Raw genomic sequence first — 56,563 nt, 5'->3', positions numbered from 1 at the left:
GGATCAGGCCCACCCAGGAGGAACCGTCGTGCTCGTCGGGCCTCGTCCCGGCCGGGAGGTGGGGCGCCACCAGGGCGGGGTCGACCCGCCAGTGCAGGAACGTCGCCTCGGTCCAGCGCTGTTTCAGGATGCGCGGTCCGCCGAGCGCGGGCGCGGAACGGGTGACGGGTTCGACGGATCTCACGCGCCCATCGTGCTCCGATGTGCTGCGAGCTCGCCCGTGCAGGCGCGCTCAACGGCGTGCGACGAGTGCCTTCAGTGTCTCCAGCACCAGGGCCACCGGTGCGGAAGAGGCGGCGGAGTTGCGCACGACGGCCTCGAGGGAGCGGACGGGCCGGGGACGGACGACGGGCACGGCGCGGACGCCGTCCGGCAGGCGGTGGGCCGCGAGCTCCGGCAGGACCGTCACTCCCATGCCCGCGGCGACGAACGCGGCGGCGGTGATGTGGTCGTTCGCCTGGACGTGGAAGGGCGGCGCGAACCCGGCGGCGGCGCAGGCGTCCACGACGTTCCGGCGGCACCAGCCGGTGGGCAGGTCGTTGTCGACCCAGCGCTCGTTCGCGAGCTCGGCGAGGTCGATCTCGCTCCGGGAGGCGAGCGGATGACCGTCGGGCAGGACGACGAGGTAGGGGTCGTCGAGGAGGTGGTGCGCCGTGAATCCGGGGGCGGTCGGCTCGGAGGAGGCGACGAGGAGCTGCACGTCGGGGCGCGCGCCGAGGTCGTCGTCGAGCTCCTCTCCCAGGCGCAGGTCGAGGGCGAGGCCCGGGAACGCGGCGCTCAGCCGGCGGGCGACCTCCGGCATCCAGGCGCTGCCGACGGAGGCGAAGTACGTCACCGAGAGGCGGCCGGAGCGGCCCTCGCGCAGCTCCTCCACCACGGCCTCCGCTTCGGCGAGGCGCTCGAGGACGCGGTCCGCCTGGGCGGCGAGGGCGCGTCCGGCGGGGGTCGGGCGGACGCCGCGGCCCACCCGCTCCAGCAGGGTCAGTCCGGTCTCGCGCTGCAGAGCGGAGAGGTGCTGGCTGACGGCGGAGGACGTGTAGCCGAGGCCGGAGGCGGCTCCCACGATCGAGCCGGAGGCGACGACGGAGCGGAGGATGCGGAGCCGGTGCACGTCGAGCATGAGACGACCGTACAGTCCGGCTGAACGATCCGACAGTGAACGGAACTGGTGCTGAATCCCCGGCAGCGCCACGATGGCCTCATGACCGACGTCTCCTCCTCCGCCCCGCCCTCCACGAGGGACGCCCTCCTGCTGTGGGGCGCGATCGCGGTCACCGTCCTGCTCTGGGCGTCGGCCTTCGTCGGCATCCGCGCCACGACGGAGGACTTCGGCCCGGGCGCGCTGACCCTCGGCCGCATCGTGGTCGGGTCGCTCGCGCTCACGGTCGTCCGCGTCGTCCTCACCGCCCGGAGGCGACGCTCGGAGGCGGCTCCGGATCCGCGCACGGCGGTCCCGCGCGGGCGCCTCCTCCTGCTCGTGCTGGGCTGGGGGGTCGCCTGGTTCGGGGTCTACAACCTGGCGTTGAACGCTGCGGAGCGGCACGTCGACGCGGGAACGGCGGCGCTGCTGGTGAACATCGCGCCGATGATCACCGCCGTGCTCGCCGGGCTGCTGCTGGGGGAGGGGTTCCCCCGCCGTCTCCTCGCCGGGATGCTCGTGGCGCTGACCGGCGTCGCGGTGATCGCGTTCTCCACCTCCACCGGGCAGTTCGACGTGATCGGCGTCGCCCTCGGCCTGGTCGCCGCCGTCGTCTACGGCAGCGCGGCGACCCTGCAGAAGCGCCTGCTGGGACGGATCGACGCACCGACGATGACCTGGCTCGGCTGCCTCGCCGGCACGGTCGCGTGCCTGCCCTTCGCCCCGGAGCTCGTCGAGGCGCTCGCCGCCGCTCCGCTCTCCTCGATCCTGGCCGTGGTCTACCTCGGGATCTTCCCGACTGCCGTCGCCTTCACGACGTGGGGGTACGTCCTCGCGCGCTCCAGCGCGGGTCGCACCGCGGCGTCCACCTACGCGGTGCCCGCGGTGGTCGTGCTGCTGTCCTGGCTCGTCCTGGGCGAGACCCCGCCGCTCGCCGCGCTGCTCGGAGGCGCGCTCGCCCTGGCCGGAGTCGCGGTGGCGACGCTGCGGAGGCGCCCGAAGGCGGTCTGACCGGCGGCGGATGCTCCTCCACAGCCGCCCGATCGCGTCGAGTCCTCGGACGAGGCGGCTCGCGGGGATCCCGCGGGAGGGCCCGGGATATGCTGGGCGGACGTTCATCCCAGTCGGCGCCGAGCGCCAGGAACGGTGAGGATCCCGATGACCGAGGCCCTGCAGCCGCCCGTCCAGAACGCCCTCTCGCTCACGCCTCCGGAGCCGGTGGCAGCGGTGCCGACCACCTCGGCGCCGTCGATCGCGCCGAAGGTGCCGGAAGCCGCCCTGCCCGGCCTCGAGGCGAAGGTCGACGGCTACCTCGACACGCTCCTGGCGACGGAGTCCCGCAGCCCCGAGTTCGCGACGCGGGCCAACGACATCCGCACGATGGGCGACGCCGACATCCGCTCGGCCGCCGACTCGTCGAACCGGCTGCTGAGCACGCCGGTGCGCGCCCTCCAGGAGGGCGGGCTCTCCGAGGGGTCGACCATCGGCAAGACGCTGCTCGAGCTGCGCCGCACGGTGGAGGATCTGGACCCGTCCGAGGACAACCTGCAGAAGAAGATCCTGGGCTTCATCCCGTTCGGCAACAAGATCACCGACTACTTCCGCCGCTACGAGAGCGCCCAGTCGCACCTGAACGCGATCATCCAGGCCCTGTACGACGGGCAGGACGAGCTGCGGAAGGACAACGCGGCCCTGAATCTCGAGAAGCAGAACCTCTGGGAGACGATGACCCGTCTCAACGAGTACATCTACGTCGCCGAGCGGCTCGACGTGAAGCTCTCGGCGAAGATCGCCGAGCTCGACGCAACCGATCCGGAGCGGGCGAAGGCGCTGCGCGAGGACGTCCTCTTCTACGCGCGCCAGAAGCACCAGGACCTGCTGACCCAGCTGGCCGTGTCGATCCAGGGCTACCTCGCGATCGACGTCGTCATCAAGAACAACGTCGAGCTGATCAAGGGCGTCGACCGCGCGACGACCACGACCGTCTCGGCGCTGCGCACGGCGGTCATCGTGGCGCAGGCGCTCGCCAACCAGCGCCTCGTGCTCGATCAGATCACGGCGCTGAACACCACGACGTCCAACATGATCGAGGCCACCTCGCGCATGCTCGCCGACCAGTCCGCCTCGATCCAGTCGCAGGCCGCCTCGGCCACGGTCGGACTGCCGCAGCTGCAGGCCGCGTTCGCGAACATCTACCAGACGATGGACTCGATCTCGGACTTCAAGATCAAGGCGCTCGACAGCATGGCCCAGACCGTCGGAGTCCTGCAGACCGAGACGGCGAAGGCCGGCGAGTACGTCGAGCGGGCCCGCCGCAGCAACTCGGACATCGACGCGACGTCCTCGCTCGATCTCGGCCGCTAGCCGATGGGCTGGATCTCCCGACTGTTCACGGGTGCCCCCGCGGCGCCGGAGGAGACCGCGCCCGCTCTGCCGAGCGTCCCGACGAGCGAGGACATCCTCGCGGCGCTCGACCGGGTCGGCACGCGGACGGAGGGCCGGGTGCCCGGCATCGTCGCGGCGCGCATCCAGCGGATCGACGAGACGGTCCGCGAGATGGTGCCCCGTCTCGACCGCCTCGGCGGGATGAGCCGGCAGGGCCACACCGTCGTCGCGACCGCGACCAGCTACCTCCCCGAGGCGGTGGAGGGCTACCTCCGCCTGCCGAGGGACTTCGCCGACCGCCGCGCCGTGCACAGGGGGAAGACCTCGCTGATGATCCTCTGCGACCAGCTCGACCTCCTCGGAGGCACGCTCGACCGCATCTCGGACGCCGTCTCGCGGCAGGACGCCTCGGCGCTGATCGCGCACGGGCAGTTCCTGGCCGAGAAGTTCACGGAGTCCTCGCTCTCCCCGAGCGGTCTCGACGCGCCTCCGCAGCCGGGAGCGCCGTCCGGATCCGGCTCGCTGACCCCGCCGAGCGCCTCGTGACCGCGCTCGCCCCGGCGCTGGACGCCCTCGTGCTCGCGGGGACGGCCGCCGGCCTCGACGCCGCGGCCGTCCGCGACGAGGGTGCGCGGCTGGCCGCCGCCGTCGCCGAGTCGATCCGCGGCGCCGGGCAGGACTGGCTCGCCGCGACCGGCGCGACGGGCGGTCTGGAGGCGTTCTTCACCGCCGCCTCGAGCGGCCGGCGCTGGCGGTCGGGGCCGACCGATCAGCTGGCCGCCCTGGTCGGCGCGGGCTCTCACCACTCCTCCGCCTACGCCCGCGCCCTGACCGAGGTCGTCTCGGCGGCCAGCGCTCTCGGCGACCCGGGCATCGGCGGCATCGCCTCCGCCTCCGCGACCGCCGCGGCCCAGCTCTCCGCCGTCCCGGGCGCCCGGGGCGCCGCTCCGACGACGAGCGGAGGAGTACCGCACACGACCGGCCGGACGCCGGACGGTGCCGCGAGCGCCGACCTGCCGACCGGTCTGCCCGCCGGCGTGCCCGGGGTCGACGAGATCCTCGAGCGCCTCCGCCGGACCGAGCACGACGGTCCGCAGGACGAGCCGGCGCCCGCCGCCGCTCCCGCCGCGGAGCCCGCCTCCGAGCCGGAGCCGCTCGACCCGCCGGAGTCCATCGACGACCTGCTCGCCGAGCTCGACGCGCTGATCGGCCTCGACCGGGTGAAGAGCGAGATCAAGCGGCAGACGCAGCTGCTCCGGATCGACACCCTGCGCCAGGCCGCCGGACTCAGCACGCCCACGCTCACCCGCCACCTCGTCTTCACGGGGAACCCCGGCACGGGCAAGACGACGGTGGCGCGGCTGGTCTCGCGGATCTACCGCTCGCTCGGCATCCTCTCGAAGGGCGTGCTCGTCGAGGTCGACCGATCGGAGCTGGTGGCCGGCTACCTCGGGCAGACCGCGACGAAGACCGCGGAGGTGATCGCCTCCGCGCGCGGCGGCGTCCTCTTCATCGACGAGGCCTACGCGCTCGCGCTCGACCAGTACGGCGCGGAGGCGGTCACCACCCTCGTGAAGGACATGGAGGACCACCGCGGCGACCTCGTCGTGATCGTCGCCGGCTACTCCGGGCCGATGCAGGGCTTCCTCGACACGAACCCGGGTCTCGCCAGCCGCTTCTCGACCACGATCGACTTCGCCGACTACTCCGACGACGAGCTCTCGGCGATCTTCGGCCGCCTCGCCGCCTCCGCGGACTTCGAGCCGACGGAGGAGGCGCTCGCCGCGTTCGCGGGCCTCGCCTCGGCGCAGCAGCGCACGGAGGCGTTCGGCAACGGGCGCTGGGTCCGCAACGTCCTCGACGCGGCGATCGCCCGGCACGCCTGGCGCCTCCGCGACGTGGAGGAGCCGACGCTCGACGAGCTGCGCATCCTGCTCCCCGAGGACGTGGTGGAGAGCCCCGAAGCTTCGAGCAGCCCGGACGGAGCCGGCGACGACGACGAGGGCGCGGTCGACGGCTCTGAGGAGGCCTTCGGGCAGGCGGACGCCGCCCCGAGCGGCACGGCCGTCCCCGTCACCGACGACCCCGAGGAGGAGAGCCGTTGAGCACCGCACCCGCCGCGCCGCCCGCGCAGAGGATCCCCGAGCCGCCCCTCGTCCAGGTCGCCAACCGGCCGGCGCAGCGGAAGCCGTCGCTGCTGGCCCGCGCGACCGCGACCACTCCGGCCACCCTGCGCCTCCTGCTCGCCCTGACGGCGCTGGCGGCCGTGCTGTTCGGCGTGTTCGCGCAGCAGGCAGGAGCGATGCAGGCGCGCGCCGCGACGACGGCCCGGGAGCAGTCGGCGCAGCTGCTCGGCGTGCAGAACGTCCGCACGCTGCTGGTGGACGCCAACGCGATCGCGGCCAACACCTTCCTCGTCGGCGGACTGGAGCCGACCGAGCTGCGGGCGTCGTACGTCTCGAGCCTCACCGGCGCCGCCTCCGCGATCGCCGGGCTCTCGGCCGCCGACTCGGCGGACACCCGGGCCCTCGCCCGGGTCGCCAGCAGCATCACGACCTACAGCGGGCTGATCGAGCAGGCGCGAGCCAACAACCGGCAGGGCTTCCCCGTTGCCTCGGCGTACCTCGACCAGGCGTCGACTGCCCTCTCGGGAGACGGCGGCATCCTCGAGGACCTCGACGGGCTCGTCGACTCCGGTGCCGACCGGGTCGCGGCCGCCTACGACGCCGTCCGCTGGAGCGTCCTGCTCATGATCGGCTCGCTCGTGATGCTGGTCCTCCTCCTGGCGGCGCAGCTCTGGCTCGCCCGCCGCACGCACCGCTACCTCAACCGCCCTCTCGCCACGGGGACCGCCCTCCTGCTTGTCGTCGGCGTCGGCGGGGCGCTCGCCTACGGATCGGTCGCGGCGGACGCGGGGACGGCGCGGGTCGAGTCCTACCGCGAGGCGCTCACCGTGTCGAACGCGCTCATCGCCGCGAGCGACGCCAAGTCGCTCGAGAGCTTCACGCTGATCAAGCGCGGCTCCGGCGCCGCCCTCGAGGAGCGCTACACCCAGGCAGTCGACTCCGCCCGGGAGAAGCTGTCGGGCGACCTGCAGGACGAGCTGGCGAGGACACGGCTCGTCGACGAGTTCGGGCAGTGGCAGTCGTTCCACGAGGAGATCCGGCAGGCGGACGACGCCGGGAACTGGGACCAGGCCGTCCGCGTCGCCACGATCACCGGGAACGGCACGCCGAACGACCTCTTCACCACCTTCTCCGACGACGCCCGCGACGTGGTGCAGGAGAAGGCACTGGCCGCCGCCACCACGCTCGACAGAGGTGCGGAGTTCGCGACCCTCGTCTCGTGGATCCTGCTGGCGGCGGGTCTCGCCGGAGCCGTGTTCGCCTGGCGCGGCATCGCCCAGCGACTGGAGGAGTACCGATGAACCGCCTGCGCGCCGCCGCCCTCGCCCTGGCCACCGCCGCGGCACTCGCCCTCACCGGCTGCACGACGGGGGCGGACGACCTCGGCACGCCCCTCGCCGCGGCGACCCCGACTCCGACGGCGAGCGCGTCCGCTCCCGCCGCTCCTGCCGCGGCGGACTGCTCGCCCTCGGCGGTCACCTCCTACGCGCCGACCGGCGTGACCGACAGCACCAGGCTCGCGGAGATCCGCGGGCGCGGGACCCTGCGCGTCGGCGTCTCGGCCGACACCCTCCTGATGAGCGCCCGCAACCCGATCACGGGGGCGATCGAGGGCTTCGACGTCGACATCGCCCGCGAGGTCGCCCGGGCGATCCTCGGCAGCGACTCCATCGACTACGTCGTGATCACCTCCGCTCAGCGCCTCCCCGCGCTCACCGGCGGCGACGGCGCCCCGCAGGTCGACATGGTGGCCCGCACCCTCACGATGACCTGCGATCGCTGGAGCTCGATCGCCTTCTCGTCCGAGTACTACGACGCCGGCCTCAAGGTGCTCGTCTCCGACGACCCCGACGGCGTCCCGATCACGGGCATCGGCGACCTCGACGGCGAGAGGGTCTGCGCGCCCAGCGGCACCACGACGCTCAGCCGCCTGCAGAACGACTACCCGGAGGTCGAGGCCGTCGAGGCCGCCACGCACTCGCAGTGCCTCGCCCTCTTCCAGGCAGGAGAGGTCGACGCCATCGCGGGCGACGACACGATCCTCGCGGGCTTCGTGGCGCAGGACCCGTACGCGAAGGTCGTCGGCGACGCCCTGAGCTCGGAGCCCTACGGCCTCGGCCTGCCCGCCGACGACCCCGACTTCGTGCGCTTCGTCAACGCCTCGCTCGAGAGCATCCGCAGCGACGGCCGCTGGCAGAGCATCTACGAGCGCTGGCTCGGGGTCCTCGGCGAGGCCTCGCCGCCGGCCCCGGTGTACGGCCGATGAGCACCGGTCTCGCGGAGGGGACCCCCGTCGCTCCGGGTCGGCTGGGGGAGGCCGCGCCGCAGCGCGAGCTCTTCGAGTACCTCGCCGCTCTCACCCGCTGGCTCCAGCGGACCACGCGCGAGCTCTCGCGGCTGGACGCCGCCGCGCTGGCGTCGCCGCAGGCCGAGAACTACACGGCCGACGTGGTGCTCGCCCAGTCGCTCCGCGAGTCCGTCACCCGGCGCCTCGCCGAGCTCGAGGCGGTCTGGGACTCCGGCCGCGTCGACGTCGTGGCGCGCGAGCGGATGTCGCAGCTGATCTGGGGCCGTCTCGACGCCTCCGGGAGCGGCGCGGTCTCGCTGGTGGAGGCGGTGCGCCTCTGCGACGCGGTCGTCGGCCAGCTGCGCTCCCGGCTCGAGCTCGACCCCAGCGGCACCGACGTCGCCGGGCGGATCGTGGGGGTGCGCGCCGAGATCGAGCGCTGCCGCGACCTCACCCGTGACGGCGGCGGCACGGTCGACCGCGAGCGGGCGGAGCGGGTCGCCGTGCTGCGCTCCCGCCTCGACGCGCTCGCCGAGCGGGCGGGTCGGGGAGCCGACGTGTCGGGGCCGCTCGGCCAGCTCGAGAGCGACTCCGCCCGGCTCGAGCGCGACCTGATCATCGCCGCGTCCGAGCGGCGCGGACTCGAGCGCGACCGCCGTCGGGCGCGCGAGCTGGCGGAGGCGGCCGAGCGACGCGAAGCGCCGCTGCGCGAGCTCGTGGCCCGTTGCCGCCGCGAGATCGCCGACCCGCCGCGGCTGGCCGTGCCCGACGTCTCCCGGCTGGGCGATCCTCCGTCCGACCGCGAGGCGCTCGACGCGCACCTCGCCCGGCTCACCGCCGTCGGCCGCGCGTTCGACGCGGTCGAGGCCGCCTACACCTCGCCGCTGCGCGAACGGGCCGCCCTCGGCTTCCGCGTCCGGGCGCTGCGGGAGCGGGCCGAGGGCAACGGCCGCGCTGCCACCGCCGTCGGCGTCGCGGCCGAGGAGGAGGTGCGCGCCGCCCTCGACGCGGTGCCCTGCTCCGTCCCGCTCGCCCGCCACCTGGTCGAGCAGTACGACGTCGTCACCCGCGACCTCCCGCACCCCGACCCCGCGCACCACCGGAAGGCCACCCCATGAACGGCGCCCCCTGCACCGCGACGCCCGGCTGCACCGGGACGATCGAGGACGGCTACTGCAACGTCTGCGGCCTCCCGCCCGAGGAGGGCGCCGCCGCCTCCGCGCCGACCGCGCGCCGCGCCGCTCCGGCCTCCCCGCCCGCCACCGCCTCCGCCGCCTTCGGCACCGGCTTCGTCGAGGGCACCCCCGGCGCCACGGCACCCGGCCCCGCGGAGGAGCCGGCCACCGCGCGCAGCACGCGCACCTCCTCCGCCCGCCTCGCCACCGCCGCCCTCGGCTCCGCCCGCACGGCGCAGACCGGCTCGAAGGTCACCCGCCGCGTCGGCACCACCTCGACCCGACTGCGCGGCCCGAGGCTCGGCGCCGGGCTCACCACCGTCCCGTCCCGCCCGGCCGCCGACCCGATTGCCGCCCTGATGACCGAGGCGGTCCTCCCCGAGCGCAAGCGCTTCTGCTCGCACTGCGGCACCGCCGTCGGCCGCGGGCGCGACGGTCGGCCCGGCCGCACCGAGGGGTTCTGCCCCAACTGCCGCACGCCGTTCTCGTTCACTCCGCAGCTGGTGAAGGGCGATGTCGTCGGCGGCCAGTACGAGGTCGTCGGCTGCCTGGCCTACGGCGGCCTCGGCTGGATCTACCTCGCGCGCGACCGGAACGTCTCGGGGCGCTGGGTGGTGCTCAAGGGCCTGCTCAACTCCGGCGACCCCGATGCGTACGCGGCGGCCGTCACCGAGCGCCGATTCCTGGCCGAGGTCGAGCACCCGCTGATCGTCGAGATCTACAACTTCGTCCTGCACGACGGCGCCGGCTACATCGTGATGGAGTACGTCGGCGGGCCGAGCCTCAAGCAGATCCTGAAGGAGCGGCTGGACGCCAACGGCGGCGCCGCGGATCCGCTGCCGGTGGACCAGGCGCTCGCCTTCGTGCTCGAGGTCATGCCCGCCTTCGCCTACCTGCACGACCACGGCCTGCTCTACTGCGACTTCAAGCCGGACAACATGATCCAGGTGGGCGACCAGGTCAAGCTGATCGACCTCGGCGGAGTGCGCCGGATCGACGACGAGGACTCCGCCATCTACGGCACCGTCGGCTACCAGGCTCCGGAGGTCGCCGACCTCGGTCCCTCGGTCGCCTCCGACGTCTACACGATCGGCCGCACGCTGGCCTCGCTGGTGCTCGACTTCCGCGGCAACCAGACGACCTTCGTCGCCTCGCTGCCGCCGGTGTCGGAGACGCCGCTGTTCCAGCGCTACGACTCCTTCTACCGCCTGATCGCGAAGGCGTGCGCTCCCGACCCGCAGGACCGCTTCGCCACGGTGGACGAGATGCGCGGCCAGCTGCTCGGGGTGCTGCGCGAGGTCGTCGCGACCGACCGCGGTCCCGGACACCCCGCGCTGCACTCGACGGAGTCGGCCCTGTTCGAGGCGCCCGTGGCCGACGTGGTCGACCGCGTCCCGCCGTGGGACGCGCTGCCGGCGCTCCGCCGCGACGAGTCCGATCCCGCCCGGTCGTGGCTCGCGGGCGTGAACGTCGCCGACCCGATCGTGCGCCTGCGCGCTCTCGCGCTCGCGCCCACCGTGACGGTCGAGGTGCGGCTCGCCCGCGCCCGGGCGGCGATCGAGGCGCAGCGCTGGGAGGAGGCGGCCCGCGCGACGGGCGAGATCCTCACGGAGGACCCGTGGGAGTGGCGGGCGGTCTGGATGAACGGCCTCGCCCAGCTCGCGCGCGGCGACGACGTCGGGGCCCGCGCCTCCTTCAACACCGTCTACGGGCAGGTCCCCGGCGAGCTCGCCCCGAAGCTCGCGCTCGCCGCGGCGTGCGAGGCGAGCGGCGAGCCCGAGGTCGCCGAGTCCCTCTACGTGATCTGCGCCCGCGCCGACGCGAACTACACGGCACCCGCCGCCTTCGGTCTCGCCCGGGTGCGGCAGCTGCGCTCCGACCTCGACGGGGCGCTCGACGCGCTCGACATCGTCGCGCCCACGCGCTCCTCCTACTCCGACGCGCGCCGCCGCCGGGCGGAGCTGCTGGCGGAGTCGGGCCGCGGGCTGCCCGCGCTCTCGGCCGCCCTCGCGAGCGTCGACTCCGTGTCGATCGACCAGCGGACCCGCCTCGAGCTCACGACCCAGGTCCTCGCCTCCGCTCTCGAGCTGGTGCGGCGCGACGGCCCGGCCGAGGGAGCGACCCTCGGCGGAGTCGAGGCGAACGAGGCCGCCATCCGCGACGGCCTCGAGGCCTCCTACCGCGCGCTCGCCGCCTCCACTCGCGAGCGCGACGAGCGCCTGCGCCTCGTCGACCGGGCCAACGAGGTCCGACGCTGGACGCTGACATGAGCGGCGCGCTGTCGACTCCCTGCCCGAACTGCGGCGAGCCGGTCACGACGGGCGACGCGTTCTGCGAGGCCTGCGGGACGCCGCTGATCGTCGCGGCCACCCCCTCCGCTCCGCCCGTCGCCGTCGGAGGATCCGCCGCCTGCGTCTACTGCGGGGGAGCGGTCGCCGAGGACGGCTACTGCGAGCAGTGCGGACGCCCCGCTCCGACCGAGCGCGAGCACTGGGCCGAAGCGCCGCACCCGCTGGTCGGCGGCGTCTGCGACCGCGGGCTCCGGCACCCGGCCAACGAGGACGCGATGGCGCTCGGGGCGACCACCGGCGCCGACGGCTCTCTGAGGACGGCGCTGCTGGTGGTCTGCGACGGGGTCTCCTCGACCCCCGACTCCGACAAGGCGTCGCTCGCCGCGGCCCGTGCGGCACTCAGCGCGCTGCAGGCCGAGGTCGGCGGGGAGAGCGCGGGAGCGGACCGCTGGAGCGCGCTGCTGCAGATGGCCACCGCGCGCGCCTCCGGAGCGATCGACGCGGCCGTGCCCGAGAAGCGGTCGAATCCGCCCTCGTGCACCTTCACCGCGGCGGTGCTGGACGGCGCGCTGCTCGTCACGGGCAACGTGGGCGACAGCCGCAGCTACTGGATGCCGGACGCGGGCGAGCCGCGGCAGCTCACGGTCGACGATTCGTGGGCGCAGGAGCAGATCGCCTCGGGAGTGCCGCGGGAGCAGGCCGAGACGGCGCCCGACGCTCACGCCATCACCCGCTGGCTCGGCGCCGACGCGCACGACGAGGAGCCGCGGGTCGCCTTCGAGGAGCTGAACGAGCCGGGCTGGGTGCTGGTCTGCTCCGACGGGCTGTGGAACTACGCGTCCGCCGCCGAGGACCTCGCGCGCGTGCTCCGTGACGCGCAGGAGCGGGTGGGCGCGGATCCGGTCACGCTCGCGGAGGCGCTGGTCGCCTGGGCGAACGAGCGCGGCGGGCACGACAACATCACGGCCGCGCTGGCGCGGTTCGACCCGGCGGGTGCGGCGGAGGCAGCGGATGCAGCGTCCGCTGCCGAGGTGCACGGTGAGGAGACCGGTACAGCCGAGCAGGATGCCGCCGACTCCGGGGCCGATCCCGACGGTGCGGAGCCGGACGCTGCCGACACCGGCGCCGCCGACCTCGGCGCTGCGGATCCCAGCGCTGCGGGCCCGAGCGCGGCCGACCCCGACCCGGCCACCCCGTCGCCCGACGCCGACGCCTCCCGTCCCGCCGACTGAGCGCGCCGATCCGTCCAGATCACCCCTCCACCGCTGGACGGATCGGCACCCCCGCGGCCGTGGTCACGCCCCTACAGTCGTCGCCATGAGCATCGTCGAGCCCGCCACCGCCCTGTCCGTCGTCGGCCACTGGATCGATGGGGCTCCCTCGGCCTCCTCGTCCGGCCGCACCGCTCCCGTCTACGACCCGGCGCTGGGAGTCGCGACCAAGGAGGTCGCGCTCGCCGACTCCGCCGAGGTGGACGCCGCCGTCGCCTCCGCGAAGGCCGCCTTCCCCGCCTGGCGCGACACGTCGCTCGCGAAGCGGCAGCAGATCGTCTTCCGCTTCCGCGAGCTCCTCGAGGCGAAGAAGCAGGAGCTCGCCGAGCTGATCACGTCGGAGCACGGCAAGGTCGTCTCGGACGCGCTCGGCGAGATCACCCGAGGCCAGGAGGTCGTGGAGTTCGCGACCGGTCTCGCGCACCACCTCAAGGGCGAGTACTCGGAGCAGGTCTCCACCGGCGTCGACGTCTACTCGACCAAGCAGCCGCTGGGTGTGGTCGGGATCATCTCCCCCTTCAACTTCCCCGCGATGGTGCCGATGTGGTTCTTCCCCATCGCCATCGCCGCCGGCAACACCGTCGTGGTGAAGCCCTCCGAGAAGGACCCGTCCCCGGCGATCTGGCTCGGCGCCCTCTGGAAGGAGGCCGGCCTCCCCGACGGCGTCTACACGGTGCTCAACGGCGACAAGCAGGCCGTCGACGGGCTGCTCGAGCACCCCGACGTCCGCTCGATCTCGTTCGTCGGCTCGACCCCGATCGCGCAGTACGTCTACGAGACGGGCACCCGCCTCGGCAAGCGCGTCCAGGCCCTCGGTGGGGCGAAGAACCACATGCTGGTGCTCCCCGACGCGGACCTCGACCTCGTCGCCGACTCCGCCATCAACGCCGGTTTCGGCTCGGCGGGCGAGCGGTGCATGGCGATCTCGGTCGTCGTCGCGGTCGAGCCCGTCGCCGACGAGCTGATCGCGAAGATCCAGGAGCGGGCCGCGACCCTGCGCACCGGCGACGGCCGCCGTGGCTGCGACATGGGCCCGCTGATCACCGAGGCGCACCGCGACAAGGTCGCCTCCTACATCGCGATCGCGGAGGAGGACGGCGCGGAGGTCGTCATCGACGGCCGCGGCATCGAGGTGGACGGGGACGCGAACGGGTTCTGGCTCGGCCCGACCCTGCTCGACAAGGTCCCCACCACCTCCCGCGCGTACACGGAGGAGATCTTCGGACCGGTGCTCTCCATCGTCCGCGTCGCCTCCTACGAGGAGGGCGTCGCACTCATCAACAACGGCGCGTTCGGCAACGGCACGGCCATCTTCACCAACGACGGAGGAGCGGCCCGCCGCTTCCAGAACGAGGTCGAGGTCGGCATGATCGGCATCAATGTCCCCATCCCCGTCCCCGTCGCCACGTTCTCCTTCGGCGGCTGGAAGGCGTCCCTCTTCGGCGACACCAAGGCCCACGGAGCAGAAGGCGTCCGCTTCTTCACCCAGCAGAAGGCCATCACCAGCCGCTGGCTCGACCCCTCCCACGGCGGCATCAACCTCGGGTTCCCGCAGCATTCCTAGGCTCTCTCCTCCTTCGTCGTCGATCGCCCGCAGTCGGCCTGGGAGGGTGGTCGCGTCTCGCAGAGCGTCCTGCGTTCCGCGCACGTCGATCCGCTGAGACGCGGACCACCGGTTGCGCTCCGCGGCGCTTGTGAGGCTCTCTCCTCCTGGCGTCGTCGATCGCCCGCAGCCGCGGCGCTGGTGAGCCTCTCTCCTCCTTCGTCGTCGATCGCCTGCGGTCGGCTGGGGAGGGTGGTTCCGTTCTGGAGGGCGTCGTGCGTTCCGCGCACGTCGATCCGCTGGGACGCGGATCACCGGTTGCGCTCCGCGCCGGCGGGAGGCGGTCGGTCGACCGGAGAGGCTCCTGAGCACCGCCGAGCGCAACCGTCGATCCGCGTGTGAGCGGATCGTCGTGCGCGGTACGCGACCCGCTCTTCCCATCGTTCCCACCTTCTGAGGCCGACCGCGGCCGATCGACGACGCCAGGAGGAGAGAGGCTCTTGAGCACCGCGCAACCGGCGATCCGCGTGGGAGCGGATCGTCGTGCGCGGTACGCGACCCGCTCTTCCCATCGTTCCCGCGTTCTGAGGCCGACCGCGGCCGACCGACGACGAAGGAGGAGAGAGGCTATGAGTGGAGCCGCAGCGCCGTCCAGAGCTCGGTGCGGGCGGAGACGTCGTCGAGGTCGAGGCCGAGGGCGCGCTCGACGGCGGTGATGCGGTTGCGGAGGGTGTGACGGTGCACGCCGAGGTCGCGGGCGGCGGGCTCCCAGGCGCCGTTGCGGCGGAGCCAGACGCGGGCGCTCTCGAGCAGCACGGCTCCCTCCGGGGTCAGCAGCGGTGCGAGCATCCGGCGGGCGAGCGGTGCGGCTCCGGCGGCGGCGAGGAGCCCGATCATCCCCTCGGCGGCGACGTCCTCGAAGCGGACCACCGTCCTGTCTCCTGTCCGCTCGGCGGCGCGCCGCGCCTCCTCGAGGCCCCGGTCCAGGTCGGACCAGCCGATCGGGGCGGAGGCGCCGGCGCTCGCGCCGTGCCGCTCCAGCACGGCGGTCAGCGGCCCGAGTCCGTCGGCGGCGGCGACGGTGACGAGCGAGCCGTCCCTCTCGGCGAAGAACAGGCGCGCGCCGTCCTCCTCCGCCACGACCTCCAGCTCGTCGAGGAGCGAGTCGCCGTGCACGGGCGCGCTCAGCACGACCACCCGCACGGGCTCGGCGGGCAGCGGGCTCCCCAGGCGCCGTGCGGTGCTCTCGGCGACGTCGAAGGCTCCCGCGGCCAGCAGCTCGAGCAGTCCGGAGCGCAGCTGCCGGCGGGAGGAGTCCAGCGCGCGCCGCTGCTCCAGCGCGATGCTCGCCAGGGCGATGACGCTCGCGACGAGGTCGCTGCCCGCCGGGTCCAGCGGCGTGCCCGTGCCCACGGCGAGCACCCCGCGCAGGTGGTCGCGGCGCCCGATCGTCTGCAGCGTCACACCGCCGCCGTCGTCGAGCCGGAGTCCCGCTCGGCTGCCGCGGGTCAGCGCGTGCCTCGCGGCCGCGGCGACCGCCTCCTCCGCCGGCACGTCGAGCCGGGTGGGCAGGTGCACCCTCTGCCCGGCCGCGTCGTAGAGGGCGACCCAGCAGTCCAGCTGCCGCTCCAGCTCGGTGAGGATCGCCGCGAGCCCGTCCGGCCGCAGCGCCGCGCGGGCGACCCGCCGCTGCGCCTCGAGCGACCACTCCAGCCGCTCGCGCTGCTCCCGCGAGATCACGTCGGCGACGAAGCGGATGATCCCCATGAACGGAGTCAGGTCCGCCACCTCCAGCAGCGGCAGGCCCTGGCGGTCGCACGCCGTGACGAGAGCGGCGGGCACCTCGTCGTGCACGATGCGGGTGGCGAAGCCGAGCGCGCGGATGCCGCGGCCGCGCAGCCGGGCGACGTACTCCTCCGAGAACTCGGCGCTGTCGTGCCCGGTGAAGTGGACGCCGTCGGTCAGCAGCAGCTGGCCCGACTCGAGCCAGGGCGTCGGATCGACGAGGTCCGAGGAGTGCGCCCAGACCAGAGGAGCGTCGAGATCGGCCTCGTCGTGGACGCCGGCGAGCACGCGGAGGCGGAAGGCCGGTTCGGCCAGCAGATCGCGGACGGTCGCGGGCATGCGCGGCTCCCTTCGACGTTCCGTCCATCGTAGGGTCCGCGGATCGACGGATCCGCACGCCCGCTTCCGAGGCGCGCGCGGCACGATGGGGAGCATGACGTCCTCGACCGCCCCCACCGTCCGCGACAACGCCTCGGTCACCGCCGCCGACCGGTCCCGCGTGTTCCACTCCTGGTCGGCGCAGGGCGCGCTGAACCCGCTGCCGATCGCAGGCGGTCTCGGCGCCGAGGTCTGGGACGTCGACGGCACCCGCTACCTCGACTTCTCGAGCCAGCTCGTGAACGTCACCATCGGCTACCAGCACCCGAAGGTCGTCGCCGCGATCCAGGAGCAGGCGGGCGTCCTCACCACCGTCGGCCCCGCCTACGCGAACGAGACCCGCGCCGAGGCGGCCCGCCTGATCACCGAGCGGGCGCCCGAGGGCATGGAGAAGGTCTTCTTCACCAACGGCGGCGCGGACGCGAACGAGAACGCGATCCGCATGGCGCGGCTGTTCACCGGCCGCGACAAGGTCGTCTCGCTGTACCGCTCGTACCACGGCAACACGGGAGCGGCGATCGTCTCGACCGGCGACTGGCGCCGCATCCCGAACGAGTACTCCCGCGGGCACGTGCACGCCTTCGGGCCCTACCTGTACCGCAGCGAGTTCTGGGCCGAGACCCTCGAGCAGGAGTGCGAGCGCGCCCTCCACCACCTCGAGCGCGTCGTGCAGGCGGAGGGGCCGGAGTCGATCGCCGCGTTCCTCCTCGAGACCATCCCCGGCACCGCCGGCGTGCTCACCCCGCCGCCCGGCTACCTCGCGGGTGTGCGCGAGATCGCCGACCGGTACGGCATCCAGCTGATCCTCGACGAGGTCATGGCGGGCTTCGGCCGCACGGGGGAGTGGTTCGCCTTCGACGCCTTCGACGTGCGCCCCGATCTGATCACCTTCGCGAAGGGCGTGAACTCCGGCTACGTCCCGATCGGCGGCGTCGTCATCTCGGATCCGATCGCCCACCACTTCGACGAGCGCGTCTTCCCCGGCGGTCTCACCTACTCGGGCCACCCGCTCGCCGCGGCCAGCGTCGTCGCGACGCTCGAGGCGATGGAGGAGGAGGGGATCGTCGACAACGCGCGCACCATCGGCTCGGAGCACCTGGCCCCCGGCCTGGCGGCGCTCGAGGCGAAGCACGACCTGATCGGCGAGGTCCGGGGCTCCGGAGTGTTCTGGGCGCTGGAGCTGGTCACCGACCGGGCCGCGCGCACCCCGCTGCCGGCGGCCTCCGTCGCCCGCCTCAAGGCCGACCTGCTGTCCCGCGGCCTCCTGCCCTTCACCGCCGACAACCGGATCCACGTGGTCCCGCCGGCCGTCATCACTTCCGCCGAGGTCGCCCGCGGCCTCGGCATCCTCGACGACGCCCTCACCGCCTTCAGCGGCTGACCGCACTCCGTTCCGCAGGCGGCGGCGTCCTCGCGAGGCGTGTCCGGGGATCCGCGTTCCAGCGGATCCCCGTCGCCGTGCGCATCCCGCTCATCGAGACCCGGCCCCGCGCCCGGGCCGACTGCGGGACGCCGCGAATGCAGCGGCGCCGTCGCGAGGCGTGTCCGGGGATCCGCGTTCCAGCGGATCCGCGTCGCCGTGCGCGTCCCGCTCCTCGGGACCCGGCCGCGCGCTCGGGCCGACTGCGGGACGCCGCGCGGGGAGCGGCGTCCTCGCGAGGCGTATCCGGGGATCCGCGTTCCAGCGGATCCGCGTCGCCGTGTGCGACCCGCTCCTCGGGACCCGGCCCCGCGCTGGAGCCGACTGCGGGATGCCGCGAAGGGAGCGGCGTCTTCGCGAGGCGTATCCGGGGATCCGCGTTCCAGCGGATCCGCGTCGCCGTGCGCGACCCGCTCCTCGGGACCCGGCCCCGCGCTGGAGCCGACTGCGGGACGCCGCGCGGGGAGCGGCGTCCTAACCAGCACTGTGCAAGGCGAACGCCGTCACGAACCCGAGGACCGCGTACAGCCCGGTGAGCACGTCGTCGCGGTCGAACGCCTCGGGGATCATCGTGTTCGAGATCATGGCGAGGATCGCGCCGGCGGCGACGGTCGTCACGAAGGCCACGACCGCGCCCGGTGCGGTGGCGAAGACCAGGAAGCCGACCAGCGCCGCGGCGGCCGAGATCGCGGCGATCCCGCCCCAGACGGTGAAGACGTAGCGGGCGGAGCGGCCGTCGGCTTTCATGCCGACCGTCGAGGACAGGCCCTCGGGGAGGTTCGAGATCGCGACCGCGGCGACGATGGGCACGCTGATCGCCGCTCCCGCTCCGCCCTGGGCGACCGAGAGGCCGAGCACGATCGATTCGGGGACCCCGTCGATCAGGGCGCCGGCCGCGATGGCCGCGCCTCCTCCTCCGCCCGACCCCTTCGCGCTCTTGCGGTTCCCCGCGCCGGCGCGGGTGAGCAGCGCGTCCGCGCCGACGAAGACGACGGCTCCCGCGAGCGTGCCGAGGATCGTCGGGAGCAGTCCTCCGTCGTCCGCCGCCTCCTGCACGAGCTCGTAGGCGAGCGCCGAGATCAGCACCCCTGCTCCGAACGCGGAGATCGCGGCGGTGAGCTTCGGGGGCACGCGCACGAACCAGGCGAGCGCGGCGCCGATCAGGAGGGTGGCGCCGCCGATGGCGCCGCTGGCGAGGGCGAGGGTCCAGGGAGGCACGGCTCCACCCTGGCACCGGCGGTGTCCGGCCGCGGCGGGCTTGACGGGGGCGCTCCGGCGGCGCTCGACCCGCCTCCGCCCGCCCCGACAGCTGTCGTGCAGGCGTCGGGCCGCGATGCCCGGCCGATCCTCGGCGATGGACGGCCGCTCGGGCCGGGCGTCCCCGTAAACTGCCGGAATGGCGGAGTTCAGCGCGAGTGTTTTCCAGAACGAGTTCCTCTCGGACGGCGCCACCGACGTGCACGCCATCGTCACGGTGACCGCGTCCGGCACGGGGGTCGCCGGGTCCGACGGGGCCGCGGCCGAGATCATCATCGTGGACTGCTCCGGATCGATGACCGGCGAGAACATGACGGCCGCGAAGCGCGCCGCCGCCGTGGCCGTCGACCAGATCCTGGACGGCACCTTCTTCGCCGTCGTGGCCGGATCCGAGCGCGCCGACCGCGCCTTCCCCTACCCCAACGCCACCGTCTCGATGGTGCGGATGGAGCCGGGGGCGCGGGCCGCGGCGAAGGAGGCGATCGGCTACCTCCAGGCCGACGGCGGCACCGCGATGGGCACCTGGCTGACCCTCGCCCGCCAGCTGTTCGCGACCGTGCCGGAGGCGACGCAGAGGCACGCGATCCTCCTCACCGACGGCAAGAACGAGCACGAGTCGCGGATGCAGCTGGACGCGGCGATCCGCGCGGCGTCGGGCGACTTCCAGTGCGACGTGCGCGGCGTCGGCTCCCGTTGGATCGTCGAGGAGGCGCGCACCATCGCGAGCGCCCTGCTGGGCACCGTGGGCCTGATCGCGAACCCGGCCGACATGGCCGCCGACTTCGAGTCGCTGATGCGGGCGTCGATGGGCCGGGGAGTCGCCAACGGCGAGCTCCGCGTCTGGACTCCGCAGGGCGCGCAGCTGCTCTTCGTCCGCCAGGTCGCTCCGAACCTCGAGGACCTCAGCTCCCGGCGGAACGCCGTGAACCCGCTCACCGGCGCCTACCCGACCGGCGCCTGGGGCGACGAGTCGCGGGAGTACCACGTGGCGGTCCGGGTCGCGTCGAAGCCGGTCGGCTCGGAGCAGCTCGCCGCGCGGGTGCAGCTCAGCGTGCGCGACGAGGTGGTCGCCTCCGCCCTGGTGAAGGCGCGCTGGACGGACGACTCCGCCCTGACCGCCCGCATCGACCCCGCCGTCGCCCACTACACCGGCCAGACCGAGCTCGCCTCGGCGATCCAGGACGGGCTCGCAGCCAAGGCGCGGGGCGACGAGGCGACCGCCACGGTCAAGCTCGGGCGCGCGGTGCAGCTCGCCTCCGTCACCGGGAACGACGAGGCGACCGCGAAGCTGCGGAAGGTCGTCGAGATCGACAACCCGAACGAGGGCACCGTGCGGCTCAAGCGCGGCGTGGACCGCCTCGACGAGATGGCGCTGGACACCGCGTCGACCAAGACCACGCGGGTGCGCAAGTGAGCTTCCGCTGCCCCGAGGGGCACACCTCGCAGTCCGGCGACTACTGCGACGTCTGCGGGGCGCCCATCGGTGCCGCTGCGGCCCCGTCGCCCGCTCCCGCCGCGCCGACCACCGCGATCCCGACCGGCCCCTCGGTCTGCCCGCACTGCTCGTTCCCGAACGAGCCCGGCGCCCTGTTCTGCGAGAACTGCGGCTACGACTTCACGACCGGCTCCCTCCCCGAGGCCGATCCGTTCACCTCCTCCGGCGCCGTCCGCGCTCCGGGCGAGGTCGGCGGCTCCGCGACGCCGTCGGGGGACCCGGCCCAGCACCTGGGCGAGGCGCCCGCGCCGCAGGCCGATCCCGCGGCTCCGACCGAGCTGGTCCCGGAGCAGGAGGCCGGCTTCGACACCCCCGTCGCGACCGCGCCGCCCGCCGCTCCGCCGACCGAGGTGATCCCGGAGGCCCCTGCACCCGAGGCCGCAGCCCCCGACGCGGCACCCGAGGCCTCAGCGTCGGAGGAGGAGGCCGCGTCCGCGCCGGCCACCGGCTCCGCCCGCCCCGCCGCCGCCTCCGCGGACCCGGACCGCCCGTGGATCGCCGAGCTCTGGGTCGACCCGGAGTGGTACGCCGAGCAGCGCGCCGACGGCCCCATGCCCTCGCCCGGCCCGCCCGCGACCGTCGTCCTCCGCGAGCGGACCCTGCTCGTCGGCCGCCCGTCCGTCTCCCGCGGCATCTCGCCGCAGGTGGACTGCGGCTCCGACTCCGGTGTCTCGCGGCGCCACTGCCAGCTGAGCACCGACGGCTACCGCTGGTGGGTCGAGGATCTGCAGTCGGCGAACGGCACGTACCTCGCCCCGGCCGGGGCTGCGCTCCCGCAGTCGCCGATCGCCGCCGGTCAGCGCCGCGAGGTCGAGGAGGGCGATCGGATCTACGTGGGCGCCTGGACGCGGATCGTGCTCCGTCCCGCGTTCCCCGGCGAGGCCTAGGGCCCCGCGCCCGGTCGTTCAGCGACCGGCGAGCGCTCCGAGCATCCACGACAGCGCCGCGATCGCGCCGACGCCGACCACGCTCGAGCCGATGATCACGGAGCGCCGGATCCGTGCCGCGCGCGAGTCCGAGGCGGTCGGCGCGCCCGAAGCCGAGCCCGTCGTCATCCCGCCGCGGAGCCGGTGCGCGACCTCGTCGGCGGTCGGACGCTTCTCCGGGTCCCTCTGTGTCATCGAGGTCAGCAGCGCCCGCCACTCCGCCGGCAGGGTGTCGGGCACGGAGGGGCTGCGGTGGAGGCGGGCGATCGCCGCCTCGAGGACGGTGCCCGAGTACTCCCGGTGACCGGTGATCGCCTCGAGGAGGACCAGGCCGAGGGAGAAGACGTCGCTCGCTCCGCTGATCGGCTCGCCCGCGACCTGCTCCGGGCTGACGAAGCTCGCGGTGCCGATCACGACGCCGTCGCTGGTCAGGCGGGAGCCGTCCATGAAGTGGGCCACGCCGAAGTCGGTGAGCTTGGCGGTGCGGGTGTAGCCGCTGGAGGCGACCTCGCTGACCAGGATGTTCGCGGGCTTCACGTCGCGGTGCACGACGCCGCGCTCGTGCAGGTAGGCCAGGGCCTCGGCGAGCTGCGTGCCGATCGCAGCGACCTCCGCCGCCGGGAGGGGGCCGGACTCGAGCCGCGCCTCCATCGTGGGGTCGGCGACGAGCTCCATCACGACGTAGCGGCGGACCTCGCCGCCGAAGTTGTGCAGCCCCGCGTCGAAGAGGTTGACGATGCCCGGGTGGGCGAAGGAGCTCAGCATCCGCACCTCGCGCTCCTGGCGGGCCACGTCCTCGGGGTTCGAGGCCTCCGCGCGGAACACCTTCACGGCGACCTCGCGCTGCACGGTCTCGTCGCGGGCCCGGTAGACCGAGCCCATCCCGCCGGAGCCGATGCGCTCGATCAGGTAGTAGCGGCCGGCCACCTTCTGCTGGGCGGCGTTCGCGGCGACGGTACTCATGGCGATCCCGCCTTCCGCTCGAACGGTGCGCTCCGGAGCGCACGAGGTGGGCGCCTGCGACGACGGTACCGCGGGGCGGCGCCGGCCGGGTCGGCGGAACGGGGGGATTGACACTCCCGGCCCCGGACGGGGGGACGAATGGCCGCTCAGCGCACCGATCCGCACCCCCCCGCCGCGGGGTCAGCGGAGGCCGCTGCGCGCGAAGCCCTGCACGAAGTAGCGCTGGAACACCAGGAACAGCACCACCATCGGCACGACGTTCACCAGGGCGAACGCCATGGTCGCTCCGTAGTCGCTGCCGAACTGCCCCTGGAGGAAGAGCAGCCCGATCGGGAGCGTGAACAGCGCGTTCTCCTTCAGGGCGATGAGCGGCCAGGCGAAGTCGTTCCAGGAGCCGAGCAGCGACATGAAGAAGAGCACGGCGATGAGCGGCTTCGAGAGGGGGAGGACGATGGCCGTGAACACGCGGAAGTGCCCGGCGCCGTCGATGCGGGCCGCCTCGATCAGGTCCCGCGGGATCGCGAGGATGAACTGCCGCGCCAGGAACAGCCCGAACGCCGATGCCGCCGTCGGCAGGATCACCGCCCAGTAGCTCCCGTAGAGGCCGAGGTCGGTGACGAGCCGGAACAGCGCCACCATGATCACCTGCACGGGCAGGGTGAGCGTCGACAGGGCCAGGAGGAAGAGCACTCCGGATCCGCGGAACCGCAGCTGCGCGAAGGCGTAGCCGCCGAGCAGGTTGATCGTCACGGTGATCAAAGCGGTGACCAGGCTGATCGCGAGGGAGTTGCCGAACCAGGTCGCCACGGGGAACGACGAGAACACGCGCTCGAAGTTCACCAGCGTCAGCTCGCGCGGCCAGAGGCGGAGGGTGCCGCCGAGCAGCTCGGACCGCGAGGAGAACGCGACGACGACCATCCAGTACAGCGGGAAGACGATGACCACCGAGACGGCGAGGGCGAGGGCGAGGCGGAGCAGGCGCGAGGTGCGCGACGTGCGGATCATTCGACGAGGTCCCTCGAGCGGTTGGTGCGCCACTGCACCGCGGTGAAGATCATGGTCAGGATCAGCAGCACGATGCCGATGGCCGCGGCGTAGCCCTGGTCGCGGGTGACGAACCCGGTGTCATAGGCGTAGGTCACGAGCACCGAGGTCGCGTTCTGCGGTCCGCCGCCGGTGAGCACGAAGACGATGTCGAACACCTGGAACGAGTAGATGACGTTGAGGATGAGCAGGAAGAACGACGACGGGCCGACCAGCGGCAGCGTCACGTGGCGGAACTGCTGCCACGCGTTCGCTCCGTCGAGCCGGGCCGCCTCGTAGAGCGCCGGGTTCACCCCCTGCAGCCCCGCCAGGTAGATCAGCATGTTGAAGCCGGTGCGCCACCACAGGGTGACGAGCACCACGGAGGCGAAGGCCGCCGCTCCGCCGGACTGCCAGGCGATGCGGGGGAGGCCGATCGTCTGGAGCATGCCGTCGAGCACGCCGCTGTTCTCGTCGAAGATCAGCACGCCCATCAGCGCCGTCGCCACGCCGGAGACCGCCATCGGCAGGATGAGGATGCTGCGGAACACCGGCCGCGCGGGCAGCACCGAGTTCATCAGCACCGCCGCGCCGAGGCCCAGCGCCATCGAGAGCGGGGTCACGATCAGGGTGAACAGCGCCGTGTTCAGCGTCGAGCGCCAGAAGAGGCCGTCGCCGAGCAGCCGCGCGTAGTTGTCGAGTCCGACGAAGACGCCGTCGCCGAAGCCGTTCGTGCGCTGGAAGCCGATCAGGAACGCGCCGCCCAGGGGGACGAACACGAACAGCCCGAGCATCAGCAGGTTCGGCGCGAGGAACGCGTAGGCGGCCGCCGTCTCGCGGGCGGGGGCGCGGGAGGTGCGCCGGGGGCGGGCGGTCACCGCCTCCGGCGCGAGGACCGACCGGCTCACTGCGTCGCGGCCGCGATGCCGGAGGTGAGGCCGGCGATGGTGTCCTCGGTGCTGCGCCCGCCGACGAAGGCCTGCTCCAGCTGCTCCTTGAGCACCGTGATGATCGCGGCCATGTCGGGCGAGGCGACCTGCGCCGAGTCGGACGCCTGGACGGTGCCCGCCTGGCCGAGGAACACCTCGGCGAGCTCGGGGCGCACGGCGAACTCGATGCCCGACTCCGTGAGGTCGCGGCGAGTGGGGAGGAGCGAGGCGCCGGCGCAGAAGTCGCGCATCGCCTCCTCCTCCGTCACGAACGCGAGGAAGGAGGCGGCCAGCTCCGGGTTCTTCGCGGCCTTGGTCGCGACGAGGGCGTTGCCGCCGAAGTCGCCGCCTCCGCGCACGTTGCGCGGGGAGTAGGTGGCGCCCCACTCGAAGTCGAGGGTGGAGTCGGCGTCGGGGATGAGGAACGCGCCGGCGAAGGTCATCGCGGTGGTCTGCGAGTACCAGAGGTCGCTGGCGTAGGTGGTCGCCTGCACAGAGCTGCTCGGCGGCACGAGGCCGTCGGTGAAGAAGCTGCGGCTGAAGTCGATCGCGGCGCGGCCGGCGGCGGAGTCGATCGCGGGCCCGGACAGGTCCTCGGTGAGGAAACGGCCGTCGGCCTGGAAGAGCAGGCTGAGCCAGCGCGTGACGCCGTTGCCCTGCCAGTTGTAGGCGAAGGGGTAGCGCTCGGCGGGGAGCGAGGCGCGCAGCTTCCGCCCGACCTCGGTGAACTCCTCCCAGGTCCACGCCTCCTCGGGCGAGGCGGGGAAGGAGGTGACGCCCGCGTCGGCCAGCACCTGCGTGTTGTAGAGGATCAGCGAGGTGTCGGTGTGGTGGGGGACGCCGAAGGGGCTCCCGCCGCTCTGCACTGCGGCCCAGGCCGGATCGGTGAACCGCTCGGCGACGTCGGAGTCGAGGAAGCCCGACAGGTCCAGGAGCTGGTCGCGGCCGGCGTAGCTGCCGAACGTGTAGTACGGGACCCGGAAGACGTCCGGCGGGTTCCCCGCCTGCAGCTGCGCGTCGATGTTGGTGAACATCTGCTCGTACGGGACCGCGTTGAGGCTCACGGTGGCGCCGGCGTTCGCCGTCTGGAACGCGTCGATCGCGCGCTGGAAGCCGGCCAGCTCGGCGTCGGTGCCCCAGGTGGTGAAGGTGAGGGTGTCGCTGCCGGCGCTCGCCGCGGGGCCCGCGGGGGCGAAGCCGCAGCCGGAGAGGACCGGGACGGAGGCGGCGACGCCGAGCGCTCCGAGGAAGCGGCGGCGGTCGAGGACCGCGCGTCCGAGCTGCGAGAGGTCGAGAGCCCCCGCGGGGAGCCCCTTGCTGGTCAGGCCCATGACGGCCTCCTTCCGGGGGCCAGCGGCAGGCTCCCGGGGGCAGGCTATTCCGGCAGGGCCGCGGGAATCGCGGCTGGACGGATCGGCCGATCCATGAGAGGAGCGGCCGATCCGCGCGGCGGGCGTTCAGCCGCGGCGGCCGAGCATCCCCTCGAACGAGCCGTCGAGCGCCCACGGGTCGGGCGTGGAGCCCGAGCGGGAGGAGCGGGCGGCTTGATCGGCCAGCTCGCGTCCGGCGCGCTCGATGCGCGAGGGCAGCGCCCGTCCGTCCTCGGTCGCGCCGCCCCAGTCGTCCGTCGCCGCGAACACGGTGGTCGCGAGGGGCGCCGCGTGCAGGTAGGTGAAGAGCGGGCGCATCGCGTAGTCGACGGCCAGGGAGTGGCGGGGGGACCCGCCCGTGGCCGCCAGCAGCACGGGCAGACCGCGCAGCGCCTCGGTGTCGAGTACGTCGACGAACGACTTGAAGAGCCCGCTGTAGCTGGTGGTGAAGATCGGCGTCACGGCGATCAGGCCGTCGGCGCCGGCGACCGCGTCGAGCGCGGTCTGCAGTGCGGGGCTCGCGAAGCCGGTGAGGAGGTTGTTCGTGACGTCGTGCGCGAGGTCGCGCAGCTCCACGACGCTCCGCTCGACGGCGAAGCCCTGCTCGGTGAGGGAGGACTCGGCGGCGTCGGCCAGGCGGTCGGCGAGCAGCCGGGTCGAGGACGGCTGGCTGAGGCCGGCCGAGAGGACGGTGATCCTGCGGGTGTCCATGGAGAGCTCCTGACTAGACGGTGACGGGCTCGGCCGCGGGCTGCGCGTCGCGCGCGGCCACGAGGGAGGCGTGGGTGGGGGCGTCGGGCACGTGCGAGGGGCGGCCCTCGGCGAAGCCGGCGCGGAGGGCGGGGAGGATCTCGCCGAGCATGTCCATCTGCTCCAGGACGGTCTTCAGCGGGAGTCCCGCGTGGTCCATCAGGAAGAGCTGGCGCTGGTAGTCGCCGACGTACTCGCGGAAGCCGAGGGTGCGGTCGATGATCTGCTGCGGGGAGCCGACGGTGAGCGGGGTCTGCTCCGTGAAGTCCTCGAGCGAGGGGCCGTGGCCGTAGACGGGGGCGTTGTCGAAGTAGGGGCGGAACTGCGAGACCGCGTCCTGCGAGTTCTTCGCCAGGAAGATCTGCCCGCCGAGGCCGACGATCGCCTGGTCGGCGGTCCCGTGGCCGTAGTGCTCGAAGCGCTGGCGGTAGAGCTGCACCATCTTCTGGGTGTGCGAGGCGGGCCAGAAGATGTGGTTCGCGAAGAAGCCGTCGCCGTAGTAGGCGGCCTGCTCGGCGATCTGCGGGGAGCGGATCGATCCGTGCCACACGAACGGCGCGACACCGTCGAGGGGGCGCGGGGTCGACTGGAAGCCCTGGAGGGGGGTGCGGAACTGGCCCTCCCAGTCGACGAAGTCCTCGGTCCACAGGCGGTGCAGCAGGTCGTAGTTCTCGATCGTCAGCTCGATGCCGCGGCGGATGTCCTTACCGAACCACGGGTAGACGGGGCCGGTGTTGCCGCGGCCGAGCATCAGGTCGACGCGGCCGCCGGCGAGGTGCTGGAGCATCGCGTAGTCCTCGGCGAGCTTCACGGGGTCGTTCGTGGTGATGAGGGCCATCGCGGTGGAGAGCGTGATCCTCTCGGTCTTCGCCGCGAGGTAGCCGAGCGTGGTGGTGGGGGAGGAGGACCAGAACGGCGGATTGTGGTGCTCGCCCAGGGCGAAGACGTCGAGGCCGATCTCCTCCGCCTTCAGCGCGATCGCGAGGGTCGCCTGGATCTTCTCGGACTCGGACGGGGTCCGTCCGGTCGTGGGGTCGGTCGTGATGTCGCTGACCGTGAAGATGCCGAACTGCATCAGGCGCTCCTTCTGTCCTCCGGCCCGGTGGGGCCTGGTCCATGCGTTTGCATGTACATCCTCATTCAACCACGTGCGGCCGGATCTATTCCCGTGGATCCCCGGGCCTCCGCCGGCCTGTCGGAGGACGGCGCCGGTGCCGTGCCCGGACGTCGCCGACCCGCCCCGCTCGCCCCGCGGCCGCCCGAAACATCCCCGCAATACGCCCCGCACTAGAGTCGTGCCATGGGTGACCTCTTCGACGGATACGGGTCCCAGAAGGTCGAGCGGCCCGACACGGGCGCCACCCCCTGGGACGAGATGTTCGCCGACGTGGCGTCGACTGGAGGCCCCGACGGGGTCCGCGGCGCCTACCGCGACATCTACTCCTCGCTCGCGCGGATGACCCAGGAGGAGCTGCGCGGCCGCACCGACGCGCTCGCCTCCTCCTACCTAGCGCAGGGCGTCACCTTCGACTTCGCGGGGGAGGAGCGGCCGTTCCCCCTCGACGCCGTCCCCCGGGTGATCGAGCGCGCCGAGTGGAACGAGGTGCAGACCGGCATCAAGCAGCGGGTCCGTGCTCTCGAGGCGTTCCTCGCCGACGTCTACGGCCCGCAGAACGCCGTGGCCGACGGCGTCATCCCCGCCGGGCTGATCTCGAGCTCCAGCCACTTCCACCGGCAGGCCGCGGGCATCGTCCCCGCGAACGGCGTGCGGATCCAGGTGTCCGGGATCGACCTGATCCGCGACGAGAAGGGCGGCTGGCGGGTCCTCGAGGACAACGTCCGCGTGCCCTCCGGCGTCTCCTACGTCATCTCGAACCGCCGGGTGATGGCGCAGACGCTGCCCGAGCTGTTCGTCTCGATGCGGGTGCGCCCGGTCGGCGACTACCCGAACAAGCTGCTGCAGGCCCTCCGCGCCTCCGCCCCCGAGGGCGTCGACGACCCGACCGTGGTCGTGCTCACCCCGGGCGTCTACAACTCCGCCTACTTCGAGCACACCCTCCTCGCCCGCCTCATGGGCGTCGAGCTGGTCGAGGGCCGCGACCTGTTCTGCACGGGCGGCAAGGTGTTCATGCGCACCACCTCCGGCCCGACCCGGGTCGACGTGATCTACCGCCGCGTGGACGACGAGTTCCTCGATCCGCTGCAGTTCCGCGCCGACTCGATGCTCGGCTCGCCCGGGCTGATGCTCGCGGCCCGGCTCGGGAACGTCACGATCGCCAACGCGGTCGGCAACGGCGTCGCCGACGACAAGCTCGTCTACACGTACTTGCCCGACCTCATCCGCTACTACCTCTCGGAGGAGCCGGTGATCAAGAACGTCGACACGTGGCGGCTCGAGGATCCGGGAGCGCTCGAGGAGGTGCTCGACCGCCTCGACGAGCTCGTCGTGAAGCCGGTCGACGGCTCCGGCGGCAAGGGCCTGGTCGTCGGGCCGGCCGCCTCGGCGAAGGAGCTCGCGGAGCTGCGCTCCCGCCTCCAGGCCGACCCGCGCGGCTGGATCGCGCAGCCGGTCGTGCAGCTCTCCACCATCCCCACCCTCGTCGACGACGGGATGCGCCCCCGGCACGCCGACCTGCGGCCCTTCGCCGTGAACGACGGCACCGACGTCTGGGTGCTGCCCGGCGGCCTGACCCGCGTCGCGCTCCCCGAGGGGCAGCTCGTCGTCAACTCGTCGCAGGGCGGCGGATCGAAGGACACCTGGGTGGTCGGCCTCGAGGAGGCGCGCAGCGCCGATCCCGAGGCGCGCGACATCCAGGCGCTCGTCGCCGAGCAGGCCGCGGTCACCAGCTCCATCCCGATCGTCTACCCGCTCAACCACACGCCCGACCACTCGCCGCAGGACGCGCCGAACACCGACCAGGACCAGCAGCAGCAGCAGACGCTCGCGGCGGGGGAGGACGACTGATGCTCTCCCGGATCGCCGAGTCGCTGTTCTGGATCGGCCGCTACATCGAGCGGTCCGATGGCACCGCCCGCATCCTCGACGTCCACCTCCAGCTCCTGCTCGAGGACCCGTGGATCGACGAGGACACGGCCTGCCGCTCGCTCCTGTCGGTGATGGGCTCGACCCCGCCCGACGATATGCGCGAGATCACCCGCGCCGACGTGCTGGCGATCCTCGCGATCGACCGCACGAACCCCGCCTCGATCGCCTATTCGCTCGGCGCGGCCCGCGAGAACGCCCGCCGGGCGCGCGAGATCGTCTCGACCGAGCTCTGGGAGTGCCTCAACACCACGCGCACCCGGATGCCGCGCCGCGTCTCGGGCGAGCGGGTGTCGGAGTTCTTCAGCTGGGTGCGCGAGCGCTCCGCCCTCGCCGTCGGCATCATCGAGTCGGCGACCTCGCGCGACGAGGCCTGGCAGTTCTTCACCCTCGGCCGCTCGATCGAGCGCGCCGACATGACCGCCCGCCTGCTCGCCACCCGCTCGCTGACCGAGGCGAGCGGCCCCTCCTGGACCACGATCCTCCGCTCCTGCGGCGCCTACGAGGCGTACCTGCGCACCTACCGGGGCGTGCCGAGCGCGCGGAACGCGGCCGAGTTCCTCCTCCTGGACCGGCTGTTCCCGCGCTCGATCCTCTTCTCGGTCTCGCGGGCGGAGGCGTGCATGCGCGACATCGAGCCGCGCACCGGCCGCATCGGCCACTCCGGCGACGCGCAGCGCGTCCTCGGGCGGATCCGCAGCGAGCTGGAGTTCCGGCCGATCACCGACATCCTCGAGGACCTGCCGCGGCACATGGACAGCGTGCAGGAGGCGACCTCGGCCGCGTCCGAGGCGATCCGCCAGCGGTACTTCCCCACCAACGTCATGCCGAGCTGGATCGGGGAGGCGCTGTGAGCAGGCTGCGCATCAGGCACACCACGGGCTTCACCTACGCGGGGGACGTGGTCGCGTCCTACAACGAGGCGCGGATGCTCCCCGCCTCCTCGGACGGGCAGCTGGTGCTGTTCTCGAACCTCGACATCCGGCCGGTGACCTCGGTCCACGCCTACACCGACTACTGGGGCACCCGCGTCTCGTCGTTCGACGTGCTCGACGCCCACCGCGAGCTCTCGCTGACGGCGACCTCGCTCGTCGAGATCCGGCCGAAGCAGCACCCCGACCACCCGACCGGGTGGGATCAGCTGTCCGAGCAGGTCGAGACGCGCACCGAGTACGTGGAGCAGTCGAAGCAGACCCACCGCACCGCGCCGCCGGAGGACCTCGCGGCGATGGCGCGGTCGCTCGCGGACGAGGCGGCCGGCCCGTGCGAGGCCGCGCTCACGATCGCCGAGACGATCGGCCGGGCGATGACCTACCGGCAGGGCGTCACCGGCGTGCACTCCACCGCGACGGAGTCGTGGACCGCGCGCGAGGGCGTCTGCCAGGACATCACGCACATCGTCCTCGGGGCGCTGCGCTCGGTGGGCATCCCGGCGCGCTACGTCTCGGGCTACCTGCACCCCAAGCCGCACGCCGAGATCGGCGAGACCGTGGTGGGGGAGTCCCACGCGTGGGTCGAGTGGTTCTGCGGAGGAGCCTGGCGCGGCTACGACCCGACGAACCTGATCGACATCGGCGACCGCCACGTCATCGTCGGCCGCGGCCGCGACTACAACGACATCGCGCCGCTGCGCGGGGTGTTCGCCGGGCCCCGCTCGTCGAAGCTCTTCGTCCGCGTCGAGATCACCCGCGAGGCCTGAGGGCGGGCGGCGGTCGCGCCCCGCGTCGGGGGCGACCCGTCGAGTGGGCGGTCCGCGGATCCGCCCGGCGTGCGGACCGGCCGACGGAGCCTAGGCGCGCGGGCGCAGCAGGGGGACTCCGCCGGTGGCGGGCAGAGCCTCCGGCCCGGGGGCCGCGAGCCGGGCGGCGCGGCGCAGGCGGAGGTGGAAGGCGAGTCCGATGGCGGCCGCCGCGATCCCGGAGGCGGCACCGACCAGCATCGCCTGGCGCGGACCGTAGGCGTTCGCGACCCAGCCGATCAGCGGTGCGCCGATCGGGGTGCCGCCGACGAAGATGGCCATGTACAGCGCCATGACCCGGCCCCGCATCTCGGGGGCGGTCGAGAGCTGCACGTAGCCGTTGGCCGAGGTCATCAGCGTCTGCGCCGCGATGCCGACGAAGGGGAGCAGGATCGCGAACGCCCAGACCGTCGGCATGACGCCGGCCAGCGCGAGCGCGACGCCGAACGCGGCGGAGGCGCCGACGATGAGCCGGAGCCTCGGGCGATCGCGGCGAGCCGAGAGGAGCGCCCCCAGCACCGAGCCGACGGCGATCGCGGAGGAGAGGAGGCCGAACTCGCTCGCCCCCATGTCGAACTCGACCGTCGCCATCGTCGAGGCGAAGATCGGGAAGTTCAGGCCGAAGGTGCCGATGAGGAACACGATCGCGAGCACCACGAGGATGTCCGGCCGCTTCGAGACGTAGCGGAACCCCTCCAGCAGCGCACCCGGGCCGCGGGTGGCCCGCGGGGCGCTGCGGAGCTGGTCGCGGTGCAGCGCGCGCAGCGAGAGCAGGACGGCGAGGAAGCTCGCGGCGTTGAGGAGGAAGACCCAGCCGGAGCCGACCGCGGCGATGAGCACGCCCGCGAGGGCCGGTCCGATCATCCGCGCCGAGTTGAAGGAGGCCGAGTTCAGCGAGACGGCGTTGGTGAGGTCGCGCTCCTCGACCAGCGCCGAGACGAACGTCTGGCGCACGGGCGCGTCGATCGCCGCGGCGAAGCCGAGCAGCAGGGCGAAGAGGTAGACCATCCAGAGCTGGACGACCCCGGTCACGACGATGAGTCCCAGGCCGAGCCCGAGCGCGCCCATCGCGCCCTGGGTGGCCATCAGGAGCTTCCGCCGGTCGAAGCGGTCGGCGATGAAGCCGGAGAAGGGGACCATCACGAGCTGCGGTCCGAACTGCAGTGCCATGGTCACGCCGAGCGCCGTCGCGTCGTGGTCGGTCAGGTCGTTGATCACGATCCAGTCCTGGGCCGTCCGCTGCATCCAGGTGCCGACGTTCGAGACCATCGCGCCCGCGAACCAGATGCGGTAGTTCGGCACGGCGAGGGAGCGGAACATCGCGCTCATCGGTCGGCCACCGCGCGCAGGACCGCCGCCGCGTCGTGGAGCAGGCGCAGGTCCTCGGGAGGGAGCTCCTCGAGGCGCGCCACGAGCCACGCGTCGCGGCTGCGGCGCACGTCGAGCACCAGTGCGGTGCCGGCCCCGGTGGGGCGGATGCGGGTGACGCGGCCGTCGGCGGGGTCGGCGAGGCGCTCCGCGAGTCCTTCGTCGACCAGGCAGCCGACCGTGCGGGTCATCGAGGGCGGGCGGACCCGCTCCGCCTCGGCCAGCTCGCCGAGGGTCTTGGCGCCCTCGCGGTGCAGGAGTGCGAGCACGCTGAACTGCGGATCGCTGAGCTCGTGCTGGGCCTTCTCCTGCCGGAGCCGCCGTCCGAGCCGGCCGACCGCTGCCCGCACCTCGCCCGCGAGGGAGGTCAGCGGGAGATCGGTCTGCGGGGTCTCGGTCGATGGCACATAGTTAGCCTAACAAAAGAACTGCCCGCTCAGGCGGAGGTCCGCGCGGTCCGCACCGCTCCGATGCTCGCGGCGACCACGAGCGCGATCCCGACGGCCTCGACGGCGCTGAGGCGCTGGCCGAGCACGAGGAAGCCCGAGAGCGCGGCCGCCCCGGGGGAGAGCGACATCAGGATCGAGAAGGTGGAGGAGCGCAGGCGCCGCAGCGCCAGCAGCTCCAGCGCGTAGGGCACCGCGGAGGAGAGCACCGCCACGGCGAGCCCGAGGAGCAGCACCGGCGGCACCACCAGGGCGGGTCCGGCGGAGGCGATGCCGAACGGCAGCGACACGATCGCGCCGGCCGCCAGCGCCAGCGCGAGCCCGTCGATCCCCTGGAATCGCCCGCCGGTGCGGCCGGCGAAGACGATGTACGCGGCCCAGAGCACTGCGGCCCCCAGCGCGAAGCCGACGCCGACCGGGTCCAGCGCCGAGAACCCGCCCTGCGACAGGGTCACCACCCCGGCCAGCGCGAGCACCGCCCAGACCAGGCTCAGCACGCTCCTCCCGGCGATCACCGAGAGCGTCAGCGGCCCGAGCACCTCGAGGGTGACGGCGGCGCCCTGCGGGATCCGGGCGATGGCCTCGTAGTAGCAGGCGTTCATCCCGCCGAGGGCGAGACCGTAGGCGGCGACAGTGGCCCAGTCGCTCCGGCTGTGGCCGCGCAGCCGCGGACGGCAGACCAGGAGCAGCACGACGGCCGAGAACACCAGCCGGAGCGTGACGGTGCCGATCGGCCCCGCGGCGGGGAAGAGCAGTACGGCGAAGGAGGCGCCCAGCTGCACGCTCGCGACCGACCCGAGCACCAGGCCGATCGAGCCCGCGCTCGCCGGGCGCCGCTCCGGAGCGGCCGCTGCGCTCAGCTGGAGCGCCGCTGCGTCTGGACGGGCGGGACGTTGTAGCCGAGCAGGCCGACGCCGGTCGCATCCCAGCGCATCGTGGTCAGCGAGACGTTGTCGACCACCGGGAAGGTGTGCCGGTAGGTCTCGGGGTTGATGCCGAGGTAGGCGCACAGCAGGAGGCGGATGAGCGTGCCGTGCGCGACGACGAGCACGCGGCCGTCGGGGTGCTCGCGGTGGATGCGGGCGAGCGAGGTGTTCGCGCGGGCGACGGCGTCGAGGCCGGACTCGCCGCCGGGCATCGGCTGGATGGCCGGCGCCGCGACCCACGCGTGGTACTCGTCCGGGAAGCGCTTCTCCATCTCGTCGGTGGTCAGCCCCTCGCCCCGGCCGAAGTCGACCTCGACCAGCGCCGGGTCGGGCTGCAGCTCGAGGTGGGCCGCCCGCGCGGCGGGCACGGCGGTGCGCACGGCCCGGACCAGGGTGGAGGAGTACACCGCCTCGAGGTCGGCGTCGACGGCCCAGGCGGCCAGAGTCGCCGCCTGGTCCTGGCCCCGGGGGGTCAGCGCGATGTCGGAGGAGCCCGCGAAGCGGTTCTCGGAGTGCCAGACAGTCTCTCCGTGCCGGGCGAGGATCAGGGTCGTCACCCCCTGAGCCTACCGACCGTGCGGGCCAGTGGGCCCCGCGCTCAGGCGGCGGGGACGCCGTAGTGCGCGTCGACCATCACCGGGAGGTGGTCCGAGACGCCCTGGGGCAGCGTGGAGACCCGCTCGATCCGCACGGAGTCGCTGATCGCGAAGTCGAAGTGGCCGCTGAAGTAGCGGTAGCGCGCGTAGGTGGGGGAGTCGCTCCGCGAGACCAGGTAGCCGTTCCGGGTCATCCGGCGGTCGAGTCCGCGGAAGAACCACGGGTAGTTGTAGTCGCCGACCATCAGGGAGGGGGTGTCCGGCGCGTACTCGCGCAGCCGGTTGAGCGCCTCGTCGATCTGCTTGCGGCGCAGGGCGTTGCCGGCCGAGAGCGGAGCGGCGTGGAAGGACGAGACGGCGATCGATCCGCCGTCGCGGTCATCGAGGCGGACGGCCAGCAGGCGCTCGTGGGCGGGGGACATCACGCGGTCGTGCATGGACTTGCTGAGCTCGAACGCGGCGCTTCCGGAGAGCTCGAAGCGGTCCTGCGAGTAGTAGACGGCCAGGCCCAGGCGGTTGCGGGCCGTGACGGACGCGAGCCGGAGCGAGCCCACCTCCTGCGGCAGCTTCGTGGTGTCGCACTCCTGCAGGCACAGCACGTCGATGTCGTGGCGGGCGGCGAGGGGGGCGATCTCGGCGTGCGCTCGGTGCTCCCGGAGGTTGTAGGAGATCACGCGGAGGGCGCGTTCGGTCGGCTGCATTTCGCCAGTGTAGGGCGCGCCGCCCGAGCGCCGGCCGACCCTCCGGCGAACACGGAGGGACCTCCTCGGAACGCGGTCGGAACGTTCGCCGACCGGCCGGGGAGGTCCCTCGCGGAGCCGTGTCAGTGCTGCTCGGTGCCCGAGGCGTCGGTCTCGGCGTCGGTGCCGTGGACGCCGTCGGTGGGGCCCCAGTCGGGCAGCGGGGGGTTCTGCTCCTCGCCGTCGGCGCCGACGCCGTCGGCCAGGGGTGAGGCCGCGCCGCCGACCTCGTCGAGGCCCGCGGAGGTGCCGGTCTCGGTGGCGGGGTCGGGCGTGCGCGCGCCGTCGGTCGTGTCGGTGGGGGTGGGCTCGATGTCGTAGTCGGAGCTGCTCATGTACAGAAGCTACGACTCCGCCGCCCGCGGGGGCACCCCCTTGCGCTCCCGCGAACGACGGAGGCCCCCCGCACCGGGAAGGTGCGAGGGGCCTCCGAAGGGGGAGTGCTCAGCGTCCGTAGGCGGAGGCGGCGGGGCAGTCGAACGGGTCGCCGCCGGCCGACAGGCCGACCTTGTTGAGGTAGCGGACGACGATCGCGTACGACTCCATCAGCGAGGTCTCGGTGTAGGGGATCTGGTGGGTGGTGCAGTACTCCTTGGCGATGACCTGCGCACGGCGCAGCGCCGGGCGGGGCATGTTCGGGAAGAGGTGGTGCTCCACCTGGTAGTTGAGGCCGCCCATGTAGAGGTCGGTGAACCAGGTGCTGCGGATGCTGCGCGAGGTGAGGACCTGGCGGCGGAGGAAGTCGACGCGCGCCTCCTTCGGCAGCAGCGGCATGCCCTTGTGGTTCGGCGCGAACGAGGCGCCCATGTAGAGGCCGAAGACGCCCAGCTGCACGCCGACGAAGGCGAACGCCATGCCGAGGGGGAGGGCCCAGAAGACGACGGCGAGGTAGAGGCCGACGCGGGTGACGAGCATGGTGATCTCGACCCAGCGCTTGTCGACCTTGCCCTTGCCGAACACGGTGCGGAAGCCGTGCAGGTGCAGGTTGAGGCCCTCGAGCAGCAGGAGCGGGAAGAACGCGTAGCCCTGGCGGCGGGTGAGCCAGGCGTAGAGGCCGCGCGAGCGGGCCGCGTCCTCGGCGGTGAAGGAGACGACGTCGCGCTCGATGTCCGGGTCCTTGCCCAGCACGTTCGGGTTCGCGTGGTGGCGGCTGTGCTTGGTCATCCACCAGGAGTAGCTGATGCCGACGAAGAGGTTCGCGAGGGTGCGGCCGGCGACGTCGTTGGCCTTGCCGGACTCGAACACCTGGCGGTGCGAGGCCTCGTGGGCGAGGAAGGCGAACTGCGTCAGCACGATGCCGAGGGCGGCGGCGAGCAGGAGCTGGAACCAGGAGTCGCCCAGCAGGACGAAGCCGGTGACGATGCCGCCGAGCGCGAGGACCAGCGCGCCGAACATCGTGTAGTAGAAGCCGGTGCGGCGGCGGAGGAGCCCCGCGTCGCGGACCGTGCTGAGGAGACCGGAGTACTCGGTCGTCGGGTTGACGCGGCCGTCGGCGCGGGGGCGGGTGCGGACGACGCGGGGGGCGCCTCCGGTGACGGACGTGGTGGTGGGGGTGCTCATCGGCGCCTCGCTCTTCGTGGTGACCGTCGGCGTCGACGGTCTCTCGGCGAGCGATCCCGACGGGGGCGGTCCGCTCATGGTTCACCGCGTCGGTAGGGGCCGGACGCGGCATCAGGGCGACCGGGGTCAAGGGCAACCTGGTGTGAACACTACGGGGACGGCGGCGGCACCGCACCATGGCGATTGCCAGCCTTCGCTCCGCGCGTGTCGGGAAGGGGAGTGCGCCTCCGGCGGGACCGCCGGAGGCGCACGGGCTCAGGAGCCGATCGAGTCCTGCGGGCGGCCGGACTTGAGCGCGGCGAGGCGCGCCTCCACCTCGGTCATCTCGCCGAGGTCCTCGAGCGACTCGAACTGCGCGTCCAGGCTCGAGGAGGCGAGCTCCTCCGCGCCGCGGACGCGCGCCTCCTCGCGGCGGATCTTCTGCTCGAAGCGGCTCACCTCGCTCGTCGGGTCCATCAGGTCGATGCTCTTCACGGCGTCCTGGACCTGGCTCTGCGCCTCGACGGTCTTCGAGCGCGCGATCAGCTCGTCGCGCTTGCTCGAGAGCTGCTGCAGCTTCTCGCGCATCTGGTTCAGGCCCGTCTTGAGCTTGTCGACGACCTCGGTCTGCGAGGCGATGGTCGGCTCGGCGTCCTTCGCCTCCTTCTCGGACTGGATCTGGCGCTGCAGAGCGACCTTGGCCAGCGCGTCGAACTTGTCGGCGTCGCCGGCGCTCCCGCCGGTGCGCAGCTCGTCGGCCTTGCGGCTCGCGGCGAGGGCCTTGCCGCCCCACTCCTGGGCGTTCTGCACGTCCTCGCGGTAGTCGTCCTCGAGCAAGCGCAGGTTGCCGATCGTGGTGGCGATCGCCGCCTCGGCGTCGCGGATGCTGTCGGAGTAGTCGCGGACCATCTGGTCGAGCATCTTCTGCGGGTCCTCGGCCTGGTCGAGGAGCGCGTTGATGTTGGCCTTCGCGAGCTGCGCGATGCGGCCGAAGATCGACTGTCTCTGAGCCATGGGTGTCTCTCCTTGCGTCGTGGGTGGTGCCGGATGTCGGAGGTGGTGCCGGAGTCGTGGGGGAGGTGGTGGTCGTCGGTCGTGCGCGGATGCCCGGGGCACTCAGAAGCGCCCGCCGCCGCCGCGTCGTCCGCCTCCGCCGCTGCTGCGCCCGCCGCCGAAGCCGCCGCCGCCGGAGCGCCGGGACGAGCCGCCGCCGCCGAAGCCGCCGCTGAACCCGCCTCCGCCGAAGCCGCCCGAGCGGTAGCCGCTGCGGCGTCCGCCTCCCAGGAGCGACTCGACCAGGATCCCGCCGAGGAACGCGCCGGTCGTGTCGCCTCCGTAGGGGCTGCCGACGGCGTTCGGGGCGGAGTAGGAGCCGGCGTCGGCCCGCGCCCGCTCGAGCGCCTGCTGGGCGAGCTGCGAAGCGCGCTGGGCGGAGGCGAGAGCCTCGCGGGGGTCGGTGGCGGCGATGCGCTCGGCGTACTCGGCCGAGCGGGCGGCCTCGGCGACGCGGGTGCGCGCCTCCGAGCCGACCGCGCCGCGGCGGGCCGCGATGAAGTCCTCGGCGGCCGAGACGCGGCTGCGGGCGGAGGTGAGCTCGGCGCCGAGGGCGGCCCGCTCGCGCTCGCGCTGGGCCTGCGCGTCGCGGAACCCGCCGACGGCGGCGTCGATCGTGGCGTCGGCGGCGGTGAGCGCCTCGAGCAGGGCGAGCGGGTCGTTCGGCCGCACGGAGGCGGCGCGCTCGACGTCGTCGAGGGCGGCCTCGGTCGAGGCGACCGCCGCGGCGACGTTCTGCGCCTGGGCAGCGGACTCCGCGTCCTGGGAGGCGGCGAGCGCTCGTCCCTGCGCCACGTCGGCGCGGATCTCGGCGATGCGGCCGGCGAGCGAGGCCTCCGCTTTCTGCAGCTCGTCGCCGCGCGTCGCCACCGCGTCGACGAGCCCGGAGGCCTGCTCGGCGGCCTGCTGCCCGGCGCGCAGCAGCACGGCGGCGCGGCCGGAGTCGCCGGCCTGCAGCGCCTGCTGGGCGCCGGCGAGCTGGTCGCGGGTGAAGCGGAGGCGGTCCTCGGCCTGGTCGGCGTCGTCGCCCACGTCGTCGATCGCGGTCGGCGCGTAGCGGGAGGCGAGCTCGGCGAGGCGGGCGCGGGCCGAGGGGAGGCGGTCGCCGACCTCGGCGGCGCGAGCCGAGAGCGCGGCGGCGACCTGCGGCGCGTTCTTCTCGAGGTCGCGCAGCTCCTCGAACGCACTCGCGCGCTCGTCGAGCGTCTGCTCGGCGTCGGCGCAGAGCTGGAGGATGCGCTGGTAGCCGTCGCGGCGCTCCTGATCGGTCTCCGGCTCGGCGTCGTCGAGGCGCTGCTGCAGGGTGAAGGCCTCGCCGAGCAGGCGGTTCGCGGTGACGAGCGCCTCGCGGAACGCGCCGGTCGCGTCGGCGCCGAACTGCGCCTCCGCGAAGCCGACCTCCTGCTCGCTGGTGCGGACGGCGTCGTCGGCGTGGACGAGGGCCGACCCGGCACGGGTGGTGAGCTCGTCGATCGAGGCCTCCACCGCCTCCTGGGCGCGGCGCTTCCGCGCGCGGCGGACGAGCAGCAGCACCACGAGGCCGACCACGACGAGGGCCGCGAGCACGCCGAGCGCGATCAGCAGCCCCGAGCCGAGGGACTCGCCGGCGCTGGGCGCGTCGAGGCGCTGCCCGATCCCGTCGGCGGCGGCCACCGCGGCTCCGGCCCAGTCGCCGTCGGCGAGCCTCGGCTCGATGTCGTCGGACTGGAGCGAGGAGACCTGCGCGTCGTCGAGGGCGAAGCCCTGCGCGACCGACACCTGGTACTGGCGGGCGTCGACCGCGACGGCCAGGAGGACGTCGTCGGTGCCCAGTCCGTTGCGGGTCGCGGTCTCGTCCGCCCACGCGGCGCGGTCGGACGGATCGGTGAAGGAGTCGACGAAGGCGACGAACAGCTGCACGCGGTGCTGGTCGTAGAGGGCCCGCGAGGCCTGCTCGATCTCGGCGGTCTCTCCGGAGCTCAGCACCCCGACCGAGTCGAGGACGGTGGAGGAGGAGAAGGAGACGGGCGATTCGGCCGTCGCCGCGGTCGCGGGGACCAGCGCGAGGACCGCGGCGATCAGGAGGGCCGCGAGCGCCGGCAGCAGCCGGGAGCTCACGGGGTGGTGGGGTCTCGCCGGCATCGCGCACACTCCTTCGTCGTCGCCTCCCGAGTGTAGACAGCCCCGGTGTCCGAGCAGGGGTCGGGAGGCGGCAGGCCGTCGACCGCGTGCCCGGGGCGCGGGGGATGGGAGAACGCCGGGAGGAGGAATGACCGTGCTCCGCTCGCGGTTGCCGCCCGGAGTGCGCCGCAGGTGCACGTGCCTCCCCCCTCAGGGCAGCCCCCTGAGACAGCTCCGTAGAAAGGCGATCCCGTGGATCCGTTCTCCCCCCTCACCGCCGGCGACCTCGACCTCCCCAACCGCATCGTCCTGGCACCGATGACGCGACTGCGCTCCGACGAGCAGGGCGTGCCCGGCGCGATCGTCGCCGAGTACTACGCCCAGCGCGCGAGCATGGGCCTGCTAATCAGCGAGGGCGTCTTCCCCAGCGCCGAGTCCAAGGGCTACGCCGGGCAGCCCGGCATCGAGACCGACGCGCAGGCCGCGGGCTGGCGCGCCGTCGCCGACGCCGTGCACGCCGCGGGCGGGCGCATCGTCATGCAGCTGATGAACGCGGGCCGCGTCTCGCACACCGAGATCACCGGCACCGACCGCATCGTCGCCCCGAGCGCCGTCGCCATCGACGGAGAGGTGCACACCCCCTCCGGCAAGAAGCCCTTCCCGGTGCCGCACGCGCTGACCACCGAGGAGCTGGCGACCGTCCGCGACGAGTTCGTCGCCGCCGCCCGCCGCGCGATCGACGCCGGCTTCGACGGAGTCGAGGTGCACGGCGCCAACGGCTACCTGCTGCACGAGTTCCTCTCGCCCGTCTCCAACGTGCGCACCGATCAGTACGGCGGGACCCCGGCCGAGCGCGCCGCGTTCCCGCTCGAGGTCACCCGCGCGATCGTCGACGAGGTCGGAGCGGGCCGCGTCGGCATCCGCCTCTCGCCGGCCCACAACATCCAGGACGTCGTCGAGACCGACGCCGACGACGTGCGCGCCACCTACGAGGCCGTCGTCGACGGGCTCGCCCCGCTCGGCCTGGCCTACCTCAGCGTCCTGCACGCCGAGCCCGCCGGCGAGCTGGTCCAGGACCTCCGCTCGCGCTTCAACGGCGTCTTCATCGCCAACAGCGGCTTCGGCTCGCCGACCAGCCGCGAGGAGGCGACCGAGCTGATCAGCGAGGGCCACGCCGACGCCGTGGCCGTCGGCCGCCCGGCGATCGCCAACCCCGACCTGGTCGAGCGCTGGCAGGGCGGGCACCCCGAGAACGAGGTCGTCCAGGAGACGGTCTACGGCGGAGGAGCCGAGGGCTACACCGACTACGAGCCCCTCTCGGCGTAATCGCGACTCACGCGGAAGGCCCGCTCCCTCGAGGGGGAGCGGGCCTTCCGCGTACCGGGGGATCAGCTCTCGCTGCCCCGGCTCTTCAGCTCGGACTCGATGCGGGCGTCCTGCTCGGGCGAGAGCTCGTGGTCCTCGTCCTCCGGGCCGGCCGTCTCGCCGACGCGGCCCTCGCCGAGGGCGTGGATCGAGGTGATCTCGTCCTCGAGCGCGGCGTCGCGGTCGTGCTCGCTCACGAGCCGGTCTCGATCTCCCCGGCGGAGACGGCCTCGGCGTACTTGCGGAGGTCCGGGCCGGGCTCGAAGTCGATGAAGCGATCCTTGAGGCGCGCGTTCAGCTCGGCGAACACGTCCTCCCAGGGCTCGCCCTTCTTGCTCGTCGCGAGGTCGAGCACCGCCTCGCGGAGGACCCTGTCCGAGTCCTCGAGGATCTTGTCGCGGGCTTCGTCGTTCCAGCGGATGTCCTGTGCGTCCATGCTCCGACCGTAGGCGCGGGGCCGGGACGCCCCAAGGACTTGCGGGCGGGGGGCGGGAGGCGTAGGAGCCCCCGCCGCTCCGCGCTCAGGAGAGCGCCGGCAGCACCTCGCGCTCGAACAGCTCGATGCCGGACCGGTCGTAGGCGGCCTCCGGGAAGTAGAGGATGCCGTAGTCCATCCCGCGCGACTGCATGCCGGCGAGCCGGTCGACGATCTGCGAGGGAGTGCCGACCGCGAGCGCGTCGGGGCTGCGGTACTCGGCGACGAAGGACGCCGCTCCCTCCGCGCCGAGGTACGGGACCACGCGCTCCTCGAGACGCTGCAGCGCCGCCTCGACCTCCGCCTCCGTCTCGCCGATCACGACGTTGTAGTTCGAGCTCCGGGTGATCGCCGAGAAGTCGGTGCCCAGGCGCTCGCAGTGCCCGCGGAGGACCGAGCTCTTGTGGTCGAACGCCTCCGGGGTCCCGGCGAAGTTCGTGTACTGCGCGTACTGGGCCGCGATCCGCAGCGTGACCTTCTCGCCGCCGCCGGCGACCCACAGCGGGATGCCGCCCTCCTGCAGGGGCAGCGGCCGGTTCTGCGCGCCGTCCACCTGGTAGTAGCGGCCGTCGAGGGTCGCGGACCCGGTCGTCCAGGCCTGCTGCAGGATCTGCACTCCCTCGTCGAGCCGGCCCAGCCGCTCGGCGATCGGCGGGAAGCCGTAGCCGTACGCGCGCCACTCGTGCTCGTACCAACCGCCGCCGATGCCCATCTCGACCCGCCCGCCCGAGACGATGTCGACGGTCGTCGCGACCTTGGCGAGGTAGGCGGGGTTCCGGTAGCCCATGCAGGTGCACATCTGGCCCAGCCGCACGCGCGACGTGGTGGCGCCGAACGCGCTCATCAGCGACCACGCCTCGTGCGTCGCCTCCTCCGTCACCTGCGGGACGGTGTGGAAGTGGTCGTAGACCCAGATCGACTCCCAGGCGCCGTCGTCGGCGTGCCGGGCGAGGTCGCTCATGGTGCGCCACTGGTCGGCGGCCGGGACGCCGACGAGGTCGTGGCGCCAGCCCTGGGGGATGAAGAGTCCGAATCGCATGCCGCCGACCCTAGGGCGGCCCGGCCCCCGAGGTCGAGGGGGTCGCGGTGCTCGCGTACGCTTCCGACCGATGCTGACCTTCACAGAGGATCTCGGACTCCCCGTCCTCGCGCTGATGATCCTCGCCGCCTTCGCGGCCGGCTGGATCGACGCGGTCGTGGGCGGCGGCGGACTCCTCCAGCTCCCCGCCCTGCTCCTCGTGCCGGGGATCTCGCCCGTGCAGGCGCTCGCCACGAACAAGCTGGCCTCGATCTTCGGCACGACCACCAGCGCGATCACCTACTACCGGCGCGCGAAGCCCGATCTGCGCACCGCACTGCCGATGGCGGCGGTCGCCCTCGCGGGCAGCTACGGAGGCGCGACGCTCGCCGGCCTCCTCCCGGCCGCGGTGTTCAAGCCGATCATCGTCGTCGCGCTGATCGTGGTCGCCGTCGTGACGATCGCCCGCCCGGCACTGGGCAGCGTCACGGTGCTCAAGCACGCGGGCCGGCGCCACCTCGTCACGGCGGCCGTGCTGGGACTCCTGATCGGCTTCTACGACGGCCTGATCGGACCGGGCACCGGGACCTTCCTGATCATCGCCCTGATCACCGCGCTGGGCTACGACTTCCTGCTCGCCAGCGCCAAGGCGAAGATCGTCAACGTCGCGACCAACCTCGGCGCCCTGCTCTACTTCGTGCCGGGCGGGCACGTGATCTGGCTGCTGGGCCTCCTGATGGGCGCCGCCAACGTGGCGGGCGCGTACCTCGGCTCGCGGATGGCCGTCGCTCGTGGCAGCCGCTTCATCCGGGTCGCGTTCCTCGTCGTGGTCGGCGCCCTCATCCTCAAGGTCGGCTCCGACGTGTGGACCGAGAACCTGGCGCCGCTGCTGCGCTAGCGCGGGCTGCGGGACCGAGCCGCGGAACGAGGACGGGACCCCCGCCGCAGCAAGGGGTCCCGTCCTCGTTCCGATCGCTCGGCGATCCGCTCCGCCGGCCTCAGCCGAAGGGGATCGAGCCGACCAGCACGCCGACGGCGAGCATGACCAGCGAGACGACGACCGCTCGCCACAGCACCTTGCGGTGGTGGTCGCCGAGGTTCACCGCGGCGAGGGAGACGAGCAGGAGGATCGCCGGGACCAGCGGGCTCTGGAGGTGCACCGGCTGCCCGGTGATCGAGGCGCGCGCCATCTCGACCGGCGAGATGCCGTAGTTCGCCGCGCTCTCGGAGAGCACGGGGAGGATGCCGTAGTAGAACGCGTCGTTCGACATGAAGAAGGTCATCGGGATGCTGAGCACGCCGGTGATCACGGCGAGGAACGGTCCGAGCGCCGGCGGGATCACCGCGACGACCCACTCCGCCATGGCGTCGACCATGCCGGTGCCGTTGAGGACGCCGATCAGCACGCCGGCCGCCAGCACCATCGACACGACGCCCACGATGCTCGGCGCGTGCTTGACGATCTCGGCCGCCTGGTCCTTCATCTTCGGGAAGTTGATCAGGAGGGCGACCGCGGAGCCGACCATGAACACGTAGGGCAGCGGCAGGATGTCGGCGACCAGCAGCGTCATCACCGCGAGGGTCAGGACCAGGTTCACCCAGATCAGCTTCGGGCGCAGCGTCTCGCGCTCGGGGTCGAGCATCGTGTCGGCCATCGCGGTGTCGGCGTCGTCGGCCTGCACGCGGGCGGCGACCGCCACCTGGGCTCCGCGCAGGGCCTGAGGGCCGCGGAGGAAGGAGAAGCGCTCCCGGGCGACGGTGCGGATGCCCCCGGTCAGGGCCGCGAGGCCGCCGGTGCGGGCGCCGCCCGAGCGGGAGGAGGAGCCGCGGCCGGCGCCGACGAGCTCCTGCTCGAGCATCGGCTCGGCCAGCGCGAGCGAGCCGAGGCGGCGGCGCTCGCCGAGCCCGAGGAACCAGGCGAAGACGAGCGTGACGGCCAGGCCCACCGCGAGCGACGGGAGCATCGGCACGAAGATCTCGCTCGGCGAGACCTGGAGGGCCGCGGCGGCGCGCACCGTCGGTCCGCCCCAGGGGACGATGTTGAGCGTGCCGTTGGCCAGGCCCGCGACGCAGGTCAGCACGACCGGGTTCATCCCCAGGCGCAGGTAGATCGGGAGCATCGCGGCGGTGGTGACGATGAAGGTGGTCGAGCCGTCGCCGTCGAGCGAGACCGCGCCGGCGAGCAGCGCCGTGCCGAGCACGACCTTCGCCGGGTCGTCGCCGAGCGCGCGGACGATGAAGCGGATCAGCGGGTCGAAGAGCCCGACGTCGATCATGATCCCGAAGTACATGATCGCGAACATCAGCAGCGCTGCCGTGGGCGCGAGGCTGCCGATCGCCTCGAGGACCATGTCGCCGATGCCGAGGCCGGCGCCCGCGAAGAGGCCGAAGATCGTCGGCACGACGATCAGGGCGACCATCGGCGTCAGCCGCTTGGTCATGATCAGGGCCATGAAGGCCAGGATCATGGTGAAACCGAGTACTACCAACACAGCTGACTCCTTCGTCCAGTGCCTCCGCCCGCGCTCGGCGGGAGAGCCGGCCGGGAGATGGTGGAAACCCTAGGCAGCTCCGTGTCCGGCGCCGGGGTATCGCTCATTACGGCGACATCTGCGCATAGTGTGGCTTCTGCGCATTCTGCGCACGACGACGGCGAGGAGGCCCCGATGCGCTTCGCGACCCACGTCCTGGTCCTGCAGCTCGCCACGGTGTCGGCCGCCGTGCTGGTCTGCGCCGGCCTCGTCACCGCGCTCAGCGTCCAGCAGCTGCGCGGCGAGGCGGAGGGGACGGCGCTCGCCATCGCCCGCACCGTCGCCGAGGACCCCGACGTGCAGGACGCGGTCGCCGCGTCCTCCGCGGTGCCCGGCGCGCCCGCCGCCTCGGAGCTGCGCGGCGGACCGCTCGAGGACGTCGCCGCCGCCGTCGAGCAGCGCACCGGCGCGCTCTTCGTCGTGATCACCGACGACCAGGGCATCCGCCTCGCCCACCCCGACGAGGACCGCCTCGGCGAGCGGGTCTCGACGAGCCCCGACGAGGCGCTCGCCGGGCGCGAGAGCGTCTCGTGGGGCACCGGCACGCTGGGCGAGTCGGCACGGGCCAAGGTCCCGGTCTTCGCCGCGGGGGAGCAGCGGGTCGTCGGGGAGGTCAGCATCGGCTTCGCGCGCTCCAGCGTCTTCACCGACCTGCCGACCGCGCTGCTCGGCGTCCTCGCCGCGGCGCTCGCCGGGCTGGTGCTCGCCGCCGTCGCCTCCGTCTTCATCCGCCGCCGCCTGCTGCGCCTGACGCTCGGCCTCGCTCCGGAGGAGCTCACCTCGCTCGTGCAGGACCAGGCCGCCGTGCTCGACGGGGTCGACGAGGGCGTGCTCGCGCTCGACCGCGACGGGCGCGTCGGCGTCTGCAATGCGCGGGCCGCCGCGATCCTCGGCTCCGACGATCCGACCGGGCGGGCGCTGCACGGGCGGCCGCTCGCGGAGCTCGACCTGCCCGTTCCGCTGGCCGACGCGATCGGCGCCGCGCTGGACTCCGTCGAGCCGCCCCGCCCCGGAGGCGAGGAGGGCTTCGTCGTCCGTTCCCGCATCGTCTACGTCGACATCCGCCGGGTGACCCGCGGCGACCGCGACCTGGGCGTGGTGGTGGTGCTGCGCGACCGCACCGACCTCGCCGCGCTGAGCCGGCGCCTCGACGCGGTCGGCGCGATGACCAACGCGCTCCGGGTGCAGCGGCACGAGTTCGCCAACCGCCTGCACGTGGTCGCGGGCCTGCTGGATGCGGGGCGGACCGCTTCGGCGCGCGACTACCTCGACGAGGTGCTGACCCGCGGCCCGCTCAAGTACCCGGTGCAGCACGCCGACCGGCTGCAGGAGCCGTACCTCCAGGCGCTCGTCGGCGCGAAGGGGATCGAGGCGGCCGAGCGCGGCGTGCTGCTGACGCTCGGTGAGGAGACGCTGGTGCGCGGCACCGTCGTCGAGCCGGAGGACGTCGCCACGGTGGTCGGGAACCTGGTCGACAACGCGGTGCGCGCGGCGGTCGAGGGGCGTCGGGACGTGCGCTTCGTCGAGGTCGAGCTGCTCGACGACGGCGACGCGCTCTTCGTGACGGTCGCCGACTCCGGCGACGGAGTGCTCGATCCGGACTCGCTGTTCGACCGGGCCGGCGCGGGCGACCCCGTCGAGGACGACGGACGCGTGCACGGTCGGGGCTTCGGCCTGCCGCTGTGCCGTGAGGTGGCCGCCCGCCGCGGCGGCGAGGTCTGGCTGGCGGACGCCGGCGGAGCGGAGTCGGGGGCCGTGCTGTGCGCGCGCCTCCCCGGAGCGGTGCTGCCGCCGGAGCAGGACGGGGACGGGTCATGAGCGCGGACACGGCGCGGGAGCGCACGGTGCTGGTGGTGGACGACGACTTCCGGGTCGCGCAGCTGCACGCGGATCTGGTCGAGGCGCGGCAGGGGCTGACGGCCCTTCCTCCGGTGCACACGGCGCGCGCGGCGCGGGCGGCCGTCGCCGAGCACGCGCCCGATCTGCTCCTGCTCGACGTGCACCTGCCGGATCAGAGCGGGATCGCGCTGCTCCGCGAGCTCGACACCGACGCGTTCGTCGTGAGCGCCGCCTCCGACGGGGCGACGGTGCGGCGCGCCCTGCACGCGGGGGCGCTCGGGTACCTCATCAAGCCGTTCGAGGCGCGCCTGCTCGGCGAGCGCCTCGACGCGTACGTGCGGTTCCGGAACGTGCTGCGGGAGGACCGCGCGGCCGATCAGGAGGCGGTGGAGCGGGCCCTGCGCATCCTGCACTCGGGCGACGCGACCGCCGCGCAGCCCTCGCGCTCGGCGACCGAGCAGCTCGTCCTGGCGCGCCTGGCCGAGTCGGGCGCCGAGCTGTCGGCCCTCGAGGTGGCCGAGCGCGCCGGCATCTCGCGCGCCACCGCCCAGCGCTACCTCTCGGGTCTCGCGGGCCGCGGCCTCGTCGAGATGACCCTCAGCTACGGCACCACCGGCCGCCCGGAGCACCGCTACCGCGCCCGCTGACCCTCCGCGAGCGGAGTCCGCGCTCGAGCCGGCGGGGCGTTCTCGGCGGTCGGGACCCGCTCTCAGGGGCCCGACCGCCAGTGGGAGCCGACCGCGGTGCGCAGCCCGCGGCGCACGAAACGGCCCGTCGAACAGGCGATCCGCGTGTCAGCGGCTCGTCGTAGGCGGTCGGGACCCGCTCTCGGGAACTCGACCGCCTAGGAGAGCCGACCGCTGTGCGCCGCTTCGCGGCGCACGAGACGACTCAGTGCGTCGCGTCGATGTCCGCGCCCGCGGCCTCGGCCACGCGGCGGCGCTCGGCGGCCTCGGCGGCCATGCGGCGGCCCTTGGGGCTGACGAGGGAGGCGATCACCGTGATCACGAGGACGCCGATGATGACCGAGAGCGACAGTCCGGTGCCGATCTCGAAGACCTCCACGTGCTCGCCGTTGTTGATGAACGGCAGGTTGTTCTCGTGGAGCGCGTGCAGGATCAGCTTCACGCCGATGAAGGCGAGGATCGCGGCGAGGCCGATGCTGAGGTAGACGAGGCGGTCGAGCAGGCCGTCGATGAGGAAGTACAGCTGGCGCAGGCCCAGAAGCGAGAACGCGGTCGCCGTGAAGACGAGGTACACGTCGCTGGTGAGGCCGAAGATCGCCGGCACGCTGTCGAGGGCGAACAGGATGTCCGTTCCGCCGATCGCCGCCATGACGAGGATCATCGGCGTGAGGACCTTCTTGCCGTCGATGTGCGTGTAGAACTTGTCGCCGTCGTACTGGTCGCTCGTCTTGAAGATCCGCTTGGCCAGGCGCACCATCACGTTGTCGCTGGAGTGGTCGTCTCCCGGCTTGACCAGGTTGAACGCGGTCAGCAGCAGGATCAGGCCGAAGATGTAGAAGACCCAGGCGAACGAGTTGATCAGTGCGGCGCCGAGGAAGATGAAGCCGGTGCGGGCGATCAGTGCGAAGACGATTCCGAAGAGGAGCACCTTCTGCTGGTCGGCGCGGGGCACCTTGAAGCTCGCCATGATGATGAGGAAGACGAACAGGTTGTCGACCGAGAGGGCCTTCTCGGTGATGTACCCCGCGAAGTACTCCGATCCGGGCGTCGCTCCGCCGAAGACGAGGACGCCGAGCCCGAAGAGCACGGCGATGCCGACGTAGAGCGCCGACCAGATCGACGACTCCTTCAGCGTGGGCTCGTGGGCCTTCCGGACGTGGAAGAAGAAGTCGAAGAGCAGGAGCAGGACGATGAAGACGATCGTCAGGGTCCAGATCAGGGGCGATACGGTCATGAAGGGGCTGGCCTCGCTCGTGAAGGGGGGTCGGGGGACGGTCGCGGGGGTCGCTCGTCAAGGGAAAAGGTAGCGAGGCACCGTGGCGAGCAGGGCGCCCGCCGATGGATCGTGAGTATCTTCTCAGTTCTCAGCGCGCCCCTCGCGCCCAGCGGCCGGAGCGCCACACTGGTCACCATGACCGGCGCCGCTGTCGACAGGACCTTCCAGGACGCCTCCGGCGTCGTCATCCACTACCGCTGGTGGCCGCACCCCTCGCCCCGCGCGATCGTGCAGCTGGCCCACGGGGTCGGCGAGCACTCGGGGCGCTACGTCGAGCTGGCGGAGGCGCTGGTCGCCGCCGGGTACGCGGTCGCGGCGGACGACCACCGCGGGCACGGCCGGACCGGCCTCGAGCAGCACGGCGGCGACTCCTCCCGGCTCGGACTGCTGGGGCCGGGCGGCCTGCGCGCGACCGAGGCGGCGATCCTCCGGCTGACGGAGCTGCTCGCGGAGGAGAGCCCGGGAGTGCCGATCGTGCTGCTCGGCCACTCCTGGGGGTCGCTCATGGCGCAGCGGATCGTCGACCACCACTCCGGCGCCTATGCCGCGCTCGTGCTGAGCGGCACGGCCTACCGCCTCCCGGGGCACATGAACGCGGGCGACCTGGCGAAGCGGCACCGCGTCGCCGGCGGCCTCGGCCTCGAGTGGCTCTCCCGCGACCCGGAGGTCTGGCAGCGGTTCCACGACGACCCCCTCACCTTCACCACGCCGCTCGCGAAGCGGATCGGGCTGGTCGAGACCCTGCGGCTGGTCGGCCGCCCGAAGCGCGGGCCCGAGCATCCACTGCCCCTGCTGCTGGTCGTGGGCGCCGACGACACCCTCGGCGGCGAGCGGTCGGTGCGCGCGCTCGCCCAGGCCTACCGGCGGCGGGCCGGGTACACGGACGTCTCGGTGCGGGTGTACCCGGAGGCGCGGCACGAGCTGTTCCAGGAGCTCAACCGGGCCGAGGTCACGGCCGATCTCGTGGAGTGGCTGGGCGAGCGCTTCCCCACCCCGGCTCGCGCCTAGGCTGGCGTCATGCATGGCGAGTACAAGGTCCCCGGCGGAAAGCTCGTGGTCGTCGACCTCGACGTGGTCGACGGGAGGTTCGCCGGGTTCCGCCTGGCGGGCGACTTCTTCCTCGAGCCCGACACGGCCCTCGACGACATCGACCGCGCGGTCGTGGGCCTCCCGGCCGAGACGGACGCGAAGTCCATCGCCGCCGCCATCCGGCAGGCGCTCCCGGCCGACGCGGTCCTGCTCGGCTTCACGCCCGAGGCCGTCGCGGTCGCCATCCGCCGCTCGCTGCAGAAGGCGACCAGCTGGCGCGACTACGACTGGCGCATCGTGCACGACCGGGCCGTCCCTCCCGCGACCCACCTGGCGCTCGACGAGGTGCTGACCGCCGCGGTCGGCGAGGGCCGCCGGGAGCCGACGCTGCGGATCTGGGAGTGGGACCAGCCCGCCGTCGTCATCGGCAGCTTCCAGTCGCTCCGCAACGAGGTCGACCTCGACAACGCGGCGAAGTACGGCGTCGACGTGGTCCGCCGCATCTCGGGCGGCGGCGCGATGTTCATGGAGGCGGGCAGCGTCGTCACGTACTCGCTCTACGTCCCCGGCGACCTCGTCCAGGGGCTGACCTTCGCCGACTCCTACGCCTTCCTCGACGAGTGGGCCGTCAGCGCGCTGCAGTCGCTCGGGATCGACGCGGTCTACCAGCCGCTCAACGACATCACCTCGCCCTCGGGCAAGATCGGCGGCGCCGCGCAGAAGCGCCTGGGCTCCGGCGCCGTCCTCCACCACGTGACCATGAGCTACGACATCGACGCCGAGAAGATGGTGCAGGTGCTGCGGATCGGCCGCGAGAAGCTCTCGGACAAGGGCATCGCCTCCGCCGTGAAGCGCGTCGACCCGCTGCGCAGCCAGACCGGGCTCAGCCGAGCCGAGATCATCGAGCGGATGAAGGCGACCTTCGTGCAGCTGCACGGCGGCGAGGCGGGGACGCTGACCGAGGAGGAGTACGCGGCGGCGGAGGAGCTGGTGCGGACGAAGTACTCGACTCCGGAGTGGCTGCGGCGCGTCCCCTGACCGGCGGGTCCGGGGCGGCGGTCGCCGGCGCGTGGACCCGGAGCGGAACGCGGCGGACCGGTCCGGCGGGCGCCCCTCAGCTCGCGAGGAGCTCCTGGTAGTCCGGGTGCTCGGCGATGAACTCGGCGACGAACGGGCAGGCCGGGACGATGCGCCCGCCGAAGCGCTCGTGCGCGTCGTCGAGGGCCGCCTCGACGAGGGTCTCGCCGAGGCCATCGTGGCGGTGCTCGGGCGCGATCTCGGTGTGGAGGAAGACCACGTCGCGGCCGCGGACGGCGTAGTCCGCGACTCCGACGGTCTCGCCGTCGAGCCAGAGCGTGTAGCGGGACGAGTCCTCGTCGTGGCGCACCTCGGAGATCATCGCGCCACTCTACGCCGGAGCCTCCCCGGCATCCGTCGAGCGCGGGCGCGAGGCGCGGAGCGTGTCGCCGGGCTCGCGCGCACTGGCACAATTGCCGGGTGCCCAGGACGATCCAGATCGCGGACGGCGTCCCGGAGTCGCGGAGCGCGGTGTTCCACGCCGACAACCTCGAGGTCCTGCCGCAGCTGGCCGACGGCGCTTTCACCGTCGTCTACCTCGACCCGCCGTTCAACACGGGCCGGGCGCAGGTGCGCACCTCGACCACCTCGGTGCGCTCCACCACCGGCACGATCGCCGGCTTCAAGGGGCGCAGCTACGAGCGGATCCGCGGCGACCTGCTCCGCTACGACGACCGCTTCGACGACTACTGGTCGTTCCTCGAGCCGCGTCTGGCCGAGGCGTGGCGGCTCCTCGCCGACGACGGCACCCTCTACCTCCACCTCGACTACCGCGAGGCGCACTACGCGAAGGTGCTGCTCGACGCGCTCTTCGGCCGCGAGTGCTTCCTCAACGAGATCATCTGGGCCTACGACTACGGAGCGAAGGCCACGCGCCGCTGGCCGACCAAGCACGACACGATCCTCGTCTACGTGAAGGACCCGCGCGGCTACCACTTCGACTCCGCCGCCGTGGACCGCGAGCCGTACATGGCCCCGGGCCTGGTGACCCCCGAGAAGGCCGAGCGCGGCAAGCGGCCGACCGACGTGTGGTGGCACACGATCGTCTCGCCGACAGGCCGCGAGAAGACCGGTTACCCGACGCAGAAGCCGGAGGGGATCCTCCGCCGCATCGTGCAGGCGTCCAGCCGCGAGGGCGACGCCGTCCTCGACTTCTTCGCCGGTTCCGGCACGACCGGCGCCGTCGCGCACGCTCTCGGCCGCCGCTTCGTCCTCGTCGACGAGCACGCCGACGCGGTCGCCGTCATGCGCCGACGCTTCGCCGCCCTCGACCCGGCGCCGCTCTTCCTCTGACGCGGGCCCTCTCGACTCCTCAGACGTCGCCGTCCTCGCTCGCCACCCCCGCGACTCCTGCGCACCGGCCGGCTCCCACTGTCCAGGAGTCGTCGCAGTCGAGTTCGGTCGCTCCCACTGTCCAGAAGGTGTCGCACTCGACATCGATCGCTCCGACTGTCCAGGAGTTGTCGCACTCGACGCCGACTGCGACAACTCCTGGACAGTCGTGGTGGGAGGCGCGCCTCCCCAGGTGCGGGATCAGGGGTTCGTCCACAGAATGCGGATCGCGGGAGACGGACGAGGATCACGGACCGCCAGAATCGCGGCATGTCCAGCACCGACCTCGGAGCCTTCACCCGGCGAGCGGCACTCCGCGCAGGGGTGACGGACGCCCGACTGCGCACTCCCGCCCTGGCCAGCCCCTTCCACGGAGTGCGCACCCGGGTGGCGCCCGTGACGCACCTGGAACGAGCCGCCGCCTACCTGCCGTGGCTGCGGCCCTGGCAGCTCTTCTCCCACCTGACCGCGGCCGAAGCCTGGGGAGTGCCGCTCCCGGCGCGACCTGGCGAGGACGATCCGATCCACGTGGCGGCGACGACGCCGCACCGGCCACCCAGGACCCGGGGCGTGATCGGCCACACCCTCACGGAGACGGACAGGGTCGAGCGGCACGGCCTGCCGGTGACGGGAGCGGTGTCGACGTGGATCGCGCTCGCGCCACTGCTGTCCGCCCGCGATCTCCTCGCGGCGACGGACCACCTCCTGTTCGAGCCGCGCTACCCGCGCCGGGACGATCCGCGTCCCCATGTCCGGCTTCACGAGCTGCAGGACCGCCTGGCCTCCCATCGGGGCCGGGGCCGACGCGGCCTGGCTGAGGCTCTGCGGCTGGCATCGACCGGAGCCGCCTGGCGGAGGGAGACCTGGCTCCGCGCTCTCGTCGAGGAGGCGGGACTGCCCGCGCCCGACGTGAACGCCGAGATCAGGATCGGCGGCCGACTGCTCGCGGTCGGCGATCTGGTCTTCGAACGGTGGAAGAAGGTGGCGGAGTACGACGGCGGCCAGCACCGGACGGACGACGCGCAGTTCTCACGCGATCGTGAACGGCTCCTGGCCCTGCACCTCGCAGGCTGGATCGTCGTGGTCGTCCGCGCGGAGGGTCTGACCCGGGGCAGGGCGCGCACGATCGCCGAGCTCCGTGCCGCTCTCGTGGCCCACGGCTGGCGACCGTGACGCACCCCGTCGACGGATCGACCCGCTCGTCCATCCCCGCCCCGCCGCCCGCGTCCGCCCCACCGTCCGGATCCGCCCGCCGGTCCGCATCCGATCGAGCACGCGGAGCCCTCCGACTGTCCAGGAGTTGTCGCACTCGGCGTCGACTGCGACGACTCCTGGACAGTCGCGGGCCGGGGTCAGCTGCTGGCGCGGACGACCAGCGACGTCGGCATCAGCGTGCGTTGCTCTACGGGGAGCCCCTCGATGCGGGCGGTCAGCAGCTCCACCATGCGGGCGCCGAGCTCGTCGGGGAGCTGGCGCACCGTGGTCAGCGCGGGGACGGCGTTCCGCGCGAAGAGATCGTCGTCGAAGCCCACGACGGACACGTCCTCGGGGATCCGGCGGCCGGCCTCGCGGAGGGCGGCGTAGGCGCCGACCGCCATCTGGTCGTTCGCGGCGAAGACGCCGTCCAGGTCGGGGGCGCGGGCGAGGAGGCGGCGCATCGCCTCGGTGCCGCTGGCCGGCGAGAAGTCTCCCCACTCGACGAGGTCGTCGGCGAGGCCGGCGTCGGTGAGTGCGCCGCGCCAGCCGATCAGGCGGTCGACGCCCGGCGGCATGTCTGCGGGGCCCGCGATGGTGGCGATCCGGCGCCGGCCGCGCTCGATCAGGTGCGCGGTGGCGACGGCCGCCCCTTCCGTGTTGTCCACGTCGACGAAGTAGGAGCCGCGCTCGTCCGGCGAGAGCGGCCGGCCGCCGAAGACGATCGGCAGCGTGCCCGAGAGCGCCGCGTAGGAGTGGTCGCCCGAGTGGTGCGAGACCACGAGCGCACCGTCGACGTTGCCGCCGAGCAGGTACCGCCGCGTCTTCTCGCCGTCCGTCTCGGACGCGATCAGCATCGAGAGCGTGTAGTCCGTGTCGGCCAGGCGCATCGCGGCGCCCTGCACGATCGAGGCGAAGAACGGGTCCGCGAAGACGCGCGCGGTCGACTCCGGCACGATCAGCGCGATCGACTGCGTGCGCCGCGAGGCGAGCATCCGCGCCGCGTGATTGGGCACGTAGTCGAGCTCGCCGATCGCCTTCTCGACGGCGGCCACGATCTCGGCCGCCACCTGCGGGGCTCCGTTGACCACCCGCGAGACCGTCGCGCGCGAGACTCCGGCCCGCGCCGCGACCATCTCGAGGGTGGGGGAGCGGCCCCCGCCGCGGACGCCCGTCGGCTCGCTCACGGGTCAGTCCAGGATCGCCGCGGCGCTGCCGCCGAGCAGTCGGGAGTAGACCAGGCCCGAGTCCTTCACGATCCGCTCCTGCGTGTCGTAGTCGACGCGCACGATGCCGAAGCGCTTCTCGTAGCCCCAGGCCCACTCGTAGTTGTCGAGGAGGGACCACACGAAGTAGCCGCGGACGTCGGCGCCCTGGTCGATCGCGTCGGCGACCTTCTCGACGTGGTCGAGCACGTACTGCGTGCGATCCGGGTCGTGCACGCGGCCGTCCTCGACGACGTCGTCGTAGGCGGCGCCGTTCTCGGTCACGTAGAGCGGAGGGAGGTTCTCGTACTCCAGGCCCAGGCGGGTCAGCAGGTAGCGCAGCCCGTCGGGGTTCACCTCCCAGTCCATCGCGGTGCGCGGCAGCCCGCGCGACGGGAAGGTGATGAACTCGGAGCCGACCCAGGGGGAGCCGACCTCGCGGTCGGTCGCCTGGGCGAAGTCGTCGGCTCCGGCCGGCAGCGGATGCGCCGAGACGTTGTCGTCGTGGTAGTGGTTCACGCCGAGGAAGTCGAGCGGGAGCGAGATGAGATCGAGGTCGCCGTCGACGATCAGCTCGTCGAGTCCGAGCCCGGCGACGTCCTCGAGCAGGTCCCCGGGGTACTCGCCGCGCAGCAGCGGGTCGAGGAAGATCCGGTTCTGGAGGGCGTCGAAGCGGCGTGCGGCGTCGAGGTCGGCCTCGTCCTCGGGGTCGTCGGGGACGGCGTTCGAGAGGTTGAGCGTGATGCCGAGGTTCTGCGCTCCGAGCTGCCGGAGCGTCGAGACGGCCAGCCCGTGGGCGAGGTGCGTGTGGTGCACGGCGGCGAGGGCCTTCTGCTGCGAGATCACGCCGGGGGCGTGCACGCCCGCCCCGTAGGAGAGCAGGGTCGAGCAGAACGGCTCGTTGAACGTCGTCCAGTGCTGCACCCGGTCGCCGAGGCTCTCGTAGACGGCCTCGGCGTAGTCCCGGAATCGCTCGGCGGTGTCGCGGTTCGCCCAGCCGCCGGTCTCCTCGACGGCCTGCGGGAGGTCCCAGTGGTAGAGGGTGAGCCACGGCAGCACGCCGGCGCCGAGCAGCTCGTCGACCAGGCGGGAGTAGAAGTCGAGGCCCTCGGGGTTCACGGCGCGGTCGCCCGGCTTCACGCGCGCCCAGCTGACCGAGAAGCGGTAGGAGCCGAGCCCCAGCTCCTTCATCAGCCGCACGTCCGCGGGCATCCGGTGGTAGTGGTCCACCGCGACCTCGGGGGTGTCGCCCTTCGCGACCGCTCCGGGGACGCGGGAGAAGGCGTCCCAGATGCTGTCCTCCTTGCCGCCCTCGTGGCCGGCGCCCTCGATCTGGGCGGCGGCGGTCGCGGATCCCCAGAGGAAGCCGGCGGGCCAGTCGCGGACGGCGAGCCGGTCGGCGCGGGCGACCTGCTCCGAGAGGCCGGCCGCCGGATCCCCGAGGACGTGTCCGTCGTGGGCTTCGACGACGATCT

The 56,563-nt window shown here is 73.1% G+C and carries 51 protein-coding genes (1 of these 51 cut by a window edge); 24 read left to right on the top strand and 27 right to left on the bottom strand.

The features are described 5' to 3' along the window. Window positions 1–184, bottom strand: partial view of a YqjF family protein gene (locus tag C5C36_RS13230; protein WP_104226183.1) — the beginning only. It extends 545 nt beyond the left edge of the window; only the first 184 of its 729 coding nucleotides appear in the window; its start codon is at window positions 182–184; the stop codon falls past the left edge of the window. A gap of 48 nt (window positions 185–232) precedes the next feature. After that, on the bottom strand, window positions 233–1,120 hold the full coding sequence (locus tag C5C36_RS13225; RefSeq protein ID WP_104309870.1) for a LysR family transcriptional regulator: 888 nt from the start codon (window positions 1,118–1,120) through the stop codon (window positions 233–235). An 81-nt stretch (window positions 1,121–1,201) separates the two neighbouring features. Between C5C36_RS13225 and C5C36_RS13220 the strand changes: the two genes are divergently transcribed. The 10 genes from C5C36_RS13220 (at window position 1,202) to C5C36_RS13175 (ending at window position 14,237) form a co-directional block, all read left to right on the top strand. Further along, complete coding sequence (locus C5C36_RS13220; protein ID WP_104249861.1) at window positions 1,202–2,149, top strand: DMT family transporter; 948 nt, start codon at window positions 1,202–1,204, stop codon at window positions 2,147–2,149. 147 nt (window positions 2,150–2,296) lie between these two features. Further along, on the top strand, window positions 2,297–3,502 hold the full coding sequence (locus C5C36_RS13215; RefSeq protein WP_104223833.1) for a toxic anion resistance protein: 1,206 nt from the start codon (window positions 2,297–2,299) through the stop codon (window positions 3,500–3,502). Window positions 3,503–3,505: 3 nt separating this feature from the next. Further along, complete coding sequence (locus C5C36_RS13210; protein WP_104309869.1) at window positions 3,506–4,069, top strand: hypothetical protein; 564 nt, start codon at window positions 3,506–3,508, stop codon at window positions 4,067–4,069. Next, window positions 4,066–5,628, top strand: a complete 1,563-nt coding sequence (locus C5C36_RS13205; protein WP_258066325.1) for an AAA family ATPase — start codon at window positions 4,066–4,068, stop codon at window positions 5,626–5,628. The genes C5C36_RS13210 and C5C36_RS13205 overlap by 4 nt, the downstream gene beginning before the upstream one ends. Then, window positions 5,625–6,950, top strand: coding sequence for a hypothetical protein (locus C5C36_RS13200; protein WP_104262736.1), 1,326 nt, complete (start codon window positions 5,625–5,627; stop codon window positions 6,948–6,950). The genes C5C36_RS13205 and C5C36_RS13200 overlap by 4 nt, the downstream gene beginning before the upstream one ends. Next, entirely contained in the window at window positions 6,947–7,915 is a 969-nt protein-coding gene (locus tag C5C36_RS13195; RefSeq protein WP_104233136.1) for a glutamate ABC transporter substrate-binding protein, read from the top strand. The genes C5C36_RS13200 and C5C36_RS13195 overlap by 4 nt, the downstream gene beginning before the upstream one ends. Further along, window positions 7,912–9,054 (top strand): hypothetical protein, encoded by a 1,143-nt coding sequence (locus C5C36_RS13190; RefSeq protein ID WP_104287875.1) that lies wholly within the window; start codon window positions 7,912–7,914, stop codon window positions 9,052–9,054. The genes C5C36_RS13195 and C5C36_RS13190 overlap by 4 nt, the downstream gene beginning before the upstream one ends. Next, a complete protein-coding gene (locus tag C5C36_RS13185; protein WP_104309868.1) occupies window positions 9,051–11,381 on the top strand; it encodes a serine/threonine-protein kinase in 2,331 nt (776 codons plus the stop codon). The genes C5C36_RS13190 and C5C36_RS13185 overlap by 4 nt, the downstream gene beginning before the upstream one ends. Continuing rightward, a complete protein-coding gene (locus C5C36_RS13180) occupies window positions 11,378–12,634 on the top strand; it encodes a PP2C family serine/threonine-protein phosphatase (RefSeq protein ID WP_104309867.1) in 1,257 nt (418 codons plus the stop codon). The genes C5C36_RS13185 and C5C36_RS13180 overlap by 4 nt, the downstream gene beginning before the upstream one ends. An 85-nt stretch (window positions 12,635–12,719) precedes the next feature. Continuing rightward, on the top strand, window positions 12,720–14,237 hold the full coding sequence (locus C5C36_RS13175) for a CoA-acylating methylmalonate-semialdehyde dehydrogenase (RefSeq protein ID WP_104309866.1): 1,518 nt from the start codon (window positions 12,720–12,722) through the stop codon (window positions 14,235–14,237). A gap of 606 nt (window positions 14,238–14,843) precedes the next feature. Here C5C36_RS13175 and C5C36_RS13170 read toward each other — a convergent pair. Next, window positions 14,844–16,340: a PucR family transcriptional regulator gene (locus C5C36_RS13170; RefSeq protein ID WP_181133819.1), complete on the bottom strand. Its 1,497-nt coding sequence runs from the start codon at window positions 16,338–16,340 to the stop codon at window positions 14,844–14,846. A 94-nt stretch (window positions 16,341–16,434) separates the two neighbouring features. Between C5C36_RS13170 and C5C36_RS13165 the strand changes: the two genes are divergently transcribed. Next, entirely contained in the window at window positions 16,435–17,760 is a 1,326-nt protein-coding gene (locus C5C36_RS13165) for an aspartate aminotransferase family protein (protein WP_104223841.1), read from the top strand. Window positions 17,761–18,273: 513 nt separating this feature from the next. Here C5C36_RS13165 and C5C36_RS13160 read toward each other — a convergent pair. Further along, window positions 18,274–19,017 (bottom strand): ZIP family metal transporter, encoded by a 744-nt coding sequence (locus tag C5C36_RS13160; protein ID WP_104223842.1) that lies wholly within the window; start codon window positions 19,015–19,017, stop codon window positions 18,274–18,276. A 178-nt stretch (window positions 19,018–19,195) separates the two neighbouring features. Here C5C36_RS13160 and C5C36_RS13155 point away from each other — a divergent pair, with 178 nt between their 5' ends. Both C5C36_RS13155 and C5C36_RS13150 read left to right on the top strand, forming a co-directional pair. Continuing rightward, window positions 19,196–20,470, top strand: a complete 1,275-nt coding sequence (locus C5C36_RS13155; RefSeq protein ID WP_104238603.1) for a VWA domain-containing protein — start codon at window positions 19,196–19,198, stop codon at window positions 20,468–20,470. Then, entirely contained in the window at window positions 20,467–21,438 is a 972-nt protein-coding gene (locus C5C36_RS13150) for an FHA domain-containing protein (RefSeq protein WP_104309864.1), read from the top strand. Before C5C36_RS13155 ends, C5C36_RS13150 begins: the two co-directional genes overlap by 4 nt. A gap of 18 nt (window positions 21,439–21,456) precedes the next feature. Here the strand turns inward: C5C36_RS13150 and C5C36_RS13145 are convergent, their stop codons facing one another. The 6 genes from C5C36_RS13145 to C5C36_RS13120 form a co-directional block, all read right to left on the bottom strand. Further along, a complete protein-coding gene (locus C5C36_RS13145; RefSeq protein WP_104309863.1) occupies window positions 21,457–22,440 on the bottom strand; it encodes a serine/threonine-protein kinase in 984 nt (327 codons plus the stop codon). Window positions 22,441–22,620: 180 nt separating this feature from the next. Next, complete coding sequence (locus C5C36_RS13140) at window positions 22,621–23,445, bottom strand: carbohydrate ABC transporter permease (RefSeq protein ID WP_104233145.1); 825 nt, start codon at window positions 23,443–23,445, stop codon at window positions 22,621–22,623. Further along, on the bottom strand, window positions 23,442–24,341 hold the full coding sequence (locus C5C36_RS13135) for a carbohydrate ABC transporter permease (protein WP_244229482.1): 900 nt from the start codon (window positions 24,339–24,341) through the stop codon (window positions 23,442–23,444). The genes C5C36_RS13140 and C5C36_RS13135 overlap by 4 nt, the downstream gene beginning before the upstream one ends. A gap of 26 nt (window positions 24,342–24,367) precedes the next feature. Beyond that, complete coding sequence (locus C5C36_RS13130; protein ID WP_104273528.1) at window positions 24,368–25,723, bottom strand: sugar ABC transporter substrate-binding protein; 1,356 nt, start codon at window positions 25,721–25,723, stop codon at window positions 24,368–24,370. A 126-nt stretch (window positions 25,724–25,849) separates the two neighbouring features. Beyond that, window positions 25,850–26,473: an FMN reductase gene (locus C5C36_RS13125; RefSeq protein ID WP_104249848.1), complete on the bottom strand. Its 624-nt coding sequence runs from the start codon at window positions 26,471–26,473 to the stop codon at window positions 25,850–25,852. A 13-nt stretch (window positions 26,474–26,486) separates the two neighbouring features. Next, window positions 26,487–27,587, bottom strand: coding sequence for an LLM class flavin-dependent oxidoreductase (locus tag C5C36_RS13120; protein WP_104223849.1), 1,101 nt, complete (start codon window positions 27,585–27,587; stop codon window positions 26,487–26,489). 225 nt (window positions 27,588–27,812) lie between these two features. Here C5C36_RS13120 and C5C36_RS13115 point away from each other — a divergent pair, with 225 nt between their 5' ends. Genes C5C36_RS13115 through C5C36_RS13105 form a run of 3 tightly spaced genes read left to right on the top strand, consistent with a single transcriptional unit; the run spans window position 27,813 to window position 31,254 of the window. Then, window positions 27,813–29,477, top strand: coding sequence for a circularly permuted type 2 ATP-grasp protein (locus tag C5C36_RS13115; protein ID WP_104258103.1), 1,665 nt, complete (start codon window positions 27,813–27,815; stop codon window positions 29,475–29,477). Next, the gene (locus tag C5C36_RS13110) at window positions 29,477–30,409 is read left to right on the top strand and encodes an alpha-E domain-containing protein (RefSeq protein ID WP_104223851.1); all 933 of its coding nucleotides are present in this window, start codon (window positions 29,477–29,479) and stop codon (window positions 30,407–30,409) included. The genes C5C36_RS13115 and C5C36_RS13110 overlap by 1 nt, the downstream gene beginning before the upstream one ends. Next, window positions 30,406–31,254, top strand: a complete 849-nt coding sequence (locus tag C5C36_RS13105) for a transglutaminase family protein (RefSeq protein WP_104223852.1) — start codon at window positions 30,406–30,408, stop codon at window positions 31,252–31,254. Before C5C36_RS13110 ends, C5C36_RS13105 begins: the two co-directional genes overlap by 4 nt. 90 nt (window positions 31,255–31,344) lie before the next feature. Here C5C36_RS13105 and C5C36_RS13100 read toward each other — a convergent pair whose 3' ends face one another. The 9 genes from C5C36_RS13100 to C5C36_RS13060 form a co-directional block, all read right to left on the bottom strand. Further along, window positions 31,345–32,622 (bottom strand): MFS transporter, encoded by a 1,278-nt coding sequence (locus C5C36_RS13100; RefSeq protein ID WP_104223853.1) that lies wholly within the window; start codon window positions 32,620–32,622, stop codon window positions 31,345–31,347. Continuing rightward, the gene (locus C5C36_RS13095) at window positions 32,619–33,068 is read right to left on the bottom strand and encodes a MarR family winged helix-turn-helix transcriptional regulator (RefSeq protein WP_258072297.1); all 450 of its coding nucleotides are present in this window, start codon (window positions 33,066–33,068) and stop codon (window positions 32,619–32,621) included. Before C5C36_RS13095 ends, C5C36_RS13100 begins: the two co-directional genes overlap by 4 nt. Window positions 33,069–33,097: 29 nt before the next feature. Continuing rightward, the gene (locus tag C5C36_RS13090; RefSeq protein WP_244230592.1) at window positions 33,098–33,910 is read right to left on the bottom strand and encodes a DMT family transporter; all 813 of its coding nucleotides are present in this window, start codon (window positions 33,908–33,910) and stop codon (window positions 33,098–33,100) included. 53 nt (window positions 33,911–33,963) lie between these two features. Further along, a complete protein-coding gene (locus tag C5C36_RS13085; RefSeq protein WP_104309862.1) occupies window positions 33,964–34,590 on the bottom strand; it encodes a histidine phosphatase family protein in 627 nt (208 codons plus the stop codon). Window positions 34,591–34,631: 41 nt separating this feature from the next. Then, window positions 34,632–35,330 carry an endonuclease/exonuclease/phosphatase family protein gene (locus tag C5C36_RS13080; RefSeq protein WP_104223855.1) on the bottom strand — a complete coding sequence of 233 codons (699 nt, stop codon included), beginning with the start codon at window positions 35,328–35,330 and terminating at the stop codon, window positions 34,632–34,634. A gap of 122 nt (window positions 35,331–35,452) precedes the next feature. Beyond that, on the bottom strand, window positions 35,453–35,704 hold the full coding sequence (locus C5C36_RS13075) for a hypothetical protein (RefSeq protein ID WP_104246865.1): 252 nt from the start codon (window positions 35,702–35,704) through the stop codon (window positions 35,453–35,455). A 109-nt stretch (window positions 35,705–35,813) separates the two neighbouring features. Next, window positions 35,814–36,929 (bottom strand): acyl-CoA desaturase, encoded by a 1,116-nt coding sequence (locus C5C36_RS13070; RefSeq protein WP_104226226.1) that lies wholly within the window; start codon window positions 36,927–36,929, stop codon window positions 35,814–35,816. A gap of 255 nt (window positions 36,930–37,184) precedes the next feature. After that, window positions 37,185–37,922 carry a PspA/IM30 family protein gene (locus C5C36_RS13065; protein WP_104309861.1) on the bottom strand — a complete coding sequence of 246 codons (738 nt, stop codon included), beginning with the start codon at window positions 37,920–37,922 and terminating at the stop codon, window positions 37,185–37,187. Between the two features lie 102 nt (window positions 37,923–38,024). Further along, on the bottom strand, window positions 38,025–40,082 hold the full coding sequence (locus C5C36_RS13060) for a TPM domain-containing protein (protein ID WP_104309860.1): 2,058 nt from the start codon (window positions 40,080–40,082) through the stop codon (window positions 38,025–38,027). A gap of 231 nt (window positions 40,083–40,313) precedes the next feature. On the opposite strand from C5C36_RS13060, the gene C5C36_RS13055 reads away from it, so the two are divergent. Continuing rightward, window positions 40,314–41,387 (top strand): alkene reductase, encoded by a 1,074-nt coding sequence (locus C5C36_RS13055; protein ID WP_104309859.1) that lies wholly within the window; start codon window positions 40,314–40,316, stop codon window positions 41,385–41,387. Window positions 41,388–41,449: 62 nt separating this feature from the next. Here C5C36_RS13055 and C5C36_RS17675 read toward each other — a convergent pair whose 3' ends face one another. The 3 genes from C5C36_RS17675 to C5C36_RS13045 form a co-directional block, all read right to left on the bottom strand. Next, entirely contained in the window at window positions 41,450–41,623 is a 174-nt protein-coding gene (locus C5C36_RS17675) for a hypothetical protein (protein WP_160035225.1), read from the bottom strand. Next, the gene (locus C5C36_RS13050; RefSeq protein WP_068251275.1) at window positions 41,620–41,862 is read right to left on the bottom strand and encodes a hypothetical protein; all 243 of its coding nucleotides are present in this window, start codon (window positions 41,860–41,862) and stop codon (window positions 41,620–41,622) included. Before C5C36_RS13050 ends, C5C36_RS17675 begins: the two co-directional genes overlap by 4 nt. A gap of 85 nt (window positions 41,863–41,947) precedes the next feature. Next, window positions 41,948–42,940, bottom strand: coding sequence for an LLM class F420-dependent oxidoreductase (locus C5C36_RS13045; protein ID WP_104309858.1), 993 nt, complete (start codon window positions 42,938–42,940; stop codon window positions 41,948–41,950). A gap of 70 nt (window positions 42,941–43,010) precedes the next feature. Here C5C36_RS13045 and C5C36_RS13040 point away from each other — a divergent pair, with 70 nt between their 5' ends. Further along, a complete protein-coding gene (locus C5C36_RS13040) occupies window positions 43,011–43,817 on the top strand; it encodes a TSUP family transporter (RefSeq protein WP_104223862.1) in 807 nt (268 codons plus the stop codon). Between the two features lie 100 nt (window positions 43,818–43,917). On the opposite strand, the gene C5C36_RS13035 is transcribed toward C5C36_RS13040, so the two are convergent. Further along, a complete protein-coding gene (locus C5C36_RS13035; protein ID WP_104233156.1) occupies window positions 43,918–45,387 on the bottom strand; it encodes a CitMHS family transporter in 1,470 nt (489 codons plus the stop codon). A gap of 198 nt (window positions 45,388–45,585) precedes the next feature. Here C5C36_RS13035 and C5C36_RS13030 point away from each other — a divergent pair, with 198 nt between their 5' ends. Both C5C36_RS13030 and C5C36_RS13025 read left to right on the top strand, forming a co-directional pair. After that, window positions 45,586–47,268 carry a sensor histidine kinase gene (locus tag C5C36_RS13030; protein ID WP_104297829.1) on the top strand — a complete coding sequence of 561 codons (1,683 nt, stop codon included), beginning with the start codon at window positions 45,586–45,588 and terminating at the stop codon, window positions 47,266–47,268. Beyond that, complete coding sequence (locus tag C5C36_RS13025; RefSeq protein ID WP_104223865.1) at window positions 47,265–47,936, top strand: response regulator; 672 nt, start codon at window positions 47,265–47,267, stop codon at window positions 47,934–47,936. Before C5C36_RS13030 ends, C5C36_RS13025 begins: the two co-directional genes overlap by 4 nt. Before the next feature lie 244 nt (window positions 47,937–48,180). Here the strand turns inward: C5C36_RS13025 and C5C36_RS13020 are convergent, their stop codons facing one another. Next, window positions 48,181–49,209: a TerC family protein gene (locus tag C5C36_RS13020; RefSeq protein WP_104246859.1), complete on the bottom strand. Its 1,029-nt coding sequence runs from the start codon at window positions 49,207–49,209 to the stop codon at window positions 48,181–48,183. A 177-nt stretch (window positions 49,210–49,386) separates the two neighbouring features. Between C5C36_RS13020 and C5C36_RS13015 the strand changes: the two genes are divergently transcribed. Next, window positions 49,387–50,259: an alpha/beta fold hydrolase gene (locus C5C36_RS13015; RefSeq protein ID WP_104309857.1), complete on the top strand. Its 873-nt coding sequence runs from the start codon at window positions 49,387–49,389 to the stop codon at window positions 50,257–50,259. A 9-nt stretch (window positions 50,260–50,268) separates the two neighbouring features. Then, window positions 50,269–51,318, top strand: coding sequence for a biotin/lipoate A/B protein ligase family protein (locus C5C36_RS13010; RefSeq protein WP_104225162.1), 1,050 nt, complete (start codon window positions 50,269–50,271; stop codon window positions 51,316–51,318). Window positions 51,319–51,394: 76 nt separating this feature from the next. Here C5C36_RS13010 and C5C36_RS13005 read toward each other — a convergent pair whose 3' ends face one another. Beyond that, a complete protein-coding gene (locus C5C36_RS13005) occupies window positions 51,395–51,679 on the bottom strand; it encodes a GNAT family N-acetyltransferase (RefSeq protein ID WP_104309856.1) in 285 nt (94 codons plus the stop codon). A gap of 98 nt (window positions 51,680–51,777) precedes the next feature. Between C5C36_RS13005 and C5C36_RS13000 the strand changes: the two genes are divergently transcribed. Continuing rightward, window positions 51,778–52,650 carry a site-specific DNA-methyltransferase gene (locus tag C5C36_RS13000; protein ID WP_104225160.1) on the top strand — a complete coding sequence of 291 codons (873 nt, stop codon included), beginning with the start codon at window positions 51,778–51,780 and terminating at the stop codon, window positions 52,648–52,650. 309 nt (window positions 52,651–52,959) lie between these two features. Next, window positions 52,960–53,862, top strand: a complete 903-nt coding sequence (locus tag C5C36_RS12995) for a hypothetical protein (RefSeq protein ID WP_104309855.1) — start codon at window positions 52,960–52,962, stop codon at window positions 53,860–53,862. A gap of 179 nt (window positions 53,863–54,041) precedes the next feature. Here the strand turns inward: C5C36_RS12995 and C5C36_RS12990 are convergent, their stop codons facing one another. Both C5C36_RS12990 and C5C36_RS12985 read right to left on the bottom strand, forming a co-directional pair. Then, complete coding sequence (locus C5C36_RS12990) at window positions 54,042–55,019, bottom strand: LacI family DNA-binding transcriptional regulator (RefSeq protein ID WP_104309874.1); 978 nt, start codon at window positions 55,017–55,019, stop codon at window positions 54,042–54,044. Between the two features lie 54 nt (window positions 55,020–55,073). Beyond that, a complete protein-coding gene (locus tag C5C36_RS12985; RefSeq protein WP_258072301.1) occupies window positions 55,074–56,420 on the bottom strand; it encodes a GH1 family beta-glucosidase in 1,347 nt (448 codons plus the stop codon). Window positions 56,421–56,563 lie beyond the last annotated feature (143 nt).

The sequence above is a fragment of the Rathayibacter sp. AY1G1 genome (assembly GCF_002932095.1).
Lineage (GTDB): Bacteria > Actinomycetota > Actinomycetes > Actinomycetales > Microbacteriaceae > Rathayibacter.
This window is presented reverse-complemented; position numbering and strand designations above follow the sequence as displayed.

Coding starts and splice junctions, on each gene's coding strand:
- C5C36_RS13225 (WP_104309870.1), bottom strand. CDS start 1,120: ATGCTCGACGTGCACCGGCTCCGCATCCTCCGCTCCGTCGTCGCCTCC.
- C5C36_RS13220 (WP_104249861.1), top strand. CDS start 1,202: ATGACCGACGTCTCCTCCTCCGCCCCGCCCTCCACGAGGGACGCCCTC.
- C5C36_RS13215 (WP_104223833.1), top strand. CDS start 2,297: ATGACCGAGGCCCTGCAGCCGCCCGTCCAGAACGCCCTCTCGCTCACG.
- C5C36_RS13210 (WP_104309869.1), top strand. CDS start 3,506: ATGGGCTGGATCTCCCGACTGTTCACGGGTGCCCCCGCGGCGCCGGAG.
- C5C36_RS13195 (WP_104233136.1), top strand. CDS start 6,947: ATGAACCGCCTGCGCGCCGCCGCCCTCGCCCTGGCCACCGCCGCGGCA.
- C5C36_RS13190 (WP_104287875.1), top strand. CDS start 7,912: ATGAGCACCGGTCTCGCGGAGGGGACCCCCGTCGCTCCGGGTCGGCTG.
- C5C36_RS13185 (WP_104309868.1), top strand. CDS start 9,051: ATGAACGGCGCCCCCTGCACCGCGACGCCCGGCTGCACCGGGACGATC.
- C5C36_RS13180 (WP_104309867.1), top strand. CDS start 11,378: ATGAGCGGCGCGCTGTCGACTCCCTGCCCGAACTGCGGCGAGCCGGTC.
- C5C36_RS13175 (WP_104309866.1), top strand. CDS start 12,720: ATGAGCATCGTCGAGCCCGCCACCGCCCTGTCCGTCGTCGGCCACTGG.
- C5C36_RS13170 (WP_181133819.1), bottom strand. CDS start 16,340: ATGCCCGCGACCGTCCGCGATCTGCTGGCCGAACCGGCCTTCCGCCTC.
- C5C36_RS13165 (WP_104223841.1), top strand. CDS start 16,435: ATGACGTCCTCGACCGCCCCCACCGTCCGCGACAACGCCTCGGTCACC.
- C5C36_RS13155 (WP_104238603.1), top strand. CDS start 19,196: ATGGCGGAGTTCAGCGCGAGTGTTTTCCAGAACGAGTTCCTCTCGGAC.
- C5C36_RS13145 (WP_104309863.1), bottom strand. CDS start 22,440: ATGAGTACCGTCGCCGCGAACGCCGCCCAGCAGAAGGTGGCCGGCCGC.
- C5C36_RS13140 (WP_104233145.1), bottom strand. CDS start 23,445: ATGATCCGCACGTCGCGCACCTCGCGCCTGCTCCGCCTCGCCCTCGCC.
- C5C36_RS13130 (WP_104273528.1), bottom strand. CDS start 25,723: ATGGGCCTGACCAGCAAGGGGCTCCCCGCGGGGGCTCTCGACCTCTCG.
- C5C36_RS13125 (WP_104249848.1), bottom strand. CDS start 26,473: ATGGACACCCGCAGGATCACCGTCCTCTCGGCCGGCCTCAGCCAGCCG.
- C5C36_RS13120 (WP_104223849.1), bottom strand. CDS start 27,587: ATGCAGTTCGGCATCTTCACGGTCAGCGACATCACGACCGACCCCACG.
- C5C36_RS13115 (WP_104258103.1), top strand. CDS start 27,813: ATGGGTGACCTCTTCGACGGATACGGGTCCCAGAAGGTCGAGCGGCCC.
- C5C36_RS13110 (WP_104223851.1), top strand. CDS start 29,477: ATGCTCTCCCGGATCGCCGAGTCGCTGTTCTGGATCGGCCGCTACATC.
- C5C36_RS13100 (WP_104223853.1), bottom strand. CDS start 32,622: ATGAGCGCGATGTTCCGCTCCCTCGCCGTGCCGAACTACCGCATCTGG.
- C5C36_RS13080 (WP_104223855.1), bottom strand. CDS start 35,330: ATGCAGCCGACCGAACGCGCCCTCCGCGTGATCTCCTACAACCTCCGG.
- C5C36_RS13075 (WP_104246865.1), bottom strand. CDS start 35,704: ATGAGCAGCTCCGACTACGACATCGAGCCCACCCCCACCGACACGACC.
- C5C36_RS13070 (WP_104226226.1), bottom strand. CDS start 36,929: ATGAGCACCCCCACCACCACGTCCGTCACCGGAGGCGCCCCCCGCGTC.
- C5C36_RS13065 (WP_104309861.1), bottom strand. CDS start 37,922: ATGGCTCAGAGACAGTCGATCTTCGGCCGCATCGCGCAGCTCGCGAAG.
- C5C36_RS13060 (WP_104309860.1), bottom strand. CDS start 40,082: ATGCCGGCGAGACCCCACCACCCCGTGAGCTCCCGGCTGCTGCCGGCG.
- C5C36_RS13050 (WP_068251275.1), bottom strand. CDS start 41,862: ATGGACGCACAGGACATCCGCTGGAACGACGAAGCCCGCGACAAGATC.
- C5C36_RS13045 (WP_104309858.1), bottom strand. CDS start 42,940: ATGCGATTCGGACTCTTCATCCCCCAGGGCTGGCGCCACGACCTCGTC.
- C5C36_RS13040 (WP_104223862.1), top strand. CDS start 43,011: ATGCTGACCTTCACAGAGGATCTCGGACTCCCCGTCCTCGCGCTGATG.
- C5C36_RS13035 (WP_104233156.1), bottom strand. CDS start 45,387: ATGATCCTGGCCTTCATGGCCCTGATCATGACCAAGCGGCTGACGCCG.
- C5C36_RS13030 (WP_104297829.1), top strand. CDS start 45,586: ATGCGCTTCGCGACCCACGTCCTGGTCCTGCAGCTCGCCACGGTGTCG.
- C5C36_RS13025 (WP_104223865.1), top strand. CDS start 47,265: ATGAGCGCGGACACGGCGCGGGAGCGCACGGTGCTGGTGGTGGACGAC.
- C5C36_RS13020 (WP_104246859.1), bottom strand. CDS start 49,209: ATGACCGTATCGCCCCTGATCTGGACCCTGACGATCGTCTTCATCGTC.
- C5C36_RS13015 (WP_104309857.1), top strand. CDS start 49,387: ATGACCGGCGCCGCTGTCGACAGGACCTTCCAGGACGCCTCCGGCGTC.
- C5C36_RS13010 (WP_104225162.1), top strand. CDS start 50,269: ATGCATGGCGAGTACAAGGTCCCCGGCGGAAAGCTCGTGGTCGTCGAC.
- C5C36_RS13005 (WP_104309856.1), bottom strand. CDS start 51,679: ATGATCTCCGAGGTGCGCCACGACGAGGACTCGTCCCGCTACACGCTC.
- C5C36_RS12995 (WP_104309855.1), top strand. CDS start 52,960: ATGTCCAGCACCGACCTCGGAGCCTTCACCCGGCGAGCGGCACTCCGC.
- C5C36_RS12990 (WP_104309874.1), bottom strand. CDS start 55,019: ATGGTCGCGGCGCGGGCCGGAGTCTCGCGCGCGACGGTCTCGCGGGTG.